Raw genomic sequence first — 55,722 nt, 5'->3', positions numbered from 1 at the left:
AGGGCGCGCGATGGGCGCGGGGAAGCGGTCCCACACGCGGTGGGCGCCGAGGAGGCCGGCGAGGCGGGCGACGACCTCCGCAAGGTCCTCGCCCGTCAGTACGCCGGGGGCCTGCGGGTCGACCCAGGCGGCCGTCCACACCGCGCGGGCGCCGGGGTGGCCACCCAGCGGCTTGGCGTGGCGGTAGGCCTCGTTGACGAGCAGCGCGACGCGCGAGTCGACCGCCGAGGGCCCGTTGGACTTGGCGTCGCGAGCCCCGTGGTCGTCGACTCCCGGCGCGGGGGTGGCGAGCAGGACCAGCGCGTCGAACTCCACCGAACGGGCGGCCGCGAAGGTGCGCTGGACCGGGAGGTCGTCCGCCAGGGGCGCACCGGTGGGGGCGACGACCAGAGCCGTCATCCCGGCTCGGCGAACCGCGTCCCGGACCTCGCGTACCAGGCCCGCGTCGCTGGTCGGGTCGGCGACGATGCCGATCACGCGGCCCTCGGCCGGCCACTCCGCGCCGAGCTGCGAGAGCGCCGGACTCGGCTCCGCCTGCGGCAGGGCCACGGTCGGCTCGGGCGTCGGCAGCCCCAGTCCGGCCGCGACCTCGGCGCACAGCGTGGGGTCGACGTTGGCCAGCACGCCCAGCGTGCGCTCCCTGATCGCCGGCTCGTAGACCTTGGACAGTTCGAAGGTGTAGGCGGCGATGACGTGCTGCTGCTCGACGGAGGTGAGGCTGAGCCAGAACAGGCGCGGCTGGGTGAAGTGGTCGGCGAACGAGGCGGGAGCCTCGCGCACCTTGGACGCGGCGGCGATCGGCGTGGGGTGCTCGATGTACGCGTGCTCGGTCCCGCCGGCGAAGAACGGGCAGCCGCCGTCCAGGGAGTTCGGCTTGTAGGGGGCGACACCGCCGTGGACGGCGTCCTGGTGGAACCCGTCGCGGAGCATGTCGTTGACCGGCGCGTGGGTGCGGTTGATCGGGATCTGGGCGAAGTTCGGGCCGCCCAGGCGGGTGATCTGGGTGTCCAGGTAGGAGAAGAGACGGCCCGAGAGCAGCGGGTCGTCGGTGATGTCGATGCCGGGCACCAGGTGGCCGGGGTGGAAGGCCACCTGCTCGGTCTCGGCGAAGAAGTTGGTCGGGTTGGCGGTGAGGGTCATCAGCCCGACGGGCTGCACGGGGGCCAGTTCCTCGGGCACGATCTTGGTCGGGTCGAGCAGGTCGATGCCCTGGAAGGTCTGCTCCGGGCTGTCCGGGAAGGTCTGGATGCCGAGCTCCCACTGGGGGAGCGCGCCGGCCTCGATCGCGTCCGCCAGGTCCCGGCGGTGGAAGTCGGGATCCATGCCGGCGATCAGCTGCGCCTCCTCCCAGACCAGGGAGTGCACGCCGAGCCTGGGCTTCCAGTGGAACTTGACCAGGGCGCTCGCACCCTCGGCGTTGACCAGCCGGAAGGTGTGGACGCCGAAGCCCTCCATCATCCGGTACGAGCGCGGGATCCCGCGGTCGGACATGTTCCACAGCGTGTGATGGGTGGCCTCGGTGTGCAGCGAGACGAAGTCCCAGAACGTGTCGTGCGCGCTCTGCGCCTGTGGGATCTCGCGGTCCGGGTGCGGCTTCGCGGCATGGACGACGTCGGGGAACTTGATCGCGTCCTGGATGAAGAAGACCGGGATGTTGTTGCCGACCAGGTCGAAGACACCGTCGGTGGTGTAGAACTTGGTGGCGAAACCGCGGGTGTCGCGCACGGTGTCCGCCGAGCCGCGCGAGCCCAGCACCGTGGAGAAGCGCACGAACACCGGCGTCTCGACGCCTTCGGCCAGGAAGGCGGCCCTGGTCACCGCGCCGGCCGTGCCGTAGCCGCGGAAGACGCCGTGCGCGGCGGCGCCCCGGGCGTGGACGACCCGCTCGGGAATCCGCTCGTGGTCGAAGTGAGTGATCTTCTCGCGCAGGTGGTGGTCCTGCAGCAGCACCGGGCCACGGGGGCCGGCCTTCAGGGAGTGGTCGCTGTCGGGCAGCCGCGCGCCTTGGGCGGTGGTCAGGTAGCCGCCGTTCTGGGCGCGCACGTCCGCCGCGCCGCCGCCACCGCGGCCCGTCGCCGACACGGTGTCAGGCGCGCCCTGGTCGGGCTTGGTCGGCAGCGGCGCGCGCGGCTCGGTGGGCTCCGCCACCTGGGCCGGCTCCGCGCCGGGGGCGCCCGGTACGTGCGATCGGTCGCGGTCCCTGCGGTCGGACACGGCGTCAGCCACGGCGTCGACCAGCTTGTGCACGGGGTTGGACTTGCTCATCTGTCCTCCGGATTCACAGCGGTGCGCCCCGAACAGGACAAACCATTCGGCTGCGTACACACGACTATCGGCGAGCCCGGACGACTCCACGCGGCGGCGCACCGCTTCGGTCCGCCCTCGACCCGTCTGCCTGCGCCGGGGCCCCGGCGCAGAGGCGTTGCGTGGCCGCGAAGCAGGTGGCGGCGCGTCAGGCCCCTTGCTGGGAAGTGGCGGCCGCTGGGCGCAGATCCGCCAGGGTCAGGCGGTGAACGGGCTCCTGCGGCAGGACGACCTGGCGGGTGACGGTGTGACCGGGGCCGATGTGGAGGAGCTCGCCCGGTTCCATCAGCTGCCAGTGCGGGTTGTCGTCCATGCGCTCACTGGCCACCACGGTCGCCCGGGTGCGGGCGAGGTCGCCGGAGTGGATACGCATGCGTCCGGCGGAGCCGGCGTGGTCCAGGTGCCGGTCGCCGTGGTGCCCGCCGGGCCGGCGTTCCAGCACGTACAGCTCATGGGTGTCCGGGTAGCGCAGCGCCCACAGCTCGTCGGCGGTGGTGAGGACGATGTTCAGCGCGTAGACGGGCAGGTTCTCGGACACCCAGCGGGCGGCGGCCTCGATGCCGTCCGCGACACTGCCGCCGCGAGCGGCGGTCTCCCGGGTGATCAGGGCGAAGAAGCGCTCCGAGTCGGTGTCCCCCGTCACCAGCGACCGGTCCGGCCCGAGGTGGGCGTCGAGCCGGTCCAGATCCTCGATCACCCCGTTGTGCGCGAACAGCCGCCCGGCCTGCTCGAACGGATGAGTGTTCGCGTCTTCCAGGGCGCCGGTGGAGGCATAGCGGATGTGGGCCAGGAACGTCGTCGACTCCACCACCGCGGCCTCCTGGGCGAAGGCACGGTCCTGGAACGCGGCCACGGGAGCCTTGTGCAACCGCGGTGTCCCGTCGGCGGTGAAGTAGCCCAGGCCGGTGCCGTCGGGCTCCCGGCGGCTCTGGACACTGAGGTTGTCCGGCGCCTCCAGGAGCCAGAACGTCGCGCGGCTGCGCCTGGGTGCACTGGTCATGCCGAACAGACGGCACATGGAGGTCCTGCCTCTCTGGGAGCACGATCCGGCAGTGGAGCACCGCTTACCCCGAAAGTGCGGCGGCACGCTGCCGCCACCTTCCGAGCATGCCGCCACCTGCGCAGGGATCTCGCTGCGCAACGCGGGAGTCGGGCGACATCCGAGCTTGATCGATGCACCCGTGCTGAGGCAGGCTCACCCGCATGGTCTCGGTGGTGCAGAACGTGGCGATCGACTGTGCGGATGCCTATGAGCTGGCACGGTTCTGGAGCGAGGTGACCGGTTGCCCGCTGCATCCGGCGGACAGGCCGGGCGATCCGGAGGTTGACGTGATGCTGCCGGAGGGCCCGCTGCTGCACTTCAACCAGGTGCCGGAGCCGAAGACGGTCAAGAACCGGATCCATCTGTGCCTGCGCCCGAAGACCTCGCGCGAGGAGGAGGTCGAGCGGCTGCTGGGCCTCGGTGCCGCCTTCGTCGCCGATCGCCGGGAATCCGACGGCACGGGCTGGGCCGTCCTCGCCGACCCCAACACTCCGGACTACCAGTTCTGGAGTGACCACCGGTGTCGACCGCCACCATTACCCGTGACCTGCGGAATTCGCCCCCCTCCCCGGAGGGTAGGACGACCCTGCCCGGTACCGAGGGCACCGTGTTCTCCGGGCGCCTGCGGGGCGTCTCGGCTATCCGCCTGTCCGTGCTGACGGACGAGACCACCAGCCCCGAGCGACAGCGCGAGTCCAACGAGACCGCCGCCGCGGCTTTGAACATCGACTTCGGCGAGGGTGACCAGCGCCGCGAAGCCGTCGACCTTGACGTGTCGGCGAGCAAGACAGCTCCGTGGGAACGTCCGGAGCTCGGCCGCTGGATCGCGGACCCCGACAGCTTCGACGCCCTTGTGTGGTGGCGCTTCGACCGTGCCATCCGATCCATGGGGCACATGCACGAACTCGCCAAGTGGGCGAGGGAGCACCGAAAGGTGCTGGTGTTCGCAGGGATGGAGGGGCCCCGGGTGGCTCCGACGCTCAGTAGATCGGGTGCCCGTCACTCAGCCCCGATCCACCGATGAATGATCTGTCCGGGACCTGGACGTGAGGGCGCGGATGCCCTCTGACCTGGGACGATGGGACTTCCTACAGAACCAGGTCGCCAGATCGAGAGAACATCCGCGAGATGCAATCCTGCCCTGCCGCCACCGCGGTCTCCGCCGTCTTCGACGAGCCGAACCTGATCGCCGACGCCGGGCTGCTGCCGCTGGTCCGGCTGGCCGAGCGGGCCGGTCTGCCCGAGCTGGCCGCCTCCGCCATACGGATCGAGGGCGCCGACAACAGCGGCGGCGCCCACCCGGCCAACAAGGTGATGTCCCTGCTCGGCGCGATGTGCGCCGGGGCCGACTCCATCGACGACGCGGCCCGGCTGCGGCACGGCGCGATGGACCGTGCCTTCGCCGGGGTGCGCGCGCCCTCCACCCTGGGCACCTTCCTGCGCTCCTTTACGCACGGCCACAACCGCCAACTCCACCGCGTCCACCGCGACTTCCTCGCATCACTGGCCCGGCAAACCCCGCTGCTGCCCGGCGCCGAGACGCTGATGTTCATCGACATCGACCCCACCCATCGCCGCGTCTACGGCCACGCCAAGCAGGGCGCCGAGGTCGGCCGCCTCAAGGGCCAGCGCACCCTGCACCCGATCCTGGCCACCCTGTCCACCCCCACCGCCCGGCCCGTGATCGGCGCGGTCCGCCTGCGCCGCGGCAAGGCCGCCGACGTCCGCGGCACCGAAAGCTTCGTGGGCGAGGCCCTCGCGATCGCGAAGGAGGCGGGCGGCACCGGAGTGCGGATCGTGCGCGCGGACAGCAAGTTCTACACCGCCGACGTGGTCGCCGCCTGCCGCCGGGCCGGCGCCCGCTTCTCCTTGACCACCGGCATGAACCCCTCCATCGCCAAGGCGATCGGCCACATCCCCCAGGACGCCTGGACGCCGATCCGCTACCCGGACGCCTTCGTCGACCCGGACACCGGCGAGATGGTCTCCGACGCCGAGATCGCCGAGATCGAATACACCGCCTTCACCGGGAGGAGGAAGGCCGAGCAGGTCACCGCCCGCCTGATCGTGCGCCGGGTGCGCCGACTGAACCCCGAAGCAGCCCAGGGACAGGGCGAGTTGTTCACCACCTGGCGCTACCACCCCGTCTTCACCGACAGCCCGTTCGCGATGCTGCAGGCCGAACTGCACCACCGGCGGCACGCCGTGGTCGAGCAGGCCATCGCAGACGGAAAGTCCGGCCCGCTGGCCCACCTGCCATCGGGGAACTTCCAGGCCAACGCCGCCTGGCTGACCCTGTGGGCAATGTCCCACAACCTGCTGCGGGCCGCCGGAGCCCTGGCCTCCGTCTTCCACGCCAAGGCCACCACCGCCACCCTGCGCGCCCACCTGGTGAACGTCCCCGCCCGCCTGGCCCGCACCGCCCGCACGAAACTGACGGTGCATCTACCCGAGCACTGGCCCTGGCAAGACGCCTTCACCGACCTCTTCGAAGCCGCCCACCGCCCACCCACACCCGTGACCTGACCGCTCCCGGACGCTCCCCACCCCCACGGCCCCGACCGGCCACCGGCACCCCGCTGCCACCACCCACCCCCCGCCCCGGAGACCACGGACAGGCCGCGACCCGCACGCGGCGGGCACCGCACACCCTCAAACCCATGCCCCACCCGGCCAACCGGCGACGGGGAGGGATCAGGCCCGGAAATCATCAGCCGGTGGATTCGGGCTCAGGTATCGAGCGTGACCGTCGGCCAATGCCGCGAGGGCAGCGTCATAGCGGGGGTGCAAGCGAGGGCGGAGCAGCGGGCGGGCGTCGGCCGGGTCCATCATCGCTAGCTCTGACAGCTCACCGTCGTGCGGCCTGAGTTCGGCTGACTGCTCGGCGGACAGCTCGCCGCCGTCAAGGATGAAAGCGAGCTGATCATCCCACGGGCCGTGGGGCGGAACCCACTCGACCACCAGCAGCCGACCGGGCGTGAGCTGTAGTCCCAGTTCCTCGCGGATCTCCCGTCGGCCTGCGTCCTCGGGGGATTCGTTGGCTTCGACCATGCCGCCCGGCAGGTCCCAGTCAGGTTTGTAGCTGGGGTTGACGACAAGCACACGGCCGTCCTGGTCACGGATGATCAGATCGACCGCAACTCGTTTGCGCGCCTGCTTGGCGTTGCCCTCGGCTAGGTAGGCGTTCCATGCTTCCGGGTCGTCAGGTGTGGGCGGTGTCCTCAAGGCCGGTTCCTCCCCTTTGCTGCGGCATGATGTCGGCAAGCAGCAACGCCCGTGTTCGGCGTGCATCATCGAAGCGTGCCAGATACTCACGAAGACGTGAGGTGCCACCGTGGCTGAGTCGCATCTCTCCCGCCTTCACCGGGAGCAGCAGAGACACGCCGAGGAAGCGTGCGCCGATCTCGGCGCAGCGGCTATAGAAGCCAGGTGCCCGCTTCCGGATCTCGCCGTGGAACCGGTGGACCCGACGACCGGGGTAGCGCGGGTGGATCTCGGGATGGTCGAGGCGAAGACCGCCGACCGGCTCGCCGAGATCATCCGTGCCGGGGTCGACGCCCTCGCCGCCGAGGAAGGAGCCGCCATGACGGGCGATCACTCGGTTGCTGGCTCGGTCTCCCTGATGTGGGCTCCGCATGACGGACAGTTGGTGGTCGACGGCGAGCGCGATCAAGTGGGCGTCTTCCGCAGGGCCGAGGGTGACCGCTGGGTCCTGGCCCCGGTGGTCCACGGAAGCTGTGACGACTGGCTCGCCGACCCGCTCAAGGTGCGCGCCGCGGAGCCCACCGACCGAGTCCGGGCCGAGGCCGCATTGGCCAACGCTCAGAGCGTGCAGCGGGTGAGCTGATGAACGAGACCACGTCGACGGGAACCCCGAGGCTCATCGTCCCGCCCTCACCGCAGATCGTTCTCCCGGCGCACTCGGACTGTGGCGAGACCGCTCGCGCGAGGGTGGACGACCGGGTCACGCGCTTCGGCACGTGGACCTATCGAGAGGACCCCGCGCCCGGGGCCGACCCGGCGGTCTACGTCATGGTGTGTAAGGGGACGGCCGACGACGGTTCCCCGTGCGCTCGGGAGTCCGGTCCGCTTCACACCCCGGACGACGCCCGCGAGTGGACCCGCAAGCACACGCAGGCCAGCGACTCGAAGCACCGCAAGTACCGGCTGATTGCTGACGTGCCGTTCGAGATGGTGCCGCAGGTGGAACCGCTGTGAGGGCTTTCCGGATTCGCGCGGCTGTGTCGCTCGCCGTCGGCCTGGTCGCCCTCGCCGCTTCGACGGGGGCGGCCCTGGTGGTCGACCCAGCCGTGTTCTGGTGGGCCCTGGTCCTGGCCCTCTTTGGTGGGGTTCCGGTTGGTGCGGATGTTGCGGACCACATCGAACAGCGGACCCGGCTGCGGATCAAGGTCCGCCGAGTGTCCGGCCCGGGACCGTGACCCTCGCAGCCGAGGCGTTTCCGGTGCTCGCGGAGATCCGGTCAGGGCTGCTGCCGGAGCCGCCCGAGCAGGACGACGGGAACGCGTGGGTGGTCGGAGACTGCTGGCTCTACTGCGGGCGCACCTCGGTCCGCGTGCTCTGGCTCGGTCCGGTCACGGCTGCCGGAGGGATCTCGGCCGCACTACACGCCTGTGCCGAGTGCATCGCCGCGCTGCACAGTAAGGCTGTCGCTGCGGTGGTCGAGCGCGACATCCGGAAGCCCGATGCGGGCCGGCGAGCCCGCCATGCGCGCCCGAGGGGGCCCCGTCCGCCCTGGACCACGTGGCTTCGCCTCCCGAACACCGACCCCACCTGACTCCCGGCGTTGCCCTGCGCTGCGTCGGGTTGTACAACCCCCGCCCCGGTGACGGGAAATGGACGGCCCGGACGACCGGGGCGGGGTTACCGTCCTGTACGCCTCGAAGAAAGGGACTGCAATGCCTGCCGCAACCCTTGATCTGCCGGTGTTCGACCGGCCCGAGTCCCGGTTGCCCCTCGCGGTGGCCGGGCCGACCCCGATGCCCGCGCTCGACAACATGCAGGGGCCGACTCCGTTCGCCTTCCGGTTCCTCCGCCCGGTCACGGGCGCCGGTGGCATCCTGCCCGCCGACATCAAGTACGACCCGGAGTCCCAGACCTGCACCTACGAGGGGATGCCGCCCGGGGTCTACATGACGAGCACCCCGCCCAAGACCTACGGGCCGACCCAGCCCACGGGCCAGATGGACGCGCCCGACGACCCCGGAAGCAGCAACGACTAGATGTCAACTACCGGATCTGTTCTCGTGGTCACCGGGTCGTTCGACCCAACGGCCGACCTGGTGATCGAGGAACTGACCCGGCGTGCCGTGCCCGTGTTCCGGGCTGACATGGCCTGGTTCCCGTCGAGGCTGACCCTTGCGGCCAGTCTCGGCGGGGCCGGCTGGTCCGGCACGCTGACTACCGACCGGCGCACGCTCGATCTGTCGACTGTGCGTTCGGTCTACTACCGGCGTCCGACTGCACCCGAGTTCCCCGAATCCATGCCGCCCGAGGCCCGCGCCGTCGCTGCGGCAGAGGCACGACGGGGGTTCGGGGGTCTTCTGGTGGCCCTTCCGTGTCCGTGGCTCCCACCGCCCGGCAGGGCGGCCGACGCCGAGTACAAGCCGCTTCAACTGCGTGTTGCAGCCGAATCCGGTCTCAGAGTCCCGCGAACCCTGATCACCAATGACCCGGCCGCAGCACGTGAGTTCGCCGACCGCCTCGGCGGCGCACCCGTGGTCTACAAGCCGTTCACGCCGATCCGGGGCACTCGTGAGGGCCACTCGGTGGCCGTCTACGCCAATGTCCTGCAACCCGAAGACCTGCCGCACCCCAGCGTCGCCACCACCGCCCATCTGTTTCAGGAGTGGGTACCCAAGGCACATGAGGTACGGCTTACCGTCGTCGGGCGCCAGATGTTCGCTGCCGAGATTCATGCTGGCTCTGCAAGCGGCCGGGTGGACTGGCGCAGCGACTATGACAGCCTCACCTACAAGACGTGCGACCCGCCGCGGGACGTGGCTGCCAGCGCCTTACGGATGCTTGACCAACTCGGTTTGCCCTTCGGTGCGTTCGACTTCATCGTGACACCCTCGGGTGAGTGGACGTTTCTCGAAGTCAACCCAAACGGGCAATGGGGCTTCGTGGAACAGGCCACGGGGCTGCCCATTACCGCCGCCATCTGTGACCATCTCGAAGGGATCACCACTACATGACGTCCGACGTTCTGCTCGATGCGCAACAACTGATCCGGGCGCGTGTCGAGCTTGTGTCCGAGATCGACCGTGGCAGCGCCGCTCTGTCCTCCCGCGTGGCCGAGGCGTTCTTGAACATCCCCCGCCACCCGTTCGTCCCGGTGTTCTATCGACGCGTCGGCAGCGCCTACGTCCCGTGGCGAATCACCGACGGGGCCGACAGCGAGTGGCTGCGGCAGGTCTACTCCAACGAAGCGCTGATCACCGCAGTCGATGGGGTTCTCGCCGAGGATGCCGCCCCCGACGGACAGCCCGGCACGGCAACGTCATCCTCAACCATGCCGCGCCTCATGGCCGACATGCTCGACGCGCTCGACGTGCAGGCCGGCGACCGAGTCCTAGAAATCGGCACCGGCACGGGCTACAACGCCGCGTTGCTCTCCTTCCTGGCGGGCGCCGAGAACGTGACCACCATCGACTACACGGCCCCTCTTGTCTTGGCGGCTCGCAATCGGCTGCGCGAGAACGGCATCGAACCAACTGTGCTCCGCGCCGACGGTGCAGCCGGTCACCCTAACGGCGCACCCTTTGATCGGATCATCGCCACCTGTTCCGTGCGTCGTATCCCGCGGGCGTGGCTCGACCAGTGTTCCCCGGGCGGGGTCATCGTCGCACCGCTCAAGGGCACGTTGGATGGTGGCGCGGTCGCCTGCCTTACCAAGCTGGACGACGGGCGCGCGGTCGGTCGGTTCATCTCGACCCCGGCGGCCTTCATGCCGCTAAAGTCCGGCCCCGAGCAACTGTCCGCCATGCCCGACCGCATCGACGGGCCACAGCGCACGGCGGAGATCAGCGGGCGGGTACTCGATGACTACGGATTCACGTTCTGGGCGCACCTGCACATGGCGCCAACCGTCGTCCGGCGCGGCCAGCAGATCAGCGGCCAGCACCGCACCACGCTCTACGATTCGGCGGACGGCTCAGCGGCCACCGTGCAGGACCGGCCTGACGGGCCGCCCACTGTCACCACGACCGGCCCGCGCGACCTCTGGAAGACCATCGAGGCGGCACACGCGGAATGGCGTACCCACAACCGCCCCCGCCGCGAGTGGCTCACCATCGAGGCCACTCCGGACGAGCAGAGCGTCTCGTTCGCGGCCCCGGATGGTTCGCTCAGCCGCTGGACTCTCTCCTAGCCTCTCGTGCTCCGCTTCGCGCCTCGGCCCCGAGGGGCAACGGCTCACCTGGGAGTAGTTGCCCCGCGGTAAGCTCCGACCCGGGTGCGGGCCGTCGACTTCAACCGACGATCCAACGCCTTCCCGCACCCCCGGCCCCGCCTCGCTGGTGTACTCCGGCAGGGCGGGGCTCAGTGCTTCTCGGCGCTCCGATTGGCGACGTAGGTCCCGCGCTGGGGCACCGTGTAGACGTAGCCACCCTCCCGCAGGTGCCGAACCGCCCGCCGGGCAGTGTCCCGAGCCACGCCCCACCGCTGAATCAGGGCCGACTCAGAGGGAATCGGGCGGTCCACCGCGAGGACTCCGGAATCAATGTCGCGGACGATCTCCGCCGCAATCTGCTGGTAGGGCGGAGTGGGCGAGTCGTAGTCGATTTCCGAGGCCATGCGGCAAGGGTAGACAACGGGCCACATCTCAAGCTATGGGCCAACGTGGGTAGACGAGGGTAGAGGAGTTGCCCTACCGTCGAAGACGAAAGAACCCCCAGCAGCCTGGCCGGGCCACCGGGGGTCGAGTGTCCGCACAGCTATTTGGGAGCTGCCGACATGCGTCACCTTATCGCCCGTGCCCTACGGGCCGCCCTGCGCCTGATCCTGCCGGCTCGGGGCCAGCACCGTGCCGTCCCAGCCGAGCCGGAGCCCGCCGCCCTGGCGGTCACCTCCGACCCCGCCCAGAGCGCGCCGGAGCCCGCTGACGAAGAGTTGGAGTGGGGACCGCTGGTCCGCCCCTACGTCGACCCCGCCGCGTGGCGGGCCGAGCTGGACGAGATGGAGCGCCAGTATGAGCGGCGCGAGGCTCTGCGGGCGGTCGCCGAGGGACAGCCCGATCCGGGCTACACCTACCCGGGTGCGCACTACCTTGACGCGGTGCTGGTCTGATGGCCCGCGCGTTCATCAAGCGACTCCCGGACGGCACCCGCCGGGGCAACACCCGGGGTCTGCGGCAGTGCGAGCGGGACGGGTGGCAGATCCTCGCCGGAGCCCGCTACGCGGTCCGCTATGCCCCTCGGACGCTGAACGACTGCCGCCCCTGGACTGACGGGCATACCCGGTTCTGGTCGCGTGACTGCTGGGCAGTGCCGCACCACCGCGCGCAGTAGAACCCCCCGCCCCGTCCGGGACCGACCCGGGCGGGGCTCTCTCGGCCCTGCCGTAGAACCGCTAGTTCCGTGTCTCCGGAGACCCCGAGGGCAATGAATTCTGTGTTCTTCGCAGCGAGTCCGACGGCGCCGCGCCGACTTCTCGAGTGACACCCTGAGGCCGCGGGGCGTGCGCCTGGTCCGGCCCAGGAGCCGCCCGGGATGCCGTCGGCGCGGGTAGCCTGGCGGGCGGCCGGTTGCGGCCAGGTGACGTGTGAAGGCGGGCAGCTGGTGCCCGCCGCGTGAACGGAGGAGCAAGTCCGTGCGATTCGACTGCGCCAACCCGCAGGAGCATGCAGCGGGTCTGCGGGAGGCGGTGGCGGCGGTACGGCGCGGTGAGCTGGTCGTCCTGCCCACCGACACCGTTTACGGCGTCGGTGCCGACGCCTTCACTCCGCAGGCTGTGGCCCGGCTGCTGGCGGCCAAGGGCCGCGGGCGGAACATGCCCTCGCCGGTGCTCGTCGGCTCCGCCGCCGACCTGGACGCGCTCGCGGACGACATCCCGGCAGTGGCAAGGGAGTTGGTGGCGGCTTTCTGGCCGGGCGGCCTGACGCTGGTGCTGCGCCACAAGCCGTCGATCTCCTGGGACCTCGGGGAGACCGGCGGCACGGTGGCGGTGCGCATGCCCGACCACCCGGTCGCCGTCGAGCTGCTGACGGCGACCGGGCCGCTGGCCGTCTCCAGCGCCAACCTGACCGGCGAGGCGTCCCCGCAGGACTGCGACGCGGCCCAGGGGATGCTGGCCGGGGCGGTCGCCGTCTACCTGGACGGCGGCCCGACCCCGGCAGCGGTGCCCTCCTCGATCGTGGACGTCACGGGCGAGGTACCGGTCCTGGTGCGCGCCGGTGCGATCGGCGCGGCGCGGCTGCGCGAGGTCGCCCCGGGGCTGCGGGAGCGGTGAGCGTCAGGCGAGGGTGCCGTCCGGTATCTGCACGCCACGGGCGGTGACCAGGCGGGCGGTGCCGTCCGCGAGCCGGTAGGACAGGCCCACCACGGCGGTGCTGCCGGCCTGGACGGCGTCGGCGAGGTGGCGGGAGCGTTCCAGCAGCAGGTCGACGGTGCGGCGGACGTGCTCGTCGATGAAGTCCGCGTCCTCGGTGTGGCCGGCGGCGCGGGCGGCCAGCACGCTGGGGGTCACCCGCTCGACGACGTCGCGCACGTAACCCCCGGCGGTGGCACCGTCGGCGACGGCCGCGCGCGCGGCGGCGACAGCGCCGCAGGAGTCGTGGCCGAGGACCACCACGAGAGGACAGTTCAGCACGCTGACGCCGTACTCGATGCTGCCCAGTACCTCCGCCCCGGCGACGTGGCCGGCGGTGCGGACGACGAACAGGTCGCCCAGGCCGCGGTCGAAGATGATCTCCGCGGCCAGACGGGAGTCCGAGCAGCCGAACAGGACCGCGAACGGGGCCTGGGCGGGGGCGGTCTCGCTGCGCCGGGCGGCGTCCTGGTTCGGGTGCTCCACGGTGCCGGACACGAACCGCGTGTTGCCGGCCAACAGTGTCTCCAGGGCTTCCTGGGGCGTGGGGTGCTGTGTGTCAGTCATGCCGCGCAGCCTACGGGGCCGTCCCGTCGCCCGCCCGGGTGAGTCCGGCAAGCAGGCCGGGGCGCGCCCGTCCGTCGGGGCATGCGGGTGGTTGCCCGATCGTGGTGGCATGCGGGGCACCGGGCGGGGTAGCCGAGGGTGCGACCCGGACGTGTGCGAAACAGGAGGAACCCGGCGTGGACGCGATCGTGCTGCTCAAGGACGACCACAAGACGGTGGAGAAGCTGTTCAAGGAGTTCGAGAAGGCCGGTGACCAGGCGTACGCGGAGAAGCGCCGGATCGTCGACCAGGTGATCGAGGAGCTGACGGTGCACGCGGTCATCGAGGAGCAGGTCTTCTACCCGGCCGCCCGCGAGGCCGCCCCCGACACGGGCGATCACGTGCTGGAGAGCGTGGAGGAGCACCACGTGGTGGTGTGGATGCTGTCGGAGCTGGCCGGGCTGGACCCGAAGGACGAGCGGTTCGACGCGAAGATGACCGTGCTGATGGAGAACGTGCGCCATCACGTCGAGGAGGAGGAGAAGGAGTGGTTCCCCCAGGTCCGCACGGCCATGGGCCGCAACCGCCTGGTGGAGCTCGGCGAGCAGATGGAGGAGGCGAAGAAGACCGCCACCCGCGACCCGCTCAAGGTCCCCAGCGCCACTGCCTGAGCCCGGACGGGCCGTCGTACGGCGGTCGGTTCGATGTGTATCACCGCCCGGCGGCGGGGCAGGCGAAGTGACGCAGTGTCCGAATCGTGAAAGGGATCCGCGATGAGCATGGTGCAGGAGTCCATCGAGGTCGGCGTGCCGCTGAGCACCGCCTACAACCAGTGGACGCAGTTCGAGGACTTCCCCCGCTTCATGGAGGGCGTCGAGCAGGTCACCCAGCTCGACGAGCGCCGCAACCACTGGCGCACCAAGGTCGCCGGCGTGACCCGCGAGTTCGACACCGAGATCGTGGACCAGCTGCCCGACCACAAGATCGCCTGGCGCACCGTGGGCGGCGACGTCCAGCAGATGGGCCTGGTCACCTTCGAGCCGCTGGACGAGCGGCGCACCCAGGTGCGGCTGGCGATCGACTTCGAGCCCGACGGACTCGCGGAGAAGGCGGCGGACGCGATGGGCATCGTCGACCGCCGGGTGAAGGGCGACCTCGAACGCTTCAAGGCCTTCATCGAGGAGCGCGGCGTCGAGGAAGGCGGCTGGCGCGGCCGGATCACCCCCGGCGGCTGACCTGGACACCGGAGGACGGGGGCGCGGACCGGAGACGGTCGGCGCCCCCGTCCTTCCGCGCGTCGGCCGGGCACGCGCACCGGCTGCCGGGCATACGGCGGATACCGAAAAGCGCTCCGGCGGGGGCGGTACCTGCGGTGTCTGGCACGAGGACCCGCGTGCTGACGGCGCGGTGCCAGTGGTTCAGGAGCCGGCGGCTGGGCCCGGACATCTCGCCCGTTTCAGAGGTTGGCTCCCGCACGGGCTTGGCGTCCATCGGTGGTGGGGCCGTGCCAGTCCAGGCACATCACGGTGGCGTCGTCCTGAAGCCTGCCGCCGCAGGCGTCGGTGACGGCCGAGACCAGGGCGCGCACCACCTCGCGCGGGTGCTCGGTGGCGGTGGCGGCCATCAGGGCGGGCAGGTCGACAGCTGCCGCCCGGCGGTCCTGCATGCCGTCCGTGTAGAGCACCAGCCGGTCGCCGGGCAGCAGGTCGATGTCCTGGGCCCGGCGCGGGCCTTTCCCGGCGATGCCGAAGGGCAGATCGGCGCGCAGGAGCACTTCCTCGACGGTGCCCTTGCGCAGCCTCAGCGGGCGCGGGTGGCCGGCGTTGACCAGCTGTGCTCCGCTTCCGTCCAGGGCGATCCGCAGCAGCTGGCCGGTGGCCAGGACGCCGGGCGTGTGCTTGAGGAGGGACTGGTGGGCGCAGTCGGCCTGCTCGGCCAGCGGCGTTGCGACGCGGCGGGCGCCTCGAGAGGCGTTGACGAGGACGGTGGCGATCAGCGCGGCGTCGAGGTCGTGGCCCATGGCGTCGGTCAGGGACAGGTGCAGGGTCTCGCGGTCCAGGGCGTAGTCGTAGGTGTCGCCGGCGACGCTCTCGGCCGGGACGAGGGCGCAGGCCAGGGTGAACTGGGCGGCCTCGCAGCAGGGGGCGGTGGGCAGGAGCTGGCGTTGGATCTCGGCGGCCAGGCTGACGGGGGCGGTGCGCTGGGCCCAGTGGTAGAGGTCGGTGAAGCGGCGGTCGGTCACCACGATGTAGGCGAGGGCATGAGCCGCCTGCTCCACCTGCTCCAGCGTGTCGTCGCCGACCTCGACGGCTTCGGGGAGGAAGAGTTCCAGAAAGCCGATGGCGTCGCCGCGGTTGGTGACGGGGGCGATCACGCGGTGCCCGTGCCCGTCTGCGCCGTGGGGGGCGCGGACCACCCTCTGGGTGCGCAGGACCTGGTCGTAGAGGCTGCCGGAGAGCTGGATCCGCTCGGTGCCGCGTCCGTTCAGGGTGGTGGCGTCCTCCGCCACCCGCACCAGGGTCTGGCCGATCAGGTCGAGGAACAGGAAGGACACGCACAGGGCGCCGAACCGCTCGCGCAGCTCACGCGCCATCACGTCGAGGGAGTCCACCGGCGCCGCCGCCTCGGCCGCCGCCAGCAGTTCCCCAAGCACCATCCGCTCCCGCGCCACACCAGCCTCCTCGAAGATCCAACCTCTCACCTTCCCGCGATCGCCCGAGGAATTCCAGCCGCCCGCACCGCGGCCCACGTCCTGACGGGCATTGTCGCGCCCGGACCACCGGCGGGATACCCGGCAGACCGGCCCACTGCGGTCACAGGCTGTTCAGTACTGCCTGGCACTCCCGGCAGCGCTTGTCGTACAACGCGGGCGGGCACCAGGGGTCGCCCGGCCGCGCGGGGCGGTAGTGAGCGTGTTCCATCGCGTCGGTGTCGAGGCCGCAGAGGGTGCGGGGGAGAGGGTCCTCGGGTGCGTCGGGGTCGGCGCCGGCCGCGTGCACCAGGAGGACGACCGGCTCGACCCCATCGGGTCCGAGTTCCTGATCAGGCTCCAGCTCAAGAAGAACGACGATCGAGGCCATGCCCCGACCCTGCGCCACTGGGGCGGCGGGCGCATCCCGGATGCGGCTACGGCAGGACGGGCAGCGCCGCGAGGCCCCGCATCAGCCGGGTGTGCCGCCATCGCAGCTCGCCACTCGGTACAGCGAACCCCGGGTCGGTGAAGCGCGCGGCGTCGCGGTTCGCGGCGCCGGGCGCGATTGAGGACCGGCGAGCCTGTGGGGATCTCCCCGCCGCCCAGGCGCCCCCGTGACCGCCCGTCAGTCCTGCACCGGCAGGTAGACCGTGAGCGCTCGCGGGGCCTTGTCGAGCAGGAGGGCGTCGGCGGCGGGGACGATTTCGCCGTCGCGGGCGTACTGCTCGGTGTCGTGGATGGCGTCGATGCGCAGGCGGGAGAGCGTGGCGGCGCGGTAGACCCGGGAGCGGGCCAGGGTGCCGGTGAGGAAGGCCGCGACCAGGCGGGTGCGGGCGAAGGGACGGCTGCCGTCGACGACGCGGACGTCCAGGGTGCCGTCGGTGAGGTCGCGGCGGAAGCTGGGCGCGAAACCGGGCGGGTCGTAGCGGCCGTTGCCGGCGAACAGCAGCCACAGGCTGCGCTCCTTGCCGTTGACGACCGCGCGGGTGGGCGTGCCCTGGGCCAGCACCCGAACCAGGCCGATCGCCAGCGCCGGCCACTTGCCCAGGTGCTTCTCCAGCGACTCGCGGGCCCGCACCAGCTCGGGGTAGACACCGATGCTGAACGTGTTGAGGAAGTACGCCGGCTCCGGCTCGCCCTCCTCGGCCCCGGCGGCGCCCTTGGGGGTGATCCGGCCCAGGTCCACCGAGCCGCCGTGGCCGTTCACCACGGCGTCGGCCGTGTGCTGCACCGAGTGGATGCCCAGGTCGGCGGTGAAGTGGTTCAGGGTGCCGCCCGGGAACACCGCCAGCGGCAGCCCGCGTTCGGCGGCCAGCAGGGCGGCGGCGTTCACCGTGCCGTCACCACCCGCCACGCCCAGCGCGGCGTCCCCGCCTGCGCCCGCGACGTCGTCGGCGGCCTGCTGGAGCAGCGGGAGCAGGTCCTGGTCCTCCGCGCGCACCCGCAGGTCGGCGAGGGGCAGCAGGGTGCGCAGCTGCGCCTCGACGCTGTCAGCGCTGCCCGAGGAGCTGTTGACCACCACGACCAGGCCGCGGCCGTCGGGCAGCGCCGGCACCTCGACCTGGGCCCGGGCGGCGTGCGCGGGGGCATCGTCGCGCAGCGGCCACCAGCGCAGCGTCAGCACGGCCGCGCCGGTGCCCAGGGCCACCCCGGCGAGGACGTCGCTGGGGTAGTGCGCGCCGGTGTAGACCCGCGAAGCGGCCACGGCGGCGGCCAGCGGGATCACGACCACGCCCAGCCAGGGCGACTCCAGGGTGACGGCGGTGGCGAACGCCGCGGCGGAGGCCGAGTGCCCGGAGGGGAAGGAGGTGGTGATCGGGGCGTGCAGCAGGCGGCGTGCGATCGGCACGCCGGTGGTGACGGGGCGTCGGCGCCCGATCAACTGCTTGGCCACGACGTTCGCGCTGGTGGAGGCGAGCGCGAGCGCGCCGACGCCGCGCATGGCGGCCCGTCGGGCACTGCGGTTGCGCGAGAGCCCGAGCGCGGCGCCCGCGGTCAGCCAGAGCACGCCGTGGTTGGCGCTGCGTCCGAGCTTGGGCAGGACGGGGCTGAAGCCCCGCAGGCGCGCGGCGGCCACGCGGTCGAACAGGCGCACGTCGAAGTTCTGGAGTCGTCCCATGGGCGCCGGTTACCCCGTAGCGGCCGAACTAGCTGTCCCTCGGAACGAGGCGTGCCTCACAGCCGGTTGGGCAGACGAGGCCGCAGCGGTGCGCGTGGCGCACCCGTCTCGGAGAGGGGAAGCATCGTGGCGTCGTGGCTCACGCACCGGACCGGGAGCGGCAGAAGGGTCGGGAGAGGCAGCAGAAGAGGGCGCTCGGGTTGGTCATCGATCCCGCGGCCCGCCGAGAAGTCCACGCTGCGCAGCGCCGGCCGGGCCGGCTTCGTGGCGCGCGGAGTGGTCTACGTCCTGGTCGGCATCCTGGCCCTGGAGATCGCCCTCGGCAATGGTGGCGGCCAACAGGCGGACCGGCAGGGCGCTTTGCACCAGGTGGCCGCCCAGCCCTTCGGCCGGGTGATGCTCTGGCTGCTGGTGGTCGGGTTCGCCTGCATGACCGTCTGGCGCGCCTCGCTCGCGGTGTTCGGCGAGGGCGGCCGGAAGAAGACCGGCAGCCGGGTGCTGAGTGCCGGGCGCGCGGTGTTCTACGCCACAGTGTGCTGGGGCACCGCCAGTTACGCCGCGGGCGGCGGCCAGTCGGGCAGCAACGACAAGTCGCAGGACTGGACTTCGTCGGCGCTCCAGCTCCCGGGCGGGCGAGTGCTGGTGGGGATCGCCGGGGTCGTGATGCTCGGCATCGGCGTGGGCATCGTGGTCAGCGCGGTCCAGCGCAAGTTCCTGAAGAAGCTGGAGTCCGGGAAGATGAGCAGGCGCGCCCGCAAGGTCGTGACCGTGCTCGGCCTGGGGGGCAACACCGCCCGCGGCACGGTCTTCGCCGGGGCCGGGGTCTTCGTCCTCGTCGCGGCCATTCGGTTCGACCCGCACCAGGCCAAGGGCATGGACGCCACGCTGCGCAGCTTCGCCCACACCCCGGCCGGGCCCTGGCTGCTCGTGCTGATCGCGCTCGGGCTGGTGCTCTTCGGCGCCTTCTCCTTCGCCTCCGCCCGGTGGCGCCGGCTCTGACCGGCGGCACGGGCACGGACCCGGTGGGCCGGGGCGCTGTCCGACGGCGCCCTCGGCCACCACCCCGGAAGGTGGGGCGCTTGATCCCCGCGATCCAGGGCAGATGCCGGTCGTGCTGAGAATTTTGTCTGTGATCCTGACGATGTGTGCCGCCGTCCTCGCGGTCCTCGCCGCCCTGCTCTGGTCGCCGTGGTGGTGGGCGGCGGCCGGCCCCCTGCTGGCCGTCACCCTGCTGGCGGTCCGGGACCTGCTCCAACGCCGGCACTCGGTGCTGCGCAACTACCCGGTCCTGGGCCACCTTCGGTTCCTGCTGGAGGCCATCCGCCCCGAGGTGCAGCAGTACTTCGTGGAGCGGAACACCGACGGGCGGCCCTACGACCGCGACACCCGCTCCATCGTCTACGAGCGCGCCAAGGGCACCGACGCCGAGGAGCCCTTCGGCACCGAGCTCGACCTCTACACGGCCGGCCGGGAGTTCCTGGTCCCCTCGATGGCCCCGCGTCCCGTCCCGAAGGACCCGCCGCGGGTGCGGATCGGCGGCCCGGACTGCACCCAGCCGTACGACATGGCGCTGCTCAACGTCTCCGCGATGTCCTTCGGCTCGCTGTCGGCCAATGCCGTGCTCGCCCTCAACACCGGCGCCGCCCTCGGCGGTTTCGCGCACGACACCGGTGAGGGCGGCCTCTCCGAGTACCACCTGCGCCCCGGCGGCGACCTGGTCTGGGAGATCGGCACGGGCTACTTCGGCTGCCGCACCGAGGACGGGGACTTCGACCCGGACCAGTTCGCCCGGAAGGCGGCGCACCCGCAGGTCAAGTGCGTGTCGCTGAAGCTCAGCCAGGGCGCCAAGCCGGGCATCGGCGGCGTGCTGCCCGGCGCCAAGGTCAACGCGGAGATCGCCCAGGTCCGCGGCGTGCCGCAGGGACAGACCGTCAACTCGCCGCCCTTCCACCGGGTCTTCAGCACGCCCCGTGAGCTGGTGCGCTTCGTCGCGCGGATGCGCGAGCTGTCCGGTGGCAAGCCCACGGGTTTCAAGCTCTGCGTCGGCTCGCGCCGCCAGTTCCTCGCCGTCTGCAAGGCGATGCTGGAGGAGGGCGTCACGCCGGACTTCATCATCGTGGACGGCGCCGAGGGCGGCACCGGCGCCGCACCGTTGGAGTTCGCCGACAACGTCGGCCTGCCGCTCACCGACGGTCTGATGATCGTGCAGAACGCGCTGGTCGGGACCGGTCTGCGCGACCGGATCAAGATCGGTGCCAGCGGCAAGATCGCCACCGGCAGCGACCTGGTGAAGCGGCTCGCCCTCGGCGCCGACTACACCAACGCCGCCCGGGCGATGATGTTCGCCGTCGGGTGCATCCAGGCCCAGCGCTGCCACACCAACACCTGCCCGGTGGGCGTGGCCACCCAGGACGCGCGGCGCGCCCGGGCGCTGGACGTCGGCGACAAGTCGCAGCGGGTGATGCGGTTCCAGGAGGCGACGGTCAAGAGCGCCCTGCAGATCATGGCCTCGATGGGCGTGTCGGACCCGGCCGAGCTGGGCCCGCACATGCTGCAGTTGCGGGTGGACACCCACACCCTGAGCTCCTACGCCGAGGTCCACTCCTGGCTGGCCCCCGGCGAACTCCTCCAGGACCCGCCCCCGACCTGGGCCGCGGACTGGCAGGCCGCCGATCCCGACCGCTTCACCGTCTGATCCCTCGCTCCCGCCCCTGAGCCGGCATACCCGCTCCCAGCCCTCCGGAGGACCACCCCCATGGCACGCACCGTCGCCCGTGTGATCATCGACGCCCTGCAGGAACTCGGTGTGCGGCACGTGTTCGGCGTCGTCGGCGACGCGCTGAACCCGCTGACCGACGCCATCCGCAGTACCGAGGGCGTGGAGTGGGTCGGCTGCCGCCACGAGGAGGCCGCCGCGTTCGCCGCTGGCGCCCAGTCGCAGCTGTCCGGCACGCTGGGCGTCTGCATGGGCACGGTCGGGCCCGGTGCCGTGCACCTGCTGAACGGCCTGTACGACGCGGCGAAGAGCCGCACCCCGGTACTGGCCATCACCGGTCAGGTGCCGCTCACCGAGATCGGCAGCGACTACTTCCAGGAGGTCGACAACGACCTGCTCTTCCGCGACGTCGCGGTCTTCCGGGCCACCGTCACCTCTCCCGACCAGATGCCGCGGCTGCTGGAGTCCGCGGTGCGGGCCGCGATCAGCGAGAGCGGCGTCGCCGTGCTGACCGTGCCGGGCGACCTCGGCGACCAGGAGATCGGCGACGACCGCCCGGCCCGCTTCCCGCGGACCCGCCCGGTCACCCGCCCGGACGAGCCGGGCATCCTGGAGGCCGCCGAGCTGATCAACGCCGCCGACAAGGTCACCCTGCTGGTCGGCCGGGGCGCCCGACAGGCCCGCGAGGAGGTGCTGACCCTCGCGGAGCGGACCGCCGCGCCGATGGTCCTCAGCCTGAAGGCCAAGGAGGGCTTCGAGGAGAGCAACGAGTACCAGGTCGGCCAGACCGGCCTGATCGGCAACCCCGCCGCCTCCCGGGCACTGGACGGCTGCGACCTGCTGGTGATGCTCGGCACCGACTTCCCCTACCGGGACTGGTACCCGACCGGCTGCAAGGTCGTCCAGATCGACGTCCAGGAGCGCAACCTCGGGCGCCGGATCCCGCTCGACGCCGGACTGGCCGGCGACGTCGGGGCGACTCTGCGCGCGCTGCTGCCCCACCTGAGCGAGGGGGCGGACCGGGACCGCAGGCACCTGGAGTCCGCGCGCAAGGAGTTCGTCCACTGGCAGGCCGGACAGGCCAAGCTGGCCGACCCGTCGCACGACGAGCGCCTCACCGGCCGGCTGCGCCGGGCCCTCGACAACCCGGGCCACGACATCCGTCCCGAGGCCCTGGCCGCCGCGGTGAACGAACTGGCCGACCAGGACGCCGTCTTCACCTCCGACACCGGGATGGCGACGGTCTGGCTCTCCCGCTTCGTCACCATGCACGGCGAGCGGCGCCTGCTGGGCTCCTACAACCTCGGCTCGATGGCCAACGCCATGCCGCAGGCCCTGGGCGCCCAACTCTGGGCACCGGACCGGCAGGTCATCGCGTTCTGCGGCGACGGCGGCCTGAGCATGCTGCTCGGCGACCTGATGACGATCAAGACCCACCGGCTGCCGGTCAAACTGGTCGTCTTCGACAACCGGCGCCTCGGCATGGTCAAGCTCGAACAGGAGCAGGCCGGCCTGGCCGAGTTCGGCACGGAGCTCGACAACCCCGACTTCGCCGCCGTGGCCAACGCCCTGGGCCTGACCGGCATCCGCGTCACCGATCCCGCCACCGTGCACGACAGCGTTCGACGCGCCCTCAGCACACCGGGCCCGGTCCTGCTGGACGTCCTGACCAACCCTCAGGAGTTGGCCGTCCCCGGCAAGCCCACCGTGCAGCAGGGCTGGGGCTTCGCCATCGCCAAGCTCAAGGAGACCCTGCAGAGCAAGGAGGACTGACGCCCGGCCCGGCGCACCCGCGCGGCACCGGGCGACGGTGATCGAACGCCCAAATCGGCCCAAAAAGTCTCCGCCCCGCGTGCATGGGACCGCCGAGTCGGGTCAGGAGAGAGTCAAGTCCGGTTCTACGAAAGGTGATTTCCGTGGAGAACCTCATGTGGGAGTACCAGGAGAACGCCGGCTACCAGGCCGGCACGGACCTGACCGGCTACAAGGTCGAGGCCACCGACGGGCACATCGGCAAGGTCGACAAGCACTCCGAGGACGTGGACGCCCGCTACATCGTGGTGGACACCGGTCCGTGGATCTTCGGCAAGCACGTGCTGCTCCCGGCCGGCACCGTCGTCTCGATCGACGTCGCCAACGAGACCATCCAGGTCAACCGCACCAAGGAAGAGATCAAGAACTCCCCGGAGTTCGACAAGGACAAGCACACCGGTGACGCCGACTACCACCAGCAGGTCGGCAGCTACTACGGCGACAACCGGCCGTACTGACCGTTGTCGCACCCCCGTGCCGCGGTGGCCCGCACAGTCCGACTGTGCGGGCCACCGCGCGTGCCGCACGGTCCCACCCCGGCGTGGCGGCCGGGACGCGGGCGGCCGACGTACGCGTCAGCCGGCCCCGAGACCCACCGCCAGCGTCAGTTCAAGGACCCGGTGCGGCGAGGCCAGATCCGGGAACAGCTCCCGCAGCTGCGACATCCGGTACCGGACCGTCTGGGGATGGACGAACAACGCCGCCGCCACCTCCTCCCGCCGGCCCTGGTGCAGCAGCCAGGCCCGCAGGGTCTCCTCGAGCCGCCGCGCGGTCGCGACGGGCAAGGTTCGCAACGGCGCGAGGGCCCGGGCCCGCAGGTCTGCGAACGCCTCCACGTCGGAGCTGAGCACCAGCTCGGGCAGGTGCTCCTCGGTGTCGCGAATGTCGGCGGAGAGGGAGCGCGCGCGAGCGGCCCGGGCGTACGAGGCGGACGCACGGGTCCACGGCCGGGCCGGACCGACCACGGCGGTGCGGTCGGTCAGCTGCCGCAGCAGATGGGCCCGGTCGGCGTCGGGGACGAGCAGCACACCGGTGGCGTCCGGCAGCTCGTCGAGGACGAGGGTGCTCGCGTCGAGCACGCGGTAGGCGGGCCGGACCTGGGTGGCGGGCAGCAGCACCGCGGTCAGCGAGACCGGAGGCTGCCAGCCGGCCCGTTGGGCGGAGGCCAGCAGCACCTCCGGGCCCGCACCGGCGAGCAGGTCGCGGGCCAGGTGTTCCAGGTGGCGTTCCTGGGCCCTGCCCCGGGCGGCCAGTTCGTCGGCGTGGCCCGCGGCGCTCGCGGCGGAGAGCTCGTCGATGTAGGCGAAGGTCAGCTCGGCGAACTTGGCGACCTCGGCGGCGGGCAGCCCCGCGGGTACGGCGCCGGCTGCCAGGCACCGCCAGGCCACCCGGGCACCGACGCGGTAGGCGCTGAGCAGGGCGTCCATCGAACGGCCGTCGCGCACCTCGCCGCGGCCCAGCTCGTAGGCCGCGTCACCGGCGTCGCCGTCGGTGGCGTTCCCGCTCGCGAGGTCCAGGTAGTGCCCCAGGGCGGTGCGGACGGCCTGGCGGATGGTGCCGCCCATGCGGCCCGACAGGGCGTTGGCGTAGGGAGGGACCTCGTCGATGATCGCCTGGACGATCTCGTCGGCGGTGGTCGTCAGCGCGGCCCGGATGGCGGTGACCGTCGCCTCGTCCAGGGCCAGTTCGCTGGCCCTCCGGCTTGCATGGCTCACGTTTCTGTTCCCTGCGAACAATTCGGTCGGCCAGATTTACGTCCTCTGGTCAGGACTTTACGCCCGGAGGCGCAGCAAGCTGGAGTCATGACGAGTGCAGCCCTCCGCAGCAGGGCGTGGAAACTGTTGGAGATGGTCACGACGCCCCTGCTGCCGTCGGACTACCTCGACCTGGTCAGCCCGCTGCGTGCGGGCGCGGACCTGCGTGGGCGGATCGAGGCCGTGCACCCCGAGACGGGTGACTCCGCGACCGTCGTGATCAGGCCGGGACGGGGCTGGCGCGGCCACACGGCCGGTCAGTACCTGCGGATCGGGGTCGATGTCGACGGGAGGCGCCTGTGGCGCGCCTACTCCATCACCTCGCCGACGGACCGCCGGGACGGGCGCGTCACGATCACCGTGAAGGCGGTCCCGGACGGCAAGGTCAGCAACCACCTGGTCCGCTGCGCGAGGCCGGGCACGCTGGTCCACCTCGACCAGCCGACCGGTGACTTCGTGCTGCCGCGGGCCAAGCCCGCCAAGGTGCTCTACCTGACGGCCGGCAGCGGCATCACGCCCGTGATGGGCATGCTGCGCGACGCGGAGTTGGCGGACGTCGTCATGGTCCACTGCGCGCCGCAGCCGCAGGACGTGATCTTCCGCGGTGAACTGCACGCCCTGGTCGCGGAGAAGAAGCTGCGCCTCACCGAGGTGCACACCGAGACCGACGGCAGGCTCGACATCGCCCGTCTCGGCGAACTCGTGCCCGACTGGGCCGAGCGCGAGACCTGGGCCTGCGGGCCCGCTGGCCTGCTCGACGCCGCGGAGGAGCACTGGGCCGAGCACGCCCTCCAGGAGCGCCTGCACACCGAACGCTTCCGTCCCCGCATCGTCGTGGCCGGCGACGGCGGCGAGGTCAGGTTCAGCGCCACCGGCACGACCGTCGACGCGGACGGCGCCACGCCGTTGCTGGACGTCGGCGAGGAGGCCGGCGTGCTCATGCCCTCCGGGTGCCGCATGGGCATCTGCTTCGGCTGCGTCACACCGCTCAAGGCGGGCGCCGTCCGCGACCTGCGCACCGGCGAGATCACCGAGGCCGAGCCGGGCGTCCTCATCCAGACCTGCGTGTCCGCCGCGGCGGGCCCCTGCGACATCGAACGGTAGGAGCACCTTGACCGCTATCGACCCCACCGCCCACCTGACCGCGGAGCAGATCGAGGAGCTCGGCCGCGAGCTGGACGCGATCCGCGACGAGGTGATCGCCGGCCGCGGCGAGAAGGACGCCGCCTACATCCGCAAGGTCATCTCGGCGCAGCGCAAGCTCGAGCTGGCCAGCAGGGGCGTGCTGCTGTTCTCGCTCTTCCCGCCCGCGTGGCTGCTCGGCACCGCCGGGCTGTCCGTGGCGAAGATCATGGACAACATGGAGATCGGCCACAACGTCCTGCACGGCCAGTGGGACTGGATGCGGGACCCGAAGATCCACTCCACCACCTGGGAGTGGGACCACGTCTCGCCGTCCGAGCAGTGGAAGCACTCGCACAACGAGCTGCACCACACGTACACCAACGTGATGGGCAAGGACAACGACCTCGGCTACGGCATCATGCGCGTCGACGAGGACCAGAAGTGGCACCCGCTCCACCTCGGCCAGCCGCTGTGGAACTTCCTCAACGCCTGCTTCTTCGAGTACGGCATCGCCGCGTACGACCTGGAGCTCGGCAAGAACCTGCCGAAGCAGCAGCGCAGGAGCCCGGAGTTCCGCGCGCGGGCCAAGGCCGTGGGCCGCAAGATCCGCAAGCAGGTGCTCAAGGACTACGTGATCCACCCGCTGCTGTCGGGCCCCTCGTTCCTCCCCACGCTCGCCGCCACGTTCACCGCGAACCTGGTCCGCAACATCTGGTCCCACTCGGTGATCATGTGCGGGCACTTCCCCGAGGGCGTGCAGGTCTTCGAGCGCCGGTCGATCGAGGGCGAGACGCGCGGCCAGTGGTACCTGCGCCAGATGATGGGCTCGGCGAACATCAGCGGCAGCAGGGCCATGCACTTCATGACCGGCAACCTGTCGCACCAGATCGAGCACCACCTGTTCCCGGACCTGCCGAGCAACCGGTACGCCGAAGTCGCGGTGAAGGTGCGCGCGCTGTTCGAGAAGTACGAGCTGCAGTACGTCACCGGGCCGCTGCCCAAGCAGGTGTTCTCCGCCTGGCACAGGGTCTTCCGGCTCTCGCTGCCGAACAGGAAGCCCAAGCTCAGGACGGCGGACCGCGAGCCGGAGCTGCTCGCGGCCTGATCCCCGGTAGGGATCCAGACCGAGCTGACCGTCTCGGTGGAGCGGTTTGAACGGCGACGCCCGCCGCATGCGGCGGGCGTCGCCGTTCGGTCAGCCCAGGGGCTTGTCGAACACGGCCTTGGCGTGGCTGAACGTGTCGACGGAGTACCGGCCGTGATACCGGCCCATCCCGCTCTCGCCCACGCCGCCGAACGGCAGTTCGGGCACGGCCAGGTGGGAGACCGTCAGGCCGAAGACCAGGCCGCCGGAGGAGGTCTCCTCGGTCAGCCGCCGCTTGGTCTGCTCCGACTCGGTGAAGGCGTAGAGGGCCAGCGGCTTCTCGCGCCCGTTGACGAAGGCGATCGCCGCGTCGAGGTCGGGCACGGAGATGATCGGCAGCACCGGGCCGAAGATCTCCTCCTGCATCACCGGCGCCTCGGGGGAGACGTCGGCCAGCACGGTCGGCGCCAGGTAGCGCCGGGCCCGGTCGTGGGTTCCGCCGGTGACGATCCGGCCGTCCCCGAGCAGTGCGGTGAGCCGGTCGTGGTGGCGCTCGTTGACGACCCGTCCGTACTCCGGGCTGGTCGCCGGGTCCGGCCCGTACAGCTCCTGGACGGCCTCGGTCAGGTGCCGCTCCAGCGCGTCGGCGGTGTCGCCGACGGCGAGGACGTAGTCCGGGGCGACGCAGGTCTGGCCGGCGTTCTGGAACTTGCCCCGGGCGATCCGCCGGGCGGTGACCGCCAGGTCCGCGCCCGGGTCGACCACCGCGGGGCTCTTGCCGCCCAGCTCCAGGGTGACCGGGGTGAGGTGCTTGGCGGCCGCCGTCATGACGATCCGTCCGACCATCCCGTTGCCGGTGTAGAAGATGTGGTCGAAGCGCTGCTCCAGCAGCGCGGTGGTCTCCGGCACGCCGCCCTCGACCACGGCCACGGCCTCCCGGTCGAGGTAGCGCGGCAGCAGCCGGGCCAGCGCCGCCGAGGTCGCCGGGGTGAGCTCGCTGGGCTTGACCACCGCCGTGTTGCCCGCTGCCAGGGCGCCCACCAGCGGGGCCAGGGCGAGCTGCAGCGGGTAGTTCCACGGCGCGATGATCAGCACGACGCCCAGCGGCTCGCGCACCACGCGGGCCTCGGCGGGCAGGAACGCGCCGGGCACGGACGCCGGCGTCGGGCTCAGCCACTGGGCCAGGTGGGCGACCGTGTGGTCCAGCTCGTTCAGGGTGAAGCCGACCTCGGTGCGGTAGGCCTCGGCGGCGCTCTTGCCCAGGTCGGCCTGGAGCGCGGCCAGGAACTCCGCGGACTGCTCGGTCAGCAGCGCGCGCAGCGCCGCCAGCCGGCTCAACCGCCAACTGAGCGGCCTGGTACGGCCGCCGGCGAAGGTGGAGTGCAGCCGGGCGACCACGGCGGACGGGTCGGTGGCGACCGCGGCCACCAGGGCGCGGGCCAGGTCGGCGGAGGAGCCCGGGTTCTGGCCGGTGTAGAGGTTGCGGTCGACCACCGTGTGCGGCGTGAACGGCGCGGCCTCGACGAAGTCGGCGCCGAGCTCGACCAGCCGGTCCTGGAGCAGCCACTTGGCCCCCGCGGCGAGGCCGACCGCCTGCTCCTCGGCGTTGCTGAAGGCGGTCATCCGGTAGCCGGCGAACGGCCAGCCGCCGTCCCCGTCGCGGCGGGCGGCGAGCAGCGCGGCGGGCGCGTGGCAGACCACGCCGAGGGGCTTGCCCGAGTCGAGGGTCCGGGTGAGGAGCCGGCCGGAGGCCTCGTCGACGGCGAGGTCCTCCATCGGACCGTGGCCACCCGGGTAGAAGACCAGCCCGTAGTCGTCCGGGTCGACCTCCTCCAGCTTGGCCGGGCTCCGCAGTGCCTCGCTGATCGAGTCGAGGTAACCCGCGATCAGGTCGGCCCGCTGCTGCCCGCCGTTGGCCTCGGCGCTCAGGCTGCCCGGGTCGACGGGGGCGGGCACGCCGCCGGGGGTGGCGATGGTGATCTCGTGGCCCGCCTCGCGGAAGATCCGGTGCGGCTCGGCCAGCTCCTCGGCCCAGAAGCCGGTCGGGTGGGCGGTGCCGTCGGCGCGGGTCCAGTGGGCGGCCCCGGTGACGACGAAGAGGACGGAGGTCATGGTGGTGCTCCAGGACGAGAAGGGGTGGTGGTGCGACGGGGGGTCAGTCAGGAGTGCGAGACGGCGGGTTCGGGCGCGGCGTCCCGCGTGGCGGCAGCGGGGGCGGCCGTGGCGGTGTCCGGGGCCGAGCGGTGGGTGGCCCGGAGTCCGGCCCAGGCGACCGCGGCGGCCAGCAGCAGCGCGCCGGCGGCGATCACGAAGCTGAGCGTGAACTGGCTTTCGGCGGGCAGTGCGGCGCCGATCGACGGGTAGCTGACCACCTTCGAGGCCAGCAGGGAGGTCACCACGGCGCTGGCGATCGAGCTGCCGACCGAGCGCGAGATGGAGTTGATGCCGTTGGCGATGCCGGTCTGGTGCAGGGGCACGCTGGCCGCGATCAGTGCGGGCATCGCGGCGTAGCCGAAGGAGATGGCGATGCCGGTGAGCATGCCCGCGGCGATCACCGAGCCCTCGGCGCCGTGACCCCAGGCCAGCCAGGCGAAGCCGGCCACGCCGACCAGTGCGCCCACCCCGAGAGTCGAGCGGGCACCGATCCGGCGGACCAGCAGGCCGCCGACCGGGGCCGCCGCCAGCGCGATCAGGGCGCTGGGCAGGAGGTACTCGACGGAGGCGCGCAGCACCGAGGCGGTGAAGCCGTAGCCGGTCAGCCGACCGGGCATCTGGACCAGGTAGGAGATGCCGATGAACTGGGCGAACGAGGCGAAGCCCACGAAGAGCCCGGCCAGGTTGGTGAAGAGCACCTGGCGGTGGACGAACATCCGCATGTCGACCAGCGGGTTGGGCACCCGCAGCTCGACCAGCACCCAGAGGGCGGCGACCAGCACGGATCCGCCCAGGGCGCCGAGCGTGCGGGCCGAGGACCAGCCCCACTCGTGGCCCTGCGAGATGCCGAGCAGCAGCAGGACCAGGAAGACGGCCAGGGTGAGCGCGCCGAGCACGTCGATCCGGCCCCCGGTGGGGGAGCCGCCGTTCGGCACGACGACGGCGACGGCGGCCAGCGCGAGCGCGGTCAGTGCGGTGGAGAACCAGAAGACCAGGTGGTAGTTGGGGTGGGCGCCCTGGGTGAGCAGCCCGGTGGCCACCAGGGAGAGTCCGCTGCCGAACGCCAGGGTGCCGCTGACCAGCGCCATCGCGCCGTGCAGCTTCTCGCGCGGGACCTCGTCGCGGATCACCGACAGGGCCAGCGGGAAGATCGCGGTGGCGGAGCCCTGGAGGACCCGGCCGACGATCAGCAGGGTCAGCGAGGTGGTGGTGGCGGCGATCACGGACCCGACCACCATCACCGCGAGTACGGCCAGCAGCGTGCGCTTCTTGCCGAACTGGTCGCCGACCCGGCCCAGCAGCGGGGTGAAGACGGCCGCCGAGAGCAGTGCGGCGGTCGTCACCCAGCTGACGCCGGCGGCACCGGTGTGCAGCTGCTTCTGCAGCAGGGCGAGGATCGGAACGACCTGGGTCTGCGCCATGGCCACCACCATCGCGGCCAGGCCGAGCGCCAGGATCAGGGGAGTGCTGCCGCGTTCCCGGCCGGCGGTGCGGCCGGGCCGGGCGGCGGCGTGGGCGGGGGCGTGGCTCATCCGGGTCGGATCCTTCCAGGGCGGTCCTGCCGCGCGGGGCGCGGACCGGGACTGAGTCTTGAAGACATGGATTGTTGAGGTCTTCAAGCAATGAATTGAAGGTAGACCTAGATGATTGAGGATGTCAAGCAATCTCCGGTACCCTGGCCCCATGACCGAGCCCGCCACCCCGCCCACGGCCGCACCCACCCCGGCCGAGCTCATGGACCAGATCGCCCGGGCGGCGGCCGCCTACTACCGGCACTTCGCCGCGATGGCGGCCGACCGCGGACTGACCCTCATGCAGGGCAAGACGCTCAGCCTGCTCCGCGAGCCGAGGCCGATGCGCACCCTCGCCGAGCTGCTCGCCTGCGACGCCTCGAACGTCACCGGTATCGTCGACCGGCTGGAGGCGCGCGGCCTGGTCCGGCGTGAGGTCGACCCCGCCGACCGGCGGATCAAGAACGTGCTGCTCACCGAAGGGGGCGAGGAGACGGTCCGCCAGATCCGCGCGGAGATGATGTCCGGCCTCACCGGGCTGGAGCAGCTGGGCGAGGCGCAGCGGCACGCCTTCCAGCGACTGCTGGGCGAGGTCTTCCCGGAGTCGGCCGGCTGAGCCCTCACCAGGCCGACCCGGGCCGGCCCCCCGGCCGGGGTAGGTTGGGCCCGGCGAGCCGACCCGGTCGGGTCGGGGCTGCTCGGAGGGAGCGGGCTGGTGGGCGGTGGCGGGATGGAGCGGCGGGTGCCTCCGTTGGATCCGCAGGTCGGGGCGGTGCTGGCGGGTGCGGGGGAGCAGGCGTGGGAGGTGCTCACGCCGGCCCGGTTGGCGGCGTGGCAGGAGAGTGACGCCGCGGCCCGGTCCCGTCCGACGCTCGATCAGCTGCGGGACGGCGGCCGGTTCGAGGTGACGGAGGTGCGGGTGCCGCGCGCCGAGGGCGGGGGCGAGGTCACGTTGGTGAGCGCGCGGCCGGCCGGGCTCGGTGGGGCGCTGCCGCTGCTGTACTACCTGCACGGCGGCGGAATGGTGTCGGGCGACGCCTGGTCCGTCCTGCCGCGGCTGCTGCGGGGCTGGGCGCTGCCGCTGGGGTTGGCGGTGGTGTCCGTGGAGTACCGGCTGGCGCCGCGCACCCGGTTCCCCGGGGCGGTGGAGGACTGCTACGACGGGTTGGCCTGGGTGGCCGAGCACGCGGGTGAGCTCGGGGTGGACGCGCAGCGCGTGGTGATCGGTGGCAAGAGCGCCGGCGGCGGTCTCGCGGCGGCCCTCGCGCTGCTGGCACGGGACCGCGGCGGTCCGGCCCCGGCGGGGCAGCTGCTGCTGAGCCCGATGCTCGACGACCGCGGCGACAGCTTCTCCAGCCACCAGATGGCCGGCCGCGACACCTGGGACCGCGCCTCCAACGCCACCGCCTGGCAAGCCGTGCTGGGCGACCGCTACGGGACCGCCGACGTCTCCCCGTACGCCGCGCCGGCCCGGGCCACCGATCTGTCCGGACTCCCGGCCGCGTACGTCGAGGTGGGGTCCGCAGAGACGTTCCGCGACGAGGCGGTCGGTTACGCCGACGCGATCTGGCGGGCCGGCGGCGAGGCCGAGTTGCACGTGTGGCCCGGCGCCTGCCACGGTTTCGACACCCTCGCCCCGCACGCGACCCTGAGCCGGGACGCCCACGCCGCCCGCACGGCCTGGCTGCGGCGCCTGCTGGAGCGGTGAACGCGCGCACTGGCCGGGAGTCTTGGAGCAGGTCCGGCGTCACCTGGGGGCGATGTCAGGCGGGCAGCTTGTTGAGCTTGCGCAGCTGCTGGTCGAACATCCGGGCCGGGATCAGGCGCCGCATCGTGTGCACGCGTCCGGTCCGGCCGGCGGCGTAGCGCAGCTTCGGCTTGGCGTCGGTCGCCGCCGCGAGGACCGCCTCGGCCACGACGGCGGGGTCGTCGCCGTCCCGCACCGCCTGCGCCATGTACTCCTCGAAGACCTGACGCCTCCCGGCGTAGGCATCGAGCGGCCGGTCCGGCTGCACGCTGTTCGCCTCGAACGCGGTGTTGGTCCAGGCCGGTTCCACGAGCAGGACCCGCACGCCGTACTCGCGGACCTCGTGGTCCAAGGACTCGGAGTAGCCCTCGACGGCGTGCTTCGTGGCCGCGTACACAGCCATGTACGGCTGCGGGACGAACCCGACGATGGACGACATGTTGACGATGCGTCCGCTGCCGCGGGCCCGCATGTGCGGCAGGACGGCGTTCGTCATGCGCATCAGGCCGAAGACGTTGATGTCGAAGACGCTCCGGGCCTGCGCGACGGAGCTCTCCTCGGCGGCGCCCGCCGAGCCGATACCGGCGTTGTTGACCAGCACGTCGATCCGCCCGAACCGCTCGATCACCTCCCCGACCACGGCGGCCACCGACTCGTCACCGGCCACGTCGAGGTCCAGGAAGGTCACCCCCGCGGCCGGCCTGGCCTTCGCGGTGTCGCGGCTGGTCCCGACCACGTCGAAACCCGCCTCGGCCAGTGCGAGGGCGGTTGACCTGCCGATGCCGGAGGACGCTCCTGTCACCAGGGCCACCGGTCGAGTTGCCGTCATCACGAACTCCTTCACGAACAGCTGTGGGTGTTGCCGGGAGAGGTGTTGATCGCTCACGCCGCGAGCTGGGGGTACAGCGCGGCCACGTCGCCGGAGAGGCCGGCCTTGACCTGCCGCGTGATGTCGTCGGCCAGGACCTCGAACGCGCCCTGCTCGATGCCGTCCAGTGCCTGCGCGGCGACATCGCGCGGGCTGGCCTTGGGAGCGTCGACACCTGCGGTCAGGTCCGTGTCGACGTAGCCGACGTGCAGGCCGGTGACCGTGATGCCGCGCGGGGCCAGCTCCAGCCGCAGGGCGTTGCTCTGCTGCCACAGGGCCGCCTTGGAGGCGCTGTAGGAGCCGGCGAGGCCGATCCAGGACAGCACGGAGTGGACATTGAGGATGTGGCCGCCGCCGTTGCGCTCGATCACCGGAGCCAGGGCTCGGGTGACCTGCAGCGGCCCGTAGAAGTTGATCTCGAAGTCCCGGCGCACGTCCTCCAGCGGAGCCTCCAGGAGGGACCCGCCGACCGAGGCGCCCGCGTTGTTGACCAGCACGGTGACGTCCTGCGCCCGCTCGGCCATGGCCGCCACGGACACCGGATCCGTGACCTCCAGGGCCAGCGGCACGGCGTCGGGATGGGCCACGGTGCGCGGGTCGCGGGCCGTGGCGTAGACCTTGGCAGCCCCTCGCTCGTACAGCTGCTCCACCAGCTCCTTGCCGATGCCGCGGCTGCCGCCGGTGACGAGCGCGACCGCGCCCTTGAGGTCAGTCATGTCCGGGGTCCTCACTCGCAGAAGTCGGGAAACCGATCGGTTTCCCGACTCCCACTGTAAACCGATCGGTTTCCGAACGGCAAGCGGCGACGTAAGGTGGGCGCATGACCGAAGCGACACCCGCTCCCATCGCCGCTCCTACGGCTTCCTCGACCCGGGATCGCCTCCTCGACGCCGCGGCGGACCTCTTCTACCGGGAGGGCATGCACATAGGGGTCGAGGCGCTGTGCCGCGCCGCCGGTGTGTCCAAGCGCTCGATGTACCAGCTGTTCGACAGCAAGGACGAAGTGATCGCCGCGAGCCTGGACCGCACGGCGGCCGCCTACCGCGCCGCCCTGTTCCCCGCGGCCGACGACGCCGGGTCCCCCAGGGAGCGGATCCTCCACGTCTTCCGGCGTCTGGAGGCGCTGTCCGTGGACGCGGACTTCCACGGCTGCCCGTTCGTCGCCGCCGCCGTGGAGCTCAAAGTCCCCGAGCACCCGGGGAGCCTGGCCGCCCGTCGGCACAAGAACGCCCTGATCGCCTATTTCCGCCACGAAGCCGAGGCCGGCGGGGCGCAGGACCCGGCGGAACTGTCCCGACACCTCACCGTCGTCTTCGACGGGGCGAACTCCTGGGGTGTCGTACAGGGAAGCGGCACGGACGGCCTCGCCATCTCGATGGCCACCACGCTGCTCGACGCGGCGGGTATGAAAGACACCGCCGGCTGAATCATCGCCGCGCCCGGCCGTGAAACCGGCCGGTCAGTGGCCCAGGTCAGCTTGGAGGCGGGCGGCGGTCGGCCCGGGCGGTGCGGAGCTTTGCGTGAAGCCTCCTCGGCCGGCCGGGCGCACTGGTGAAGGCGCTCGACGGCCCCGCGGTGAGGTGGCCGTGGTGCGGTGCACCACGGCCACCGGACGCGTCAGCCGATCTGGAACAGGCTCGCGTCGTCCAGGTCGGTGGTGCCGCCGTTCGCGGTCGGGTAGATCTGGAACCGCAGCGTGGTGACGCCCACCGGTATCTGCGTGATGAGGATGTAGTTCCCGTATCCGGTGGAGGAGTTGACGCTGTAACCGCTGCAGGTGCTGATCGGGTTGCTGCCGCTGATCAGGCCCCAGAGGCAGAAGGTGCCGGTCGCGGGGCCGGACTGGGAGGAGAGGAACACCGAGGCCTCGACCGTGCCGCTCGAGCCCAGGGTGATCGGTACGTCCTGGTAGACCGAGCCGCCGACGATGTTGGTGTTGGTGGCCAGGTACCCGGTGCCGTCGTAGGCCGGGGCCGGGGCGCCGGCCAGGGTGTTGTAGTTGGCCCAGTTGACGATCCCGCCCGCCGGGACGAGCTTCTGCCAGCCGGCGATGCTCCCCTCGAAGGTGCCCGAGGTCAGCATGTTCGCGCCGCTGAACGCGGGCTGGCGGGGCGTCAGCCGGTGTGCGGCCACCTGCCCCGCTGTGGCGGCCTGCGCCGAGCCGGCGCCGGCGCCGGTCAGGCCGAGTGCCAGGCAGAGGGCGGTGACGGCGGTGGTCCACTTCTTGGTCATCGGGTCTCCGTTGGTGGGGTGGCGGCGGGACGCGGCGCGCCCACGGGTCGGTGGCCTGGTTCTGACCGAGGGCGGACAAGTCGCGGCTCCATGTTCCTGGAGAAGTGGAACTCGCACAATGGGGCAACTGTTGCCATCTTCCTTGCGGAGAGCACCAGTTGGACGACCCGAGGGTCACCGGTCGCGGACCTGGCGCGGATCCGCGCGCATGCGGAGCGCGGTGGGCTCTGCTCTCTGGTGGCCGCCCCGCAGCGGTGCCGAGCGTCCGGAGCAGCCACCGGAAGAAACTTTCTGACGGACCGTCAGATTTGTTGCGGGGGTACGGGCGTGGGCCGGCCGGACCGAGTCGGTTGTACGAGTGCCCAGCCTTTCAGGATATCTGACGCCGTCAAGAATCGCTGTGGAAGTAGCCAGTTGTTCATCAATTCTTGGCTTCGATGAAACGGTCGCTCGTCAAAGTTCTCGACGTGACCGCAACGACCACCGCCCGGCCCGTCGCCGTGCCGGGCCGCACCGCCCGCCGCCGGAACCAGGCCCGCGACTTCCGCACCACCCGATGGGGCTGGGCCTACTCGGCCCCGGCGGTGCTGATCTTCGCGACCTTCGTCATCATTCCGACCGGTTATACGTTCTACGTCTCACTCTGGAAGTGGAACGCGCTCGACCCGGCGCTGTCCACCTTCAAGGGGGTGGGCAACTACCAGCGCCTGATCGCCGCCACCCAGCCGACCTTCCTGTCCAGCGTGTGGCACTCGCTGTACTTCAGCGGGGCGATGGTGATCGGCGGCACCGCCGTCTCGTTGGCCCTGGCGCTGCTGCTGCAGCGCGGCGGCGTGCTGCTGAACGCCTCCCGGGTGGCGCTGTTCCTGCCGCACGCCACCCCGGTGATCGCCACCTCGATGATCTGGGTCTGGATCTTCAACCCGCGCTTCGGGCTGGCCGACTGGGTGCTGCACAGCCTGCACCTGCCCACCTCGGACTGGCTGCAGTCGTCGAGCTCCTCGATGCCCGCGGTGATCATCTACAGCCTGTGGCACGAGGTCGGCTTCACCACCGTGGTCTTCCTCGGCGGGCTCGCCACCCTGCCGAACGAGCTGAGCGAGGCGGCCCGGGTGGACGGCTGCTCGGCCTGGCAGGAGTTCTGGTACCTGACCTGGCACCAGCTGCGGCCGGTCACCACCTTCGTCGTGGCGATCACCGCCATCACCTCGCTGCAGGCGTTCACCCAGTTCTACGCGCTCTCCGGCGGTGGTCCGGTCTACGCCACCACGACCCTGAGCTACCTGGTCTACCAGGAGGCCTTCGTGCTGAGCGACACCGGCTACGGCGCCGCGCTGGCCGTGGTCCTGTTCGCCATCACCGTGCTCTTCACCCTGGTCCGCCGGCGCACCGCCGCCGGTTCGGAGTCCTCGCTCGTGTGAGCTCCCCCGCGCACGTCCCCGCACGTCCCGCTCGGCCTGCACCGTCCCACACAGAACAAGAAACGGACACCCTCCCATGCGTCTGCGCATAGCCGCCGTCGCCGCCATCGCGGCCCTCAGCCTCTCCGCCTGCGCCGGTGGCGGCACCCCCGCCGCCTCCAGCTCGTCCGGCGCGCCCTCGGGCCACGAACTGGCCGTCCCCACCACCCCGGTGACCATCACCTTCGAAGAGGCGATGACCATCGGCACGCTGAAGCCGGCGATGGACAAGCTGGTCGCGGACTTCCAGGCCAAGTACCCGAACATCACCGTCAAGCTCCAGGGCGACCCGGACTACGCGACGATGTACACCAAGGAGAAGGCCGAGGTCCAGGCGGGCAACGCGCCGACCATCGGCCAGGTCTACGAGAGCTGGGCGTCCTACTTCCAGTCCGGCGGCGCGATCAGCCCGATCAGCGAGCTGGCGGGCACCGACACCCCGCCGCAGGTGGCCGACTTCTACAAGGGCATCCAGAAGGACCTGGCGCTGGGCGACGGCAAGAACTGGATGTGGCCGTTCAACAAGAGCGTGCTGATCCTGTTCTACAACGCCGACATGCTCAAGGCCGCCGGCCAGAGCGAGCCGAAGACCTGGGACGACTACGCCGCCACCATGAAGGCGGTCTCCACCAACGGCGTCACCGGCTCCACCATCGACCCGGGTTCGGCCGCCGGCGCCGCCTTCGGCACCCAGTGGTTCGAGATCCTGGACAAGGCGAACGGCGGCGCGCTGTACGACGCGGACGGCACCCCGCACCTGAACGACGACGGCGCCGTCAAGGCGATGACCTACCTGAAGTCGCTCAAGGACGCGGGCGCGCTGGCCACCGGCAAGAACTACCCGGGCGAGACCGCGCTGGGCGCGCTCAAGGGCGCCTTCGACATCTCCTCCGCGGCCGGCTACGGCTTCGAGAAGAAGACCGTCGGCGACAAGCTCACCCTGGGCATCTCGGCCCTGCCGTCCGGCGCCAAGGGCGGCGTCAACGAGCTGACCGGCACCAACATGGTGGTCTTCAAGAACGCCACCGCCGACCAGAAGGCCGCCGCCTGGGCGTTCATGAAGTTCATCACCAGCCCGGAGGAGCAGGCCGGTTGGGCCGCCACCTCGGGCTACCTGCCGGTCACCCCGAAGGCGCTGCCGCAGATGCAGGACTTCATCGCCAAGAACCCCTACGAGACCGCCGCGGTCTCCCAGCTCGACACCGCCTTCGCGCTGCCCCCGTACAACTGGATCTTCAAGTGCCAGGGCTACGAGGCGACCGCGATCCAGGACGTGCTGGACAACGGGGCGGCGCCCGCCGACGCCCTGAAGACCGCGCAGAACGCCTGCGCCACCGCCAAGACCCAGGGCTGATGATCCGATGAAGACCGCCTCCCACCAGGGAAGGAGGCCGGCCTTCGGTGGAGCCGGCCGCGCCGGGCACTACGCCCGGCGCGTGCTGGCGCTGCTGATCGGCGCCGCGTTCGTCTTCCCGTTCTACTGGACCGTCGTCATCTCCCTCGGGAAGCCCGGCGAGTTCAGCAACTTCCCGCCGGCCCTGTGGCCGCACTGGCAGTGGTCCAACTGGTCGCGCGCCTGGGACGCGGCGCCCTGGGTGCGGTTGTTCGCCAACACCGTGCTGATCGCCTCCTGCACGGTGCTGCTCTGCCTGGCCACCTCGCTGCTGGCGGGGTTCGCCTTCGGCGTGCTGCGCTTCCCGGGGCGCAAGGCGCTGACCCTGGTGGTGCTCTCGGTGCTGATGATGCCGGGCACGGTGCTGATCATCCCGGACTACGTGCTGGCCAACGACCTGCACCTGCTGAACACCTACTGGATCCAGATCATCCCCTGGGGTGCCAGCGTCTTCGGGATCTTCCTGGTCCGGCAGTTCTTCCTGACGATCCCGCAGGAGATCCTGGACGCGGCCGCGCTGGACGGGGCCTCCCGACTGCGGGTGCTCCGCTCGATCGGCATGCCGATGGTCCGCCCGGCGCTGCTGATCATCGCCGTCAACGTCTTCCTCGGCTCGTGGAACTCCTTCCTGTGGCCGGTCATCATGACCAGCAGCACCATGGAGTCCTCGAACACGGTGCAGCCGGTCGAGGTCGGCCTGTCGATCTTCTCCTCCGCCGAGGGCACCGACTTCCCCGGCCTGGCCGCGGCGGTCACCTTCACCACACTGCCCGTGATGGTGTTCTTCCTGGTGCTCCAGCGGCAGTTCATCCGCGGCGCCCTGTCCGCTGCCGGAGGCGTCCGTGGCTGACCGTCAACAACCGATCATCGTCTCCGACTTCGACGGCACGGTGTACCGCAGCGACGAGCCGATCAGGTTCTACGCGCGTCAGGTCGCCGCCACCCTGGCCGGCACCGAGGCGACCCGGTTCCTGGACGTCTTCGAGCGCTACCTGGCCGAGGGCGTCGCCGCCGCCGAGGGCACCGACGACCCGGCCGAGGCCGCACTGCTGCGCGCCGCCGAGGACGGCTGGGGCGTGGTCCAGGCGCTCGCCGACGGCCACCGGATCGACCCCGACACCGTGCAGCGGGCCTTCCTGGCCAGCCGGGTCCACATGCTCGACGAGTCCTGCGTGCTGGAGCTCGTCGAACCGCTGATCGAGCAGTACGCGGCGCTGCGCGGCGAGGTGCGGATCGTGCTCGCCACCAACAGCCCCGCCGAGGGCCTGGCCCCGCTGCTGGCGCGGATGGGACTGGCCGAGGCCTTCGACGAGGTGGTCCCCGGCGCCGCCAAGCCGGTCGGGCTGCGCCGCTGGATGGAGGCCCACCTGGTCGACCGTCCGGCCGAGCTGCTCTTCTCGATCGGCGACCACTACCGCAACGACATCGAACCGGCCGCGGCGCTCGGCGCCGCCACCGGTTACATCGACCGATTCGGCCGCGCCGATGGCCCAGCCACCGCGACCGGGGACCGCGCCGAGGACCTGCTGCCCGCGCTGACCGCGTGGGCGGACCGGGTCACCTCGCGCAACGCACCATCCATCTAGGAAGAGACTCTTCTTTTGACCACTGTTGAATTCTGGGGCGGCGTAGGCGTCATCGGCTCCAGCAAGATCATCGTCACCGACGGCGGCCACCGGGTCATGCTCGACTTCGGCATGGACGTACCCGCCGGCGCGGACCTGTTCCGCGCCCCGGTCTCGCTGCGGCCCGAGCGGCACCTGGCGCAGCGTCTGCGGATGGGCGCCGCGCCGCAGGTCGGCGGGGTCTACGACCCGGCCCTGCTGGACGCCGGCGACCCGCTGGCCGCCGAGGTGATGCCGACCGCGCTGTTCCTGACCCACGGGCACATCGACCACTGCGGCCTGGCCGGCTTCGTGCGCCCCGAGGTCCCGGTGCACGCCTCGCCCGAGACCATCGCGCTGCTGACCGCGCTCACGGCGGCCGGCGACGGCCTGCCCGGCGGCGACCCGGTCTGGCACCCGGTCGCGCCGGAGAGCCCGGTGACGGTGGGTCCGATGACGGTCGAGCGGATCCCGGTCGACCACGACACCCCGGGAGCCAGCGGCTACCTGGTCACCACCAGCGAGGGCGTGCTCGCCTTCACCGGCGACATCCGGTTCCACGGCCGGGCCCCTGAGCGCTCCTGGCACTTCGCCGACCGGGCCGCCGGGTGCGACCTGCTGGTCACCGAGGGCACCGCGCTCGGCCTGGGCCTGCCGGCCGGCCCGCCGCGCAACGAGGACGACGTGGCCGCCGACTTCGCCGCCGCGCTCACCGAGGCGGGCCCGGACCTGCTGCTGCTCGGCCTCTACCCCCGCGACCTGGAGCGGGTCGCGGAGTTCCTGGAGATCGCCGCCGCGGCCGGGCGCCGGATCGTCTGGGGCGACCGGGTCGCGGCCTTCCTGCGGGCGACCGGCATCGAGGGCGTGCTCTCCTGGAGCGAGCTGGGCCTGGCGGGGCTGCGCGCCGAGCCCGGTGCCTTCGTCTACCAGCCCGACATGGGCACCCTGAGCGACATCGCCGAGCTGGCCGACCTGCCGGTCGGGCCCGGCACGCTCTGGCTGCACGCCAACGGCGAGCCGCTCGGCCCGTTCGAGTCGCGCTGGCAGCTGTTCACCGAGTGGCTGGACGCGCTGGGCGTGCCGCTGCGCCGGATCGGCTCCTTCGGCCACGCCACCGCCGACGACCTGCACGCCCTGGTGCACCGGGCGGCGCCGAAGATCGTGGTGCCGATCCACACCCAGGCGCCCGACCTGCTGCACCCGACCGGCACCACCGTCCGGCTGATCCCGCAGTTCGCCCAGAAGTACCGGATGGACGGCCGCCAGGCCTGATTACCCGTCATGTCCCGTCGCTACCTTGGTCCGTAGCCGCCAGGCACGAGCCGGGGTAGCGCCGGGACGGCGCGACCGGTCGGTCGCAGGCCGGCGAGCCGACCTCCTCCCCAGACTTCCCGCTCTCCGGGTGGGATCCCGGAAGCGGAAAGCTGCGCGCACGAGCTGAGCGCGCAGGTCATGCCCTGCCTGTTTCTCCTCCCCACGCAAGGAGCTTGACGCATGTTCAGGATCGACAGAGGTGCTCGTCCGGTCGCCGTCGCGGCCGCCGCCGTCGTGCTGGCCGCGGTGACCGGCACCGGTGTGCTGCCCGCCGCCGCCAGCACCGGCACCACCACCGCCCCGGCCGCCGGCACGGCGAAGCACCGGGTGCTGTTCGACGCGGCCCACGCCGAGACGGCCGGCAACGCGGACTGGGTGATCAGTACCAGCCAGCCCGACCCGCTGGCGCAGAACGCCAACCCGCAGGCCGAGACGGACTGGACCGGAGCCATCTCGGCCTGGGGCGTCGCGCTGCAGAAGAGCGGCAACTACAGCCTGAAGACGCTGCCGGCCGGCAGCAGCATCAGCTACGGCACGGGTGGCGCGCTGGACCTGGCCAACTTCGACGAGTTCGTGCTGCCGGAGCCGAACATCCGGTTCACCGATGCCGAGAAGACCGCGCTGATGCAGTTCGTGCAGAACGGCGGCGGCCTCTTCCTGATCTCCGACCACACCCAGAGCGACCGCAACAACGACGGCTGGGACTCGCCGGCCATCATCAACGACCTGCTGACCACCAACTCGGTGAACAGCAGCGACCCGTTCGGCTTCTCGGTCGACCTGCTGAACATCACCACCGACAACCCGCGGGCGATCAGCGACAGCACCGACCCGGTGCTGAACGGCCCGTTCGGGACGGTGACCGGCTCGATCCTGCGCAACGGCACCACGTTCACCCTCAAGCCCGCCGACAACCCGTCGGTCAAGGGGATCGTCTACCGGACCGGCTACAGCGGCAACACCGGTGCGTTCTTCGTCACCAGCAGCTTCGGCAAGGGCCGGGTGGCGATCTGGGGCGACAGCTCGACGATCGACGACGGCACCGGCTCGCCGGGCAACACCCTCTACAACGGCTGGGACGACCCGGCGGGCACCGACGCGGCGCTGGCGCTGAACGCGACCCAGTGGCTGGCCGGCGGCGGCACCGGCGGCACCGCCGGCTCGGTCAGCGTGACCAACCCGGGGGCGCAGTCCACCGTGGCGGGCTCCGCCGCCTCGCTGCAGCTCGCCGCGAACGACACCGCGGGCGGCACCCTGAGCTGGTCGGCCACCGGGCTGCCGGCTGGCCTGTCGATCAACTCCTCGACCGGGCTGGTCAGCGGCACCCCGACCACCGCGGGCAGCTCCTCGGTCACCGTGACCGCCACCGACTCCACCGGCGTCAGCGGCACCGCCTCCTTCACCTGGACGGTGACCCCGACCGGCGGCGGCTCCGGCTGCACGGCGGCCCAGCTGCTCGGCAACGCCGGCTTCGAGACCGGCACCGCCGCGCCCTGGACCGCCTCCAGCGGCGTGGTCAGCAACTCCAGCAGCGAGCCCGCGCACAGCGGCAGCTGGAACGCCTGGCTGGACGGCTACGGCTCGGCGACCACCGACACCCTCTCCCAGACCGTCACCGTGCCGGCCGGCTGCACCAGCTACAAGCTGAGCTACTGGCTGCACATCGACACCGCGGAGACCACCACCAGCACGGCCTACGACAAGCTGGTGCTCACCGCCAACGGCACCACCCTGGCGACCTACTCCAACCTCAACCACAACACCGGCTACGCCCAGAAGACCGTCGACCTGTCGGCCTACGCCGGCAAGTCGGTCACGCTGACCTTCACCGGCACCGAGGACTCCCAGAAGCAGACCTCGTTCGTCATCGACGACGCCGCCCTGAACGTCAGCTGAGCCACGGCAGGGCTGCCGGGCCCCCGATCGCGGGGGTCCGGCAGCCCCGCCGGTTGTTTGTGCATGGCCCCTGGAGCGGTACGCCGCCCGTGCGCTGAGCCGCCGCCCGGCCGTCGGCCTGACCAGCCGGGCGTCCGTTCAGTCGGTGAAGTTCCACTCGTTGAGCAGGTCGAGGTTGCGGAACGAGGGCGGACCCTCGCACAGCTCGGCCACCTGGGCCGCGAACTCCGCGGTCTCCGGGCGGTTCGAGTTGGCCATCGCCTCCTCGTAGGAGGGGAACTCGACGATGTTCAGGTAGACGTCCTGCGCGTCGCGGTCGCGGGTCTGCACCGAGCGGCCGGCCAGCCGGTGCCCGGCGTTGCGTTCGACCCAGGCGTCCAGCAGGGCGTTGAACTCGTCGATCCGCCTGGTCCGGTACTCGATGATCTGGATGAACCTCATGGGCTGCGCCTCCTCGGGCGGGGCGGCCGTGCGTCCTCCTTCCACGATCCTCCGAGTCGCCCGCTCCCGCAGCAGTTGCCTTTCCGTGCCCACGCCGCCGCACCGTCCTCGGGCTCCGCACGCGGCCGCGCGCCGGGCCGGCTCCCCCGGGCGGGGCGCGGCCCGACGCGCGGCCGGTGGGGGCTGGCTGCTACTGCTCGGTGCTGCGCTGTCCCGCCGCCCACGGCGGGAGCGGCCGGCCGCGGCGCTGCAGCTCGGCCTCGAAGAGGCGCTGGAACTCCTGGGCCGCCTCGCCGAGTTCGATCGGGGTGTCCTCGTCGAACACGATCCCCTGCTCGCGCAGCTTCTGGTCGGCCAGCAGCACCGGGTCCTCCGGATCCGGGTCGCAAGGGCGCGGACCCTCCGGACCGTCCGGGCCGAACCGGACCATCCGCTCGACCCGGACCACCCGCAGCAGCCGGTCCGCGACGGTCAGTTCGTCGAGCTGCTCGGCCTCCAGCCGGTCGGCCGCCGCCGCGTAGACCGCGCGTTCCTCGGCGGACAGGTGCAGCTGCACCGGGTCGCTCACCCGCAGCGCGGTGGAGAGGATGTCGCGGGCCCGGAACGGGGTCCCGGCGTCGTAGCCGCAGGTGGGGCGCCAGTGGCCGGCGGGCGCCCGTTCGGCGACGGAGAAGGCGGCGGGCAACAGCACCAGGCCCGGGTGGGTCTCACCGGCGCGCATCGCGTCCTCGCGCACGCCGGCCGGGAACTGCCCTGGGGCGGGCACCAGTTGGAGCAGATCGGTCTTCAGGATGCCCTCGGACATCCCGGGGGGGTGAGCGGGTCCAGCACGAAGCCCCGGCTCGGGTCCAGGTCGTCGCGCAGGTCGCGGCGGTCCGGATCGTCCAGGTCGCTGGAGCGCGGCGGCTCGGGGCCGTCCGGACCGCTGCGGATGAACCGCTCGACCCGCACCACCCGGTAGCGGCAGCCCAGTTCGACCTCGTCCAGCTTCTCCCGGTCCAGCCTGTCCACCACGGCGGTGGCCGCCCGGTGCAGCGCCTCGTCACCCGCCTCGGCGGCGTCCTGGGCGATCCCGCGGCACAGGCTCCCCATGACGTCCCTGGCCTGCTGCGGCATCGACTCCAACCCGCTGCAGAGCTCCCAGCCGCCCTCCTCCCGCTCCCGCGCCACCCCGAACCGCGGCCGACCCGCCGCCAGGATCCGCGGATACGCGGCCCGGGCCCGCCAGGCCTGGGCATCGGCCAACTCGGCCCGCTCGTCGGGCAGGGCGGTCATCCGGATGGTCAGGTAGGCAGGCACTTCGTCCATCGGGTTCACCATGGGCACATGATGCGGCCGGCCCGGTCGCGGCGGGCCGGGACCGGGCCCGGTTCAACCGAAGGGGTGGCGCAGGCGTGCGGGCCGGAAAACGGGGTAGCTCAGCGCGGCGAAGGCGGATCCTGCCGGCCGCTGCCGCGCTCCCGGCGGTGCTTGCGGACCCGCCAGACCACCAGCGCGACCACCACGACGGCGGCGACGAAGAGCGCGAGCGCCTGGCCGACCTGGGCCTCGATCCGGCTGTAGGCGGCGCCGGCGAAGTAGCCGAGGGCCGTGAACCCGACGCCCCAGACCAGGCCGCCGAGCGCGTTGTAGAGCAGGAAGCGCCGGTACGGCATCCGGGAGATGCCGGCCAGCGCGGGCATCATGGCCCGGAAGAAGGCGATGAAGCGGCCGAGGAAGACCGCACTGGCGCCGCGCTTGCCGATGAACTCCTTGGACCGGTCGATCTGCTGCTGGTGGCGGCGCAGCGGACCCACGGTCAGGATCCGGTCGCCGTAGCGGTGGCCGACCTGGTAGCCCACGGTGTCGCCGAGGATCGCGGCCAGCACCACCACCGTGCCCAGCCACCAGACGTCGACCCGGCCCTGCTGGGCGATCACCCCGCCGAGCACCGCCGCCGTCTCGCCGGGCAGCACGAAGCCCACGAAGATCGCGTCCTCGGCGAAGACCAGCCCGCCGACCGCCGCGTACACCAGTGGTCCGGGCAGGCCCTGCAGCCAACTGGTCAGGCTCACCGGTGCTCCTCCTCGCCGATCATCATCGTGATCATTCGTACCGCTTCCCGGCCCGATCCGACAGGGGGGCTCGCGAGGCAGTGGGCAGGCGGCCCGGACTCGGTCAGGTGGGGACGGACCGGTCCGGCGGCCGAGGGGCGGTCAGGCGGCCTGCCCGAGCGCCGCCCCCCGGGTGCGCCGACCCCACTCCGCGACCCGCGGACCGGTGGCCCCCAGCACCGCGAAACCGAGGCCGAGGGCCAGCCAGCCGCGCTCGCCCCAGCCCAGGCACAGGGTGGTCAGCAGGGCGGGCCCGAGCGCCTGGCCGAGGTCGAAGCCGAGGCCGAGCAGCCCCTGGTACTCGCCCTGCGCCCGGTCGGGGGCCAGCCCGAAGCCGAGCGCGAAGCCGCCCGAGGACTCGTAGATCTCGCCGAGGCTGTGCAGGGTGATCGCGACGGCCAGCAGCACGGCGGCCGGCCAGGCCTGCGCCCGGGCGGTGAGCGCCAGCAGCGGGCAGCTGAGCAGGAAGAGCAGCCCCGCCTTGCGCAGTGCGGCGCCGCCGTGGGCCGGGGTCTCGATCCGCCCGCCGATCCGGGCCTGCAGCAGCACGCAGACCCCGGAGTTGACCACGGCGACCGCCGCCACCGTCCAGCGCGGCGCCTGGGTGTGCGAGGCGATCCAGATCGGCAGCACCAGGGAGACCAGCGGGTACTGCAGCCCCATCAGCCCGCTGACCGCCGCGAAGCAGAGGAACGGCCGGTCGCGCAGCACCAGCAGCCGCCGGCGCTCGCGGACCGGGCGGGGCACCGGCTGGTAGTCGGGCACCCGCAACAGCAGCAGCCCGCACACCAGGTAGCTGGCCGCGTTGCTGAGGATCAGCGCGGTGTACGCGGCAGGGGTGTCCCACTGCACCGCGACCGCGGCCCCCAGCGCGCCGAGCACCACCCCGAGGTTGGCCACGGCCCGCAGCCGGGCCCGGAAGGCGGCCGGCCGGTCCTCGCCGACCCGGGCGATCACCGCCCCGCGCGCCGCGTTGTTGGCGCACAGTGCCAGCGTGTCCAGGGCGGCCACCACGGTGAAGGCCCACCAACTGCGCACCGCCAGGAAGCCGAGCATGGTCGCGGTCTGGACGGCCAGCGTCACCAGCATCACGGTGCGCGGGCCGCGCCGGTCCGCCAGGTACCCGGCGGGCACGCCGGCCAGCATCCCGACCAGCCCCGCCACGCTGAGCCCCAGCCCCACCTGGGTGGCCGGCAGGTGCGCCACCCGGGTGAAATAGAGTGCCGCCGCCGTGTTGAACAGCCCGTTGCCGATCCGGTTGGCGAAGCTGGACAGCACCATGGCCCGCTGCGGTCCGGGCGGCAGCGCGCCGGCCAACCGCCGGCCCGGGCGCAGGTCGAACCCCCGTACGATCATGGGCCGCAGGCTAGCAGGATCGGTTCGTGCACCCCGCGAGCAGGGCGGGGTGGTGCCCGGCGCAGTCTTGGATACCCTTTGTGTAACCATAGTTGACCAACCGTCAGGAATTAAAGGATGTCCGACGACCTGCTCACCGCGAAGATCGCCCACGGCTTCGCCCAGCTCGACGCCGACGGGGACGGCCGGCTCACCGAGGCCGACCACGTACTGATGGGGGAGTCGGTGGCCCGTTCCCTCGGGCACAAGGAAGGGTCCCCGGCCGAGACCCGGATCGTCGCCGCCTACACCGCTGTCTGGCGCGACCTGCACCTGCCGCAGCTGCCGGCCGGCGAACAGGCGCTGGGCCGGGCCGAGTTCCTGGCCGGCACCGCCGCGCTGGCGGACGACCCGGTGGCAGCCCGCGCCGTGCTCGGCCAGCTGGCCGAGACCTTCCTGGAGGTGGCCGACACCGACGGAAGCGGCACCGTGGAGCCCGCGGAGTTCTTCACCTTCCAGCGCGGCCACTTCCCCGCCCTGACCCGGGAGCAGGCCGACACCGCCTTCGCCCACCTGGACCGGGACGGTGACGGGCACCTGTCGGCCGGGGAGTTCATCGCCGCCATCATCGAGTACTGGACCAGCCGCGATCCGGCCGCGCCCGGCAACTGGTGGACCGGGCGGGACTTCAGCCGGCCGGCCGCCTGACCCAGCCCAGCAGCACCACGCTGACCAGCGCCGCCAGCGCGCACCAGGTGGAGACGAAGGCGACCCGCCAGAGCAGCCCGCTGACCAGCGCCGCCGCGCCGGTGAGCAGGCCCAGCCGGCGCAGCCCGCCGTCGGCGCTGGTCAGCAGCGCGCCGATGGTGGCCAGCAGGTAGCCCGCCAGCAGCAGCGGCCCGTACGGGATCCCGATCGCGTAGGTGAGGGTGTGCCCGTGCTCGCGCGTGGTCACCGGGTGCGCCACCAGCGCCGCCGTCAGCCCCGCCGCGACCGCGCAGCCGAGCACCGCGAGGACCGCCGCCCGCCGGGTGCGGGGGCCCGCGCACCACACGCCCACCGACACCAGGGCGGGCAGCAGCGGCAGCGCGACCACCGCCCAGGCGGTGCGGGCCCAGAGCGCGGGCGCCCCGGTCAGCTCACCGTCCACCCCGCGCCAGACCGCCGCCTCGATCAGCTGATGGACCCCCAGCAGCAGGGGCAGCGCCGCCATGGGGAGATCCCGGGCCCGCCGGACCCGGGTCAGGCAGAGCACCCCGAGGCCGCCGACCACTGCCCCCGCGACCAGATCCGCCTCGGCACTCCAGCACATGGGGCCCGAGCGTAGCGTCAGCCGGTGGCCGACACGCCGTACGCGTGCACGCCCTCCGGCAGCGCAGGCCCGGTCGGCAGCCACTGCGCCAGCACCCAGCCGGAGGGACCGAACATCGGCTCCGGCAGCGCGTCCAGCGGCACCCGCTCCCACCCGGCACAGGCGTGCGGCTCGGTGACCCGGGCCTCGGCGTCGCTCGGCGGGGCCAACACGGCGGCGGTCAGCCGCGGCCGCCCGTCCAGGTGGTCCAGCACCACCCCGAGCACCGTCATCGACGCGGCCGGCAGCACGATCCCGGTCTCCTCGGCCAGTTCGCGGGCCGCGGCGGCCTGGAAGGACTCGCCGGGCCCGTCCACCTTGCCGCCGGGCAGGCTCCAGGTCGGCGGCTCGCCGGCCACCGTGCGCCGGCCGACCAGCACCGAGCGCCCGTCGGTGGACGGCACGATCACACCTGCCCCGATCAGGGCCGCCCCGATCGGCGCCGGCCCCGGGCTCACCACGAGGAGGGCTCGAAGTCCTTGAGGAAGCACCCGTACAGGTCCTCGCCCTGCTCGCCGCGGACGATCGGGTCGTAGACCCGGGCCGCGCCGTCCACCAGGTCCAGCGGGGCGTGGAAGCCCTGGTCGTGCAGCCGCATCTTGTCCGGGTGCGGGCGCTCGTCGGTGATCCAGCCGGTGTCGACCGCGGTCATCAGGATCCGGTCGGTGTCCAGCATCTCCTGCGCGCTGGTGCGGGTCAGCATGTTCAGCGCGGCCTTGGCCATGTTGGTGTGCGGGTGGCCCGCACCCTTGTAGGCGCGGCTGAACTGGCCCTCCATCGCGGAGACGTTCACCACGTACTTGCGCCGGGCGGGCGCCGCGGCCATCGCCCGGCGCAGTCGGCTGATCAGGATGAACGGGGCGGTGGAGTTGCACAGCTGGACTTCCAGCAGCTCGACCGGGTCGATCTCCTCGACCGTCTGCACCCAGCTGTTGGTGTCGGCCAGGTCCGGCACCAGGCCGCCCGCGTCGATCGCGGTACCGGCCTCGATCCGGGCCGGCGAGGCCGAGCCGGTGACCAGCGCCAGCGAGGTGACCTCCTGCGCGGTGAGCGCCTGGTGGGAGCCGGGCAGCGCCGGGCGCTCCACGCTGCCGCTGCCGAACGAGCCGATCACCTCGACGGTCGGCGCCGCCGCGGCGGTGAGCAGCCCGGCCGGCAGCGGTGCCGACTCGGCCGCGATCAGCTCGGCGTAGGCGGCGGGGGAGCGGCGCACGGTCTGCGCGGCGTTGTTGATCAGGATGTCCAGCGGGCCCTCGGCGGCCACCGAGTCGGCCAGTGCCACCACCTGGGCCGGGTCGCGCAGGTCGATGCCGACCACCTTGAGGCGGTGCAGCCAGTCCGCGCTGTCCGGCATCTCGCTGAACCGGCGGATCGCGTCGTTCGGGAACCGGGTGGTGATCGTGGTGTGCGCGCCGTCGCGCAGCAGCCGCAGTGCGATGTACATGCCGATCTTGGCCCGGCCGCCGGTGAGCAGCGCCCGACGGCCCGTCAGGTTCACCCGGGCCTCGCGCCGGCCCCGGCTGGACTTCGCGCAGGACTGGCAGAGCTGGTGGTAGAAGGCGTCGACCTCGACGAACCGGGACTTGCAGATGTAGCAGGACCGGGGGCGCTCCAGGACGCCCGCGATCTCGCCGACCGGGGTGCTGGAGGACAGGCCGAAGACGCCGGCCGTCTCGTCGTCGATCCGCCCGGCCGCGCCGGTGGCGGTGCGGGCGGTCACCTCGCGGTCGTTGGCGGTCTTGCGGGCCCGGGTCTCCTGGCGGCGGCGCTGCTTCACGGTGCGGAAGATGCCCGCCACCGCCCGGCGCACGGTGATCGCGTCCGGGTGGTCCACCGGGAGCTCGTCCAGTTCGGCCAGCACCTCGAGGCAGAACCGCAGGCGTTCGGGGTCGATGCCCGGCCCGTGCTCCGCCTCGTGCTGGTCCTGCTGCTGTGCTGCCGTGGCCATGCCTGTCCTCTGGGTCTCCCGGCCGACCCGTCGGTCGACCGTTGAATCGTACGGAGTGGTCCGCGAGCGGCCAAACGGCATGGGTAGATTGCGGGCATGATCTCCGACACCGAGCCCGTCGTCCTGCTGCCCCGTCCCGCCGAGGTCAAGGGGCTGGAGGTGCACCTGTTCGACGGCGAAGCCTGTGACGGGGTGCCCGGGCCGCCGCCGGCCGAGCTGCTGGCCCGGGTCGAGCTGCTGGTGACCCCGTACCTGCGGACCGGCACGGTGCTGCCGCTGCTGTCGGCCATGCCGCGGCTGCGGGTGGTGCAGACCCAGACCGCCGGGGTGGACGACATCCTGCCGCACCTGCCGGCCGGCGTGACCCTGTGCAACGCGCGCGGGGTGCACGACGCCTCCACCGCGGAGCTGGCCGTGGCCCTCACACTGGCCGCGCTGCGCGACATCCCCGGCTTCGTGCGCGGGCAGGACGTCGAGCAGTGGCGGGCCGGTTTCTACCCGGCGCTGGCGGACCGCCGGGTGCTGATCGTCGGCTACGGCTCGGTGGGCGCGGCGATCGAGGACCGGCTGCTGCCGTTCGAGGTGGCGGTGGAGCGGGTGGCCCGCACCGCGCGCACGGAGGCGGCCGGACCGGTGCACGCGCTCGCCGACCTGCCCGCGCTGCTGCCCGGGGCCGACGTGGTGATCCTGGCCGTGCCGCTGACCGCGGAGACCGCCGGGCTGGTGGACGCCGAGTTCCTCGCGGCGATGCCGGACGGGGCGCTGCTGGTCAACGTGGCCCGCGGCCCGGTGGTGCGTACCGAGGCCCTGCTCGCCGAGCTGACGGCGGGCCGGCTGCGCGCGGCGCTGGACGTCACCGACCCCGAGCCGCTGCCGGCCGGCCACCCGCTCTGGCACGCACCGGGCGTGCTGATCAGCCCGCACGTGGGCGGCAGCTCCAGCGCCTTCCAGCCCCGCGCCGACCGCCTGGTCGCCGCACAGCTGACCCGCTTCGCCGCCGGCGAGCCGCTGGCGAACGTGATCGCGTGGTGAGGTGGGGAGCGGCTACCGCAGGCTCAGCTGCTCGAGCTGAGACCCGGTCAGCGCGATGCCGAGGTGCTCGCGGTAGGCGGCGCTCGGGTGCCGCGCGGTGGGCAGCGCGGTAGGTGACGGTGCGTCAGGACAGGCCGAGGGCGCGTCGCACGGCCAGCAGCGGGCTGGTCAGCACCGGCACCGGCAGGTCGACCAGCAGGGCGGCGGCCGGGTCCATGGAGGCCTGGGCCAGCACCACCGCGTCCACCTCGCCGACCGCGGTCCGCACCAGCTCGGCCACCGTCGCGTGGTAGGCGGGCAGGTCGCCGGAGTCGAAGTGCGGCCAGGCCGACCGGCAGTCGATCTCCACCAGCTGCGCCGCGCCCGCCTCGGTGAGCAGCTCGGTGGTCGGTGCCAGCGTGGAGTCGACCGTGTAGGCGACCCCGACCCGGGGGTACTTCGCGGCCGCCTCGGCCATCGGGCGGTCCACCCGGACCGCCTGCGGCAGCAGCTCCTCCGCGGCCCCGCCGATGCTGGTGCAGGTCACCACCACCACGTCACAGCCCGCGAGTTCGGCCAGCCGCTGGGCCAACTGCTCACGGTAGGGCTGCCCGGCACGCGCCAGCTCCAGCAACTCCTCGTCCACCAGGTGCCGCTGCGCGGTGCCCTCGGGGGCCAGCTCGGCCACCAGCGCGCGGAAGGCCGGCACGTGGACCGGGGAGGTGTGCAGGAAGCCTGTGCTGATCACCCGCCCCATCATGCCAGGCCCTAGCCGGCCGCCGGGTCGGTGACCTGGCCCAGGAACAGCGGCAGGCCGGTGCCGGTGTCCCGGATCAGGAAGAGGAACGGCCGGTCGATGTGCAGCTCCGTTCGGGTCGCGGCCGGCGCCGCGGCCGAGACGCCCGCGACCGCGCCGCTGCCCGCGGCCGCCACCGTGCCCTGCTCGTCCACCGTGATCCGCGCCTTCTGGACCACGGTGGTCAGCCGCACCCGCCAGGGCGCGTCGTGCCCGGCGATCCCGGTCAGGTCCGCGCTCGGGGTGAACGCCGTCCGCATCCCGAGCTGGACCAGCGGGTCGTTCAGGTTGCTGTCGGTCTCGAAGGCGAACTTGGGCAGCGTCAGGTCCACCTCGGTGTCGGCGAGCCCGGCCGTGATCCGCTGCAGCTGCGCCTGGTCCAGCCCGCGCCGGAAGGCGTCGAAGCCACCCTGGGCCGGCACCAGCAGGTCCATCGCCAGGTGCCCGGAGGCGTACGGCAGCTCGACCGCCTGCCAGGGCTGGCCGGTGATCCCGCCGCTGCCGGCGGCGTAGCGCAGGCGGCCCTCCTGGGCCATGGTCGGGGGCTGCTCGGTGCGCCCGGCCAGGGTGTGGAACTCGCGCGGGCCGGTCTGGGCCGGTTTGAACGGCTGCGCCCAGTCGGCCTTGAGGTAGAGCGCGTCGGTCAGCGCCAGCAGGGTGGAGGGCTGCACGGCGCCCGGGCCGAACAGGTCCTTCACCTGGCCGTGGGTCTGCTGCTCGACCAGTGCGTTCACCGCCTTGCGCGCCCCTTCCGGGTCCTTGGCGAAGTCGGTGGTGCGCACCCCCGCGTCGAAGGCGCCGGCCAGCACCGCCAGGTAGTCCTGCTGGACCGGCAGGCCCTGCTGGGCCCACAGGGTGTCGGACTGCTCCAGGGCCGCCTTGCCGTCCAGCCCGGTGCGGGCGCCGCGGTCCAGCTCTCCGGTGGCGGCGGCGTACTGCTCGGGGGTGAGCTCGGTGTGCAGGGCCGCGGTCAGCTCCTGCGCGGTGGAGCCGCGGGCACCCGGTAGCACCAGTGCCAGCAGGGTGGTCAGGCCGGAGGGCGAGAGCACCAGGTTGTTGTCGCCGTGCGTGGCGGCGAGTGCGCGGTACAGGTCCAGGCCGAACACCTGGTCGGCCCCGGCGGTGGCGGTGCGCTGCTGGTCGGTCGAGGTCAGCACGGGTGCGCCGGCCAGCTTGAGCTCGCCGGTGCCCGCCCCCGCGGCGCCCCCGCCCCTGCCGCAGCCGGCCAGCACGGCCGCCGTCACCGCCAGTGCCACCGCCGCCGCGCCCGCCGCCCGCCGACTCCGCCTGATCCGCATCCCAGGTCCCGCCCTCTGTCGTGTGGTTCGCATGACCCCCGATGGGACGCGGGTGCGGCGGATCGGGTTCCGTCGGGTGGCGCCCGCCGGTCACCTCGCCCAGGATCGGTACCGTGACGAAGCATCAGCAGGACACGGGGGCGCAGGCCGCGATGCGCCGACGGATCATCGACCGGTGCGAGCAACTGGGTCTGTCCCGGGAGGACTTGGCGGCCCGGGCCGGGATGGCGCCGCACTACCTGAGCTATCTGACCCAGGCCGCCGCCGACTTCGACCGGGCCGGCCTGCTCCGGGTGGCCGCCGCACTCGGGCTCGGCTACCAGGAACTGACCGAGGGCCGCACCGACGCCACCCCCGGCCAGCAGGGCCAGGTGGCCCGCCCGGCGCTGGTGCAGCTCTCCGAGGCGGAGTGCTGGGAGCACCTGGGCAGCCACGGGCTGGGCCGGATCGCGCTCCCGGACCCGGACGGCCCGACCGTGGTCCCGGTCAACTACCTGGTCGACGGCAGGACGGTGGTCTACCGCACCGAGCCGGGCAGCCTGGGCGCCTGTCCCTCCGGCGCGCCGCTCTCCTTCGAGGCCGACCGGGTCGACGAGCGGCTCAGCAAGGGGTGGAGCGTGCTGCTGGTCGGCACTGCCGAACACCCGGGCCCGGCGGAGACCGCTCCGCTCGACCGGCGGGCGGCCCAGGGCCACCCCGTCCCGGCCGGGGCCGGGCAGCTCTGGATCCGGGTCCGCCCGCACCGGGTCGCGGGCCGCCGGATCGGGACCGTCGACCAGGACGGCCACCTGGTCTGATCACTGCCGCCGGCCTGATCGACGCCACCCCTTGTGTGATCCTCCAAGGTCGGGGCAAGATCAAGTTGCGCTGATTGTGCGGACCCTCAACGTTCGGGTGTGAACTGGCTTTCGACCTGGGTATCGGCGAGTATCGACGGTTGGGTGCGGGGCGGCCGGTTGTGCGGCCGTTCGGCCTGGACCCGGTCTTCGATCCGCACCCGAGGTCTACCCTCCCAAAGCCAGAGAGCCACAGTTCATGCGCTTCTTGAACCCCCAGACCGGCAGCTACGACGAGCGGAACGCGGTCCCGTACGACCTCACGTACGACGACGTCTACATGGTCCCCAGCCGGTCGGCGGTCGGCTCGCGGCAGGGGGTGGACCTCTCCTCGAACGACGGGACCGGGACCACCATCCCGCTGGTGGTGGCGAACATGACCGCCATCGCCGGGCGCCGGATGGCCGAGACGGTGGCCCGCCGCGGTGGTCTGGTGGCCATCCCGCAGGACATCCCGACCGAGGTCATCGCCGAGGTGGTCAGCTGGGTCAAGCGGCGCCACCTGGTCTTCGACACCCCCGTGACGCTGGCGCCCGGCGCCACCGTGGCCGACGCGCTGGCGCTGCTGCCCAAGCGCGCGCACGGTGCGCTGGTGGTGGTCGAGGACGGCAGGCCGGTCGGCGTGGTGACCGAGGGCGACCTGCACGGCGTGGACCGGTTCACCAGCCTGGCCCAGGTGATGTCCCGCGACCTGCTGCTGCTGGAGGAGTCGGTCGACCCGACCGCCGCCTTCGAGAAGCTGAGCGAGGGCCACCGCAAGCTGGCCCCCGTGGTGGACGAGAAGGGCGAGCTGGTCGGCATCCTGACCCGCAAGGGCGCGCTGCGGGCCACCCTGTACACCCCGGCGGTGGACGCGGCCGGCCGGCTGCGGATCGCCGCCACCGTGGGCATCAACGGCGACGTGGCCGGCAAGGCCGAGGCGCTGCTCGAGGCCGGCGCCGACGTGCTGGTGGTGGACACCGCGCACGGGCACCAGGAGTCGATGATCAGCGCACTGCGCGCGGTCCGCGGCCTGGAGCCGAGGATCCCGATCGTGGCGGGCAACGTGGTCACCGCCGCCGGTGTGCGCGACCTGGTCGAGGCCGGCGCGGACATCCTCAAGGTCGGTGTCGGCCCCGGCGCGATGTGCACCACCCGGATGATGACCGGCGTGGGCCGCCCGCAGTTCTCCGCCGTGCTGGAGTGCGCCGCCGAGGCGCGCCGCCTCGGCAAGCACGTCTGGGCCGACGGCGGCGTGCGCCACCCGCGCGACGTCGCGATGGCGCTGGCGGCGGGCGCCTCCAACGTGATGATCGGCTCCTGGTTCGCCGGCACCTACGAGTCGCCGGGCGACCTGCAGACCGCCCCCGACGGGCGGCAGTACAAGGAGAGCTTCGGCATGGCCTCGGCCCGCGCGGTGCGCAACCGCACCGCCGAGGAGTCGTCCTACGACCGGGCCCGCAAGGCGCTCTTCGAGGAGGGCATCTCCACCTCGCGGATGTTCCTGGACCCGGCCCGTCCGGGCGTCGAGGACCTGATCGACTCGATCATCGCGGGCGTGCGCAGCTCCTGCACCTACGCGGGCGCCAACAGCCTGGAGGAGTTCCACCAGAAGGCGGTGGTCGGCATCCAGAGCGCGGCCGGCTTCGCCGAGGGCAAGCCGCTGCACTCCAGCTGGGCGTGAGCTGACCGACCGAACGGCACCGGGCTCCTCG

General features: G+C 72.2%; 52 protein-coding genes and 3 pseudogenes (1 of these 55 only partly in view). 31 read left to right on the top strand and 24 right to left on the bottom strand.

Features of this window, described 5'->3' with window-relative positions:
* Both C7C46_RS24205 and C7C46_RS24200 read right to left on the bottom strand, forming a co-directional pair.
* Positions 1 to 2,265, bottom strand: the 5' portion of a protein-coding gene (locus tag C7C46_RS24205) for a catalase (protein ID WP_110672017.1). Its footprint begins 3 nt before the window's first position; 2,265 of the gene's 2,268 nt are visible here — the first part of the coding sequence; its start codon is at positions 2,263 to 2,265; its stop codon lies beyond the left edge, outside the window.
* Positions 2,266 to 2,452: 187 nt separating this feature from the next.
* Complete coding sequence (locus C7C46_RS24200; protein WP_110672016.1) at positions 2,453 to 3,322, bottom strand: class II glutamine amidotransferase; 870 nt, start codon at positions 3,320 to 3,322, stop codon at positions 2,453 to 2,455.
* 185 nt (positions 3,323 to 3,507) lie between these two features.
* Here C7C46_RS24200 and C7C46_RS24195 point away from each other — a divergent pair.
* From C7C46_RS24195 to C7C46_RS24185, 3 genes and pseudogenes are all read left to right on the top strand, one after another.
* A pseudogene (locus C7C46_RS24195) lies at positions 3,508 to 3,846 on the top strand (VOC family protein); the annotation flags it as partial.
* Positions 3,847 to 3,953: 107 nt separating this feature from the next.
* Positions 3,954 to 4,295: pseudogene (locus tag C7C46_RS24190) on the top strand (recombinase family protein); the annotation flags it as partial.
* A 179-nt stretch (positions 4,296 to 4,474) separates the two neighbouring features.
* Positions 4,475 to 5,872 carry an IS1380 family transposase gene (locus C7C46_RS24185; RefSeq protein ID WP_110672015.1) on the top strand — a complete coding sequence of 466 codons (1,398 nt, stop codon included), beginning with the start codon at positions 4,475 to 4,477 and terminating at the stop codon, positions 5,870 to 5,872.
* Positions 5,873 to 6,040: 168 nt separating this feature from the next.
* Here the strand turns inward: C7C46_RS24185 and C7C46_RS24180 are convergent, their stop codons facing one another.
* Positions 6,041 to 6,571, bottom strand: coding sequence for an NUDIX domain-containing protein (locus tag C7C46_RS24180; protein ID WP_245984781.1), 531 nt, complete (start codon positions 6,569 to 6,571; stop codon positions 6,041 to 6,043).
* Positions 6,549 to 6,728 carry a hypothetical protein gene (locus C7C46_RS34400; RefSeq protein ID WP_146259194.1) on the bottom strand — a complete coding sequence of 60 codons (180 nt, stop codon included), beginning with the start codon at positions 6,726 to 6,728 and terminating at the stop codon, positions 6,549 to 6,551. The genes C7C46_RS24180 and C7C46_RS34400 overlap by 23 nt, the downstream gene beginning before the upstream one ends.
* Positions 6,729 to 6,797: 69 nt before the next feature.
* On the opposite strand from C7C46_RS34400, the gene C7C46_RS24170 reads away from it, so the two are divergent.
* The 5 genes from C7C46_RS24170 to C7C46_RS24140 all read left to right on the top strand — a co-directional run bounded on the left by C7C46_RS24170 (position 6,798) and on the right by C7C46_RS24140 (position 10,736).
* A complete protein-coding gene (locus C7C46_RS24170; RefSeq protein WP_146259193.1) occupies positions 6,798 to 7,193 on the top strand; it encodes a hypothetical protein in 396 nt (131 codons plus the stop codon).
* The gene (locus C7C46_RS24165) at positions 7,193 to 7,564 is read left to right on the top strand and encodes a DUF7848 domain-containing protein (RefSeq protein ID WP_110672011.1); all 372 of its coding nucleotides are present in this window, start codon (positions 7,193 to 7,195) and stop codon (positions 7,562 to 7,564) included. The genes C7C46_RS24170 and C7C46_RS24165 overlap by 1 nt, the downstream gene beginning before the upstream one ends.
* Before the next feature lie 698 nt (positions 7,565 to 8,262).
* Positions 8,263 to 8,586, top strand: coding sequence for a hypothetical protein (locus C7C46_RS24150; protein WP_110672043.1), 324 nt, complete (start codon positions 8,263 to 8,265; stop codon positions 8,584 to 8,586).
* Entirely contained in the window at positions 8,587 to 9,561 is a 975-nt protein-coding gene (tgmB, locus tag C7C46_RS24145; protein ID WP_110672009.1) for an ATP-grasp ribosomal peptide maturase, read from the top strand. It abuts the gene before it with no gap.
* Positions 9,558 to 10,736 carry a methyltransferase domain-containing protein gene (locus tag C7C46_RS24140; RefSeq protein WP_245984779.1) on the top strand — a complete coding sequence of 393 codons (1,179 nt, stop codon included), beginning with the start codon at positions 9,558 to 9,560 and terminating at the stop codon, positions 10,734 to 10,736. Before tgmB ends, C7C46_RS24140 begins: the two co-directional genes overlap by 4 nt.
* 170 nt (positions 10,737 to 10,906) lie before the next feature.
* On the opposite strand, the gene C7C46_RS24135 is transcribed toward C7C46_RS24140, so the two are convergent.
* Entirely contained in the window at positions 10,907 to 11,161 is a 255-nt protein-coding gene (locus tag C7C46_RS24135) for a GntR family transcriptional regulator (RefSeq protein ID WP_245984778.1), read from the bottom strand.
* Positions 11,162 to 11,320: 159 nt separating this feature from the next.
* Here C7C46_RS24135 and C7C46_RS24130 point away from each other — a divergent pair, with 159 nt between their 5' ends.
* Both C7C46_RS24130 and C7C46_RS24125 read left to right on the top strand, forming a co-directional pair.
* The gene (locus C7C46_RS24130) at positions 11,321 to 11,653 is read left to right on the top strand and encodes a hypothetical protein (RefSeq protein WP_110672007.1); all 333 of its coding nucleotides are present in this window, start codon (positions 11,321 to 11,323) and stop codon (positions 11,651 to 11,653) included.
* A gap of 522 nt (positions 11,654 to 12,175) precedes the next feature.
* Positions 12,176 to 12,814 (top strand): L-threonylcarbamoyladenylate synthase, encoded by a 639-nt coding sequence (locus C7C46_RS24125; RefSeq protein ID WP_181442498.1) that lies wholly within the window; start codon positions 12,176 to 12,178, stop codon positions 12,812 to 12,814.
* A gap of 3 nt (positions 12,815 to 12,817) precedes the next feature.
* Here C7C46_RS24125 and C7C46_RS24120 read toward each other — a convergent pair whose 3' ends face one another.
* Complete coding sequence (locus C7C46_RS24120; protein ID WP_110672005.1) at positions 12,818 to 13,459, bottom strand: carbonic anhydrase; 642 nt, start codon at positions 13,457 to 13,459, stop codon at positions 12,818 to 12,820.
* Between the two features lie 176 nt (positions 13,460 to 13,635).
* On the opposite strand from C7C46_RS24120, the gene C7C46_RS24115 reads away from it, so the two are divergent.
* Both C7C46_RS24115 and C7C46_RS24110 read left to right on the top strand, forming a co-directional pair.
* Positions 13,636 to 14,109, top strand: a complete 474-nt coding sequence (locus tag C7C46_RS24115; protein ID WP_110672004.1) for a hemerythrin domain-containing protein — start codon at positions 13,636 to 13,638, stop codon at positions 14,107 to 14,109.
* Positions 14,110 to 14,211: 102 nt separating this feature from the next.
* Positions 14,212 to 14,673: an SRPBCC family protein gene (locus C7C46_RS24110; protein WP_110672003.1), complete on the top strand. Its 462-nt coding sequence runs from the start codon at positions 14,212 to 14,214 to the stop codon at positions 14,671 to 14,673.
* A 221-nt stretch (positions 14,674 to 14,894) separates the two neighbouring features.
* Here C7C46_RS24110 and C7C46_RS24105 read toward each other — a convergent pair whose 3' ends face one another.
* The 3 genes from C7C46_RS24105 to C7C46_RS24095 form a co-directional block, all read right to left on the bottom strand.
* Positions 14,895 to 16,109, bottom strand: coding sequence for a PP2C family protein-serine/threonine phosphatase (locus C7C46_RS24105; RefSeq protein ID WP_110672002.1), 1,215 nt, complete (start codon positions 16,107 to 16,109; stop codon positions 14,895 to 14,897).
* Positions 16,110 to 16,251: 142 nt separating this feature from the next.
* Positions 16,252 to 16,518, bottom strand: a complete 267-nt coding sequence (locus C7C46_RS24100; protein ID WP_110672041.1) for a hypothetical protein — start codon at positions 16,516 to 16,518, stop codon at positions 16,252 to 16,254.
* Positions 16,519 to 16,755: 237 nt separating this feature from the next.
* A complete protein-coding gene (locus C7C46_RS24095) occupies positions 16,756 to 18,249 on the bottom strand; it encodes a bifunctional phosphatase PAP2/diacylglycerol kinase family protein (protein ID WP_110672001.1) in 1,494 nt (497 codons plus the stop codon).
* Positions 18,250 to 18,486: 237 nt separating this feature from the next.
* Between C7C46_RS24095 and C7C46_RS24090 the strand changes: the two genes are divergently transcribed.
* From C7C46_RS24090 to C7C46_RS24075, 4 genes are all read left to right on the top strand, one after another.
* Entirely contained in the window at positions 18,487 to 19,248 is a 762-nt protein-coding gene (locus C7C46_RS24090) for a DUF1206 domain-containing protein (RefSeq protein ID WP_110672040.1), read from the top strand.
* A 103-nt stretch (positions 19,249 to 19,351) separates the two neighbouring features.
* Entirely contained in the window at positions 19,352 to 20,944 is a 1,593-nt protein-coding gene (locus C7C46_RS24085) for an FMN-binding glutamate synthase family protein (RefSeq protein ID WP_110672000.1), read from the top strand.
* A gap of 60 nt (positions 20,945 to 21,004) precedes the next feature.
* A complete protein-coding gene (locus C7C46_RS24080) occupies positions 21,005 to 22,738 on the top strand; it encodes a thiamine pyrophosphate-dependent enzyme (RefSeq protein ID WP_110671999.1) in 1,734 nt (577 codons plus the stop codon).
* Positions 22,739 to 22,881: 143 nt separating this feature from the next.
* Positions 22,882 to 23,235: a PRC-barrel domain-containing protein gene (locus tag C7C46_RS24075; protein WP_110671998.1), complete on the top strand. Its 354-nt coding sequence runs from the start codon at positions 22,882 to 22,884 to the stop codon at positions 23,233 to 23,235.
* A 117-nt stretch (positions 23,236 to 23,352) separates the two neighbouring features.
* Here C7C46_RS24075 and C7C46_RS24070 read toward each other — a convergent pair whose 3' ends face one another.
* Positions 23,353 to 24,492 carry a PucR-like N-terminal domain-containing protein gene (locus C7C46_RS24070; RefSeq protein ID WP_110671997.1) on the bottom strand — a complete coding sequence of 380 codons (1,140 nt, stop codon included), beginning with the start codon at positions 24,490 to 24,492 and terminating at the stop codon, positions 23,353 to 23,355.
* Between the two features lie 132 nt (positions 24,493 to 24,624).
* On the opposite strand from C7C46_RS24070, the gene C7C46_RS24065 reads away from it, so the two are divergent.
* Both C7C46_RS24065 and C7C46_RS24060 read left to right on the top strand, forming a co-directional pair.
* On the top strand, positions 24,625 to 25,635 hold the full coding sequence (locus C7C46_RS24065) for a ferredoxin reductase (protein ID WP_110671996.1): 1,011 nt from the start codon (positions 24,625 to 24,627) through the stop codon (positions 25,633 to 25,635).
* 7 nt (positions 25,636 to 25,642) lie between these two features.
* Positions 25,643 to 26,761, top strand: coding sequence for a fatty acid desaturase family protein (locus C7C46_RS24060; protein ID WP_110671995.1), 1,119 nt, complete (start codon positions 25,643 to 25,645; stop codon positions 26,759 to 26,761).
* 90 nt (positions 26,762 to 26,851) lie between these two features.
* On the opposite strand, the gene C7C46_RS24055 is transcribed toward C7C46_RS24060, so the two are convergent.
* Together C7C46_RS24055 and C7C46_RS24050 are read right to left on the bottom strand one after the other, a co-directional pair.
* On the bottom strand, positions 26,852 to 28,852 hold the full coding sequence (locus tag C7C46_RS24055) for an aldehyde dehydrogenase family protein (RefSeq protein WP_110671994.1): 2,001 nt from the start codon (positions 28,850 to 28,852) through the stop codon (positions 26,852 to 26,854).
* A 47-nt stretch (positions 28,853 to 28,899) separates the two neighbouring features.
* Complete coding sequence (locus tag C7C46_RS24050) at positions 28,900 to 30,426, bottom strand: MFS transporter (protein ID WP_110671993.1); 1,527 nt, start codon at positions 30,424 to 30,426, stop codon at positions 28,900 to 28,902.
* 151 nt (positions 30,427 to 30,577) lie between these two features.
* Between C7C46_RS24050 and C7C46_RS24045 the strand changes: the two genes are divergently transcribed.
* The gene (locus C7C46_RS24045; protein WP_245984776.1) at positions 30,578 to 31,021 is read left to right on the top strand and encodes a MarR family winged helix-turn-helix transcriptional regulator; all 444 of its coding nucleotides are present in this window, start codon (positions 30,578 to 30,580) and stop codon (positions 31,019 to 31,021) included.
* A 114-nt stretch (positions 31,022 to 31,135) separates the two neighbouring features.
* Positions 31,136 to 32,113 carry an alpha/beta hydrolase gene (locus C7C46_RS24040; protein ID WP_110672038.1) on the top strand — a complete coding sequence of 326 codons (978 nt, stop codon included), beginning with the start codon at positions 31,136 to 31,138 and terminating at the stop codon, positions 32,111 to 32,113.
* Positions 32,114 to 32,168: 55 nt separating this feature from the next.
* Here C7C46_RS24040 and C7C46_RS24035 read toward each other — a convergent pair whose 3' ends face one another.
* Positions 32,169 to 32,981, bottom strand: coding sequence for an oxidoreductase (locus C7C46_RS24035; RefSeq protein ID WP_110671992.1), 813 nt, complete (start codon positions 32,979 to 32,981; stop codon positions 32,169 to 32,171).
* A gap of 53 nt (positions 32,982 to 33,034) precedes the next feature.
* Positions 33,035 to 33,736, bottom strand: a complete 702-nt coding sequence (locus tag C7C46_RS24030) for an SDR family oxidoreductase (protein ID WP_110671991.1) — start codon at positions 33,734 to 33,736, stop codon at positions 33,035 to 33,037.
* A gap of 104 nt (positions 33,737 to 33,840) precedes the next feature.
* Here C7C46_RS24030 and C7C46_RS24025 point away from each other — a divergent pair, with 104 nt between their 5' ends.
* The gene (locus tag C7C46_RS24025; protein WP_110671990.1) at positions 33,841 to 34,446 is read left to right on the top strand and encodes a TetR/AcrR family transcriptional regulator; all 606 of its coding nucleotides are present in this window, start codon (positions 33,841 to 33,843) and stop codon (positions 34,444 to 34,446) included.
* Between the two features lie 191 nt (positions 34,447 to 34,637).
* Here C7C46_RS24025 and C7C46_RS24020 read toward each other — a convergent pair whose 3' ends face one another.
* A complete protein-coding gene (locus tag C7C46_RS24020; protein WP_110671989.1) occupies positions 34,638 to 35,252 on the bottom strand; it encodes a hypothetical protein in 615 nt (204 codons plus the stop codon).
* 467 nt (positions 35,253 to 35,719) lie between these two features.
* Between C7C46_RS24020 and C7C46_RS24015 the strand changes: the two genes are divergently transcribed.
* The 6 genes from C7C46_RS24015 to C7C46_RS23990 all read left to right on the top strand — a co-directional run bounded on the left by C7C46_RS24015 (position 35,720) and on the right by C7C46_RS23990 (position 42,919).
* On the top strand, positions 35,720 to 36,673 hold the full coding sequence (locus C7C46_RS24015; RefSeq protein WP_181442496.1) for a carbohydrate ABC transporter permease: 954 nt from the start codon (positions 35,720 to 35,722) through the stop codon (positions 36,671 to 36,673).
* Between the two features lie 76 nt (positions 36,674 to 36,749).
* Positions 36,750 to 38,066, top strand: a complete 1,317-nt coding sequence (locus C7C46_RS24010) for an ABC transporter substrate-binding protein (RefSeq protein ID WP_110671987.1) — start codon at positions 36,750 to 36,752, stop codon at positions 38,064 to 38,066.
* Positions 38,067 to 38,073: 7 nt separating this feature from the next.
* Positions 38,074 to 38,955 carry a carbohydrate ABC transporter permease gene (locus C7C46_RS24005; RefSeq protein ID WP_110671986.1) on the top strand — a complete coding sequence of 294 codons (882 nt, stop codon included), beginning with the start codon at positions 38,074 to 38,076 and terminating at the stop codon, positions 38,953 to 38,955.
* Positions 38,948 to 39,691: an HAD family hydrolase gene (locus C7C46_RS24000; RefSeq protein WP_181442495.1), complete on the top strand. Its 744-nt coding sequence runs from the start codon at positions 38,948 to 38,950 to the stop codon at positions 39,689 to 39,691. The genes C7C46_RS24005 and C7C46_RS24000 overlap by 8 nt, the downstream gene beginning before the upstream one ends.
* Positions 39,692 to 39,706: 15 nt before the next feature.
* Entirely contained in the window at positions 39,707 to 40,981 is a 1,275-nt protein-coding gene (locus tag C7C46_RS23995) for an MBL fold metallo-hydrolase (protein ID WP_110671984.1), read from the top strand.
* 222 nt (positions 40,982 to 41,203) lie between these two features.
* Positions 41,204 to 42,919 carry a putative Ig domain-containing protein gene (locus C7C46_RS23990; RefSeq protein WP_110671983.1) on the top strand — a complete coding sequence of 572 codons (1,716 nt, stop codon included), beginning with the start codon at positions 41,204 to 41,206 and terminating at the stop codon, positions 42,917 to 42,919.
* Between the two features lie 138 nt (positions 42,920 to 43,057).
* Here C7C46_RS23990 and C7C46_RS23985 read toward each other — a convergent pair whose 3' ends face one another.
* The 4 genes and pseudogenes from C7C46_RS23985 to C7C46_RS23970 form a co-directional block, all read right to left on the bottom strand.
* Positions 43,058 to 43,360, bottom strand: a complete 303-nt coding sequence (locus C7C46_RS23985; protein ID WP_110671982.1) for a hypothetical protein — start codon at positions 43,358 to 43,360, stop codon at positions 43,058 to 43,060.
* Positions 43,361 to 43,550: 190 nt separating this feature from the next.
* Positions 43,551 to 44,635 (bottom strand): annotated as a pseudogene (locus C7C46_RS23980) (DUF5954 family protein).
* A gap of 143 nt (positions 44,636 to 44,778) precedes the next feature.
* Positions 44,779 to 45,414 carry a DedA family protein gene (locus C7C46_RS23975; protein WP_220040684.1) on the bottom strand — a complete coding sequence of 212 codons (636 nt, stop codon included), beginning with the start codon at positions 45,412 to 45,414 and terminating at the stop codon, positions 44,779 to 44,781.
* A gap of 141 nt (positions 45,415 to 45,555) precedes the next feature.
* Positions 45,556 to 46,809, bottom strand: a complete 1,254-nt coding sequence (locus C7C46_RS23970) for an MFS transporter (protein ID WP_245984774.1) — start codon at positions 46,807 to 46,809, stop codon at positions 45,556 to 45,558.
* Positions 46,810 to 46,926: 117 nt separating this feature from the next.
* Here C7C46_RS23970 and C7C46_RS23965 point away from each other — a divergent pair, with 117 nt between their 5' ends.
* Positions 46,927 to 47,496, top strand: coding sequence for an EF-hand domain-containing protein (locus C7C46_RS23965; protein WP_110671981.1), 570 nt, complete (start codon positions 46,927 to 46,929; stop codon positions 47,494 to 47,496).
* Here C7C46_RS23965 and C7C46_RS23960 read toward each other — a convergent pair.
* From C7C46_RS23960 to C7C46_RS23950, 3 genes are read right to left on the bottom strand one after another with little or no spacing between them, the layout of a single operon-like run.
* Positions 47,477 to 48,100, bottom strand: a complete 624-nt coding sequence (locus C7C46_RS23960; RefSeq protein ID WP_110671980.1) for a DUF6629 family protein — start codon at positions 48,098 to 48,100, stop codon at positions 47,477 to 47,479. The genes C7C46_RS23965 and C7C46_RS23960 overlap by 20 nt on opposite strands.
* 17 nt (positions 48,101 to 48,117) lie before the next feature.
* Positions 48,118 to 48,549 carry an NUDIX domain-containing protein gene (locus C7C46_RS23955; RefSeq protein WP_425470113.1) on the bottom strand — a complete coding sequence of 144 codons (432 nt, stop codon included), beginning with the start codon at positions 48,547 to 48,549 and terminating at the stop codon, positions 48,118 to 48,120.
* Between the two features lie 44 nt (positions 48,550 to 48,593).
* Positions 48,594 to 50,087: an SDR family NAD(P)-dependent oxidoreductase gene (locus tag C7C46_RS23950; RefSeq protein WP_110671978.1), complete on the bottom strand. Its 1,494-nt coding sequence runs from the start codon at positions 50,085 to 50,087 to the stop codon at positions 48,594 to 48,596.
* Positions 50,088 to 50,183: 96 nt separating this feature from the next.
* On the opposite strand from C7C46_RS23950, the gene C7C46_RS23945 reads away from it, so the two are divergent.
* On the top strand, positions 50,184 to 51,119 hold the full coding sequence (locus C7C46_RS23945; RefSeq protein WP_110671977.1) for a 2-hydroxyacid dehydrogenase: 936 nt from the start codon (positions 50,184 to 50,186) through the stop codon (positions 51,117 to 51,119).
* Positions 51,120 to 51,243: 124 nt separating this feature from the next.
* On the opposite strand, the gene C7C46_RS23940 is transcribed toward C7C46_RS23945, so the two are convergent.
* Positions 51,244 to 51,846, bottom strand: coding sequence for an aspartate/glutamate racemase family protein (locus C7C46_RS23940; RefSeq protein ID WP_245984772.1), 603 nt, complete (start codon positions 51,844 to 51,846; stop codon positions 51,244 to 51,246).
* 20 nt (positions 51,847 to 51,866) lie between these two features.
* The gene (locus C7C46_RS23935; protein WP_110671976.1) at positions 51,867 to 53,192 is read right to left on the bottom strand and encodes a serpin family protein; all 1,326 of its coding nucleotides are present in this window, start codon (positions 53,190 to 53,192) and stop codon (positions 51,867 to 51,869) included.
* 113 nt (positions 53,193 to 53,305) lie between these two features.
* Between C7C46_RS23935 and C7C46_RS23930 the strand changes: the two genes are divergently transcribed.
* Together C7C46_RS23930 and C7C46_RS23925 are read left to right on the top strand one after the other, a co-directional pair.
* The gene (locus tag C7C46_RS23930) at positions 53,306 to 53,989 is read left to right on the top strand and encodes a helix-turn-helix domain-containing protein (protein WP_181442493.1); all 684 of its coding nucleotides are present in this window, start codon (positions 53,306 to 53,308) and stop codon (positions 53,987 to 53,989) included.
* 238 nt (positions 53,990 to 54,227) lie between these two features.
* Entirely contained in the window at positions 54,228 to 55,691 is a 1,464-nt protein-coding gene (locus C7C46_RS23925) for a GuaB1 family IMP dehydrogenase-related protein (protein WP_110671974.1), read from the top strand.
* Positions 55,692 to 55,722 lie beyond the last annotated feature (31 nt).

This window comes from Streptomyces tateyamensis, from assembly GCF_003205575.1.
Taxonomy (GTDB): Bacteria; Actinomycetota; Actinomycetes; order Streptomycetales; family Streptomycetaceae; genus Kitasatospora; species Kitasatospora tateyamensis.
Note: the sequence above shows the minus strand (reverse complement) of the source record. Positions and strands in the feature narration are given on the sequence as shown.

Coding starts and splice junctions, on each gene's coding strand:
- C7C46_RS24200 (WP_110672016.1), bottom strand. CDS start 3,322: ATGTGCCGTCTGTTCGGCATGACCAGTGCACCCAGGCGCAGCCGCGCG.
- C7C46_RS24185 (WP_110672015.1), top strand. CDS start 4,475: ATGCAATCCTGCCCTGCCGCCACCGCGGTCTCCGCCGTCTTCGACGAG.
- C7C46_RS24165 (WP_110672011.1), top strand. CDS start 7,193: ATGAACGAGACCACGTCGACGGGAACCCCGAGGCTCATCGTCCCGCCC.
- C7C46_RS24150 (WP_110672043.1), top strand. CDS start 8,263: ATGCCTGCCGCAACCCTTGATCTGCCGGTGTTCGACCGGCCCGAGTCC.
- tgmB (WP_110672009.1), top strand. CDS start 8,587: ATGTCAACTACCGGATCTGTTCTCGTGGTCACCGGGTCGTTCGACCCA.
- C7C46_RS24140 (WP_245984779.1), top strand. CDS start 9,558: ATGACGTCCGACGTTCTGCTCGATGCGCAACAACTGATCCGGGCGCGT.
- C7C46_RS24135 (WP_245984778.1), bottom strand. CDS start 11,161: ATGGCCTCGGAAATCGACTACGACTCGCCCACTCCGCCCTACCAGCAG.
- C7C46_RS24130 (WP_110672007.1), top strand. CDS start 11,321: ATGCGTCACCTTATCGCCCGTGCCCTACGGGCCGCCCTGCGCCTGATC.
- C7C46_RS24120 (WP_110672005.1), bottom strand. CDS start 13,459: ATGACTGACACACAGCACCCCACGCCCCAGGAAGCCCTGGAGACACTG.
- C7C46_RS24110 (WP_110672003.1), top strand. CDS start 14,212: ATGAGCATGGTGCAGGAGTCCATCGAGGTCGGCGTGCCGCTGAGCACC.
- C7C46_RS24100 (WP_110672041.1), bottom strand. CDS start 16,518: ATGGCCTCGATCGTCGTTCTTCTTGAGCTGGAGCCTGATCAGGAACTC.
- C7C46_RS24095 (WP_110672001.1), bottom strand. CDS start 18,249: ATGGGACGACTCCAGAACTTCGACGTGCGCCTGTTCGACCGCGTGGCC.
- C7C46_RS24085 (WP_110672000.1), top strand. CDS start 19,352: ATGCCGGTCGTGCTGAGAATTTTGTCTGTGATCCTGACGATGTGTGCC.
- C7C46_RS24080 (WP_110671999.1), top strand. CDS start 21,005: ATGGCACGCACCGTCGCCCGTGTGATCATCGACGCCCTGCAGGAACTC.
- C7C46_RS24065 (WP_110671996.1), top strand. CDS start 24,625: ATGGTCACGACGCCCCTGCTGCCGTCGGACTACCTCGACCTGGTCAGC.
- C7C46_RS24055 (WP_110671994.1), bottom strand. CDS start 28,852: ATGACCTCCGTCCTCTTCGTCGTCACCGGGGCCGCCCACTGGACCCGC.
- C7C46_RS24050 (WP_110671993.1), bottom strand. CDS start 30,426: ATGAGCCACGCCCCCGCCCACGCCGCCGCCCGGCCCGGCCGCACCGCC.
- C7C46_RS24045 (WP_245984776.1), top strand. CDS start 30,578: ATGACCGAGCCCGCCACCCCGCCCACGGCCGCACCCACCCCGGCCGAG.
- C7C46_RS24040 (WP_110672038.1), top strand. CDS start 31,136: ATGGAGCGGCGGGTGCCTCCGTTGGATCCGCAGGTCGGGGCGGTGCTG.
- C7C46_RS24035 (WP_110671992.1), bottom strand. CDS start 32,981: ATGACGGCAACTCGACCGGTGGCCCTGGTGACAGGAGCGTCCTCCGGC.
- C7C46_RS24030 (WP_110671991.1), bottom strand. CDS start 33,736: ATGACTGACCTCAAGGGCGCGGTCGCGCTCGTCACCGGCGGCAGCCGC.
- C7C46_RS24025 (WP_110671990.1), top strand. CDS start 33,841: ATGACCGAAGCGACACCCGCTCCCATCGCCGCTCCTACGGCTTCCTCG.
- C7C46_RS24020 (WP_110671989.1), bottom strand. CDS start 35,252: ATGACCAAGAAGTGGACCACCGCCGTCACCGCCCTCTGCCTGGCACTC.
- C7C46_RS24010 (WP_110671987.1), top strand. CDS start 36,750: ATGCGTCTGCGCATAGCCGCCGTCGCCGCCATCGCGGCCCTCAGCCTC.
- C7C46_RS24005 (WP_110671986.1), top strand. CDS start 38,074: ATGAAGACCGCCTCCCACCAGGGAAGGAGGCCGGCCTTCGGTGGAGCC.
- C7C46_RS23990 (WP_110671983.1), top strand. CDS start 41,204: ATGTTCAGGATCGACAGAGGTGCTCGTCCGGTCGCCGTCGCGGCCGCC.
- C7C46_RS23985 (WP_110671982.1), bottom strand. CDS start 43,360: ATGAGGTTCATCCAGATCATCGAGTACCGGACCAGGCGGATCGACGAG.
- C7C46_RS23970 (WP_245984774.1), bottom strand. CDS start 46,809: ATGATCGTACGGGGGTTCGACCTGCGCCCGGGCCGGCGGTTGGCCGGC.
- C7C46_RS23965 (WP_110671981.1), top strand. CDS start 46,927: ATGTCCGACGACCTGCTCACCGCGAAGATCGCCCACGGCTTCGCCCAG.
- C7C46_RS23960 (WP_110671980.1), bottom strand. CDS start 48,100: ATGTGCTGGAGTGCCGAGGCGGATCTGGTCGCGGGGGCAGTGGTCGGC.
- C7C46_RS23950 (WP_110671978.1), bottom strand. CDS start 50,087: ATGGCCACGGCAGCACAGCAGCAGGACCAGCACGAGGCGGAGCACGGG.
- C7C46_RS23945 (WP_110671977.1), top strand. CDS start 50,184: ATGATCTCCGACACCGAGCCCGTCGTCCTGCTGCCCCGTCCCGCCGAG.
- C7C46_RS23935 (WP_110671976.1), bottom strand. CDS start 53,192: ATGCGGATCAGGCGGAGTCGGCGGGCGGCGGGCGCGGCGGCGGTGGCA.
- C7C46_RS23925 (WP_110671974.1), top strand. CDS start 54,228: ATGCGCTTCTTGAACCCCCAGACCGGCAGCTACGACGAGCGGAACGCG.